Raw genomic sequence first — 57,671 nt, 5'->3', positions numbered from 1 at the left:
GGCAAAACAGCTCGTCGTGCTTACGGATTCGATGAGATTGCCCTCGTTCCGGGCGGTCGTACCCTAGACCCTGAACTGGCAGATACCAGTCTCGAAATTGGTGGAATTAAGCTAAATATCCCAATTTTAGCCAGTGCAATGGATGGCGTTGTCGATGTAAAAATGGCAGCGCTGCTTTCTGATTTGGGTGCAATGGGCGTATTGAACCTTGAGGGACTCCAAACCCGTTATGAAGACCCCAACCCAGTCCTTGATCGGATCGCCGCAGTTGATAAAACCGAGTTTGTCGGCTTAATGCAAGAGCTCTATTCCAAGCCGATCCAACCGGAGCTAATCCAGAAACGTATCCAAGAAATCAAGGCTCAAAACGGCCTCGCTGCAGTGAGTCTTACCCCTGTCGGTGCCACCAAATATGGCAAAATTGTCGCTGATGCTGGGGCCGATATTCTCTTTATCCAAGCAACGGTAGTTTCTACTTCTCACCTATCTCCTGAAGGGATTGTCCCCCTAAACTTGCACAAACTTTGTTCTGAACTGCCCATTCCAGTTGTCCTGGGGAACTGCGTTACCTATGATGCGGCGTTGGAACTGATGCGTGCAGGGGCAGCGGCCGTGCTCGTGGGGATTGGCCCCGGAGCGGCTTGTACCTCCCGTGGTGTGCTTGGAGTTGGTGTCCCCCAGGCAACCGCAGTTGCTGATTGTTCTGCGGCCCGCGATGATTATGAGAAAGAATCTGGCCGCTATGTGCCGATCATTGCTGATGGTGGAATTGTTACTGGTGGCGACATTTGTAAATGTATTGCTTCTGGGGCAGATGCAGTAATGATTGGGTCTCCCATTGCCCGTGCGGCGGAAGCACCGGGTCGCGGTTTCCACTGGGGGATGGCGACACCTAGCCCTGTACTACCCCGGGGAACTCGGATTAATGTGGGGACAACTGGCACGATTACCCAGATTATGACGGGGCCAGCGAAACTTGATGATGGAACCCACAATCTCTTGGGCGCTCTCAAAACAAGTATGGGAACCCTCGGCGCCAAAAATATCAAGGAAATGCAACAGGTAGAAGTAGTAATTGCTCCTTCGCTGTTGACAGAAGGGAAGGTTTACCAAAAAGCCCAAAAGCTAGGCATGGGTAAATAGGCTCGGCAACGATTGCTGATTTTCGGACTGGAGGTTTAGCTTTTTGAAAAGTGAGCCTTCATTTTAAGCAAATCCATCAAATTAACCGAAAGAAAAGGGAATGTTTTTCAACACTCCCTTTTTTTGTTTTGGTAAAAAATTATTCGGCTGAGATGAATATTGTTTAACCGATCCCAAGGTACTGGGCCTCCGCTTCTAACTGCTGCACGAGGTGGTCATTGCCGGAATTCCGGGCGGCTTCGAGGCGATGCTGCAAATTTTTCTTGAGGTTTTCGCGGTGGGTGCGTTTAATTTGTTTGACGATTTGCTGTTGAACGTTTCTAAACATGATCTTCTCGCTGGGGATAATTGGCTATTTTTAGAGTAACAGGCTTCAGATTAAACTGTATCAAATACTACAAAATACTTAAAACATGATGGCGATCGCCTTAGTGACAGATTTCGGTTTACAGGACGGTTATGTGGGGACAATGAAGGGAGTCATGGCGGCGATCGCCCCCCAAGCCCTAGTGATTGATCTCAGCCACAATATTCCGCCCCAGGATTTGTGGGCTGGTCGCTTTTGTCTGTTGAGTGCAGCGCCTTATTTCCCGCCGGAAACAATCTTTGTGGGCGTTGTGGATCCGGGGGTCGGCACTAACCGCCAGGCGATCGCCGTGGAATTGAACCAAGGTTATTTTGTGGGGCCGAATAACGGTCTAGGGAGCGGTTTGTTTGCAGAGGATGCCATTGTTGCGGCGATAGAACTGGATAATCCCCAGTATTGGCGATCGCCCCTAAGGGAAAACCTGAGTCACACTTTCCATGGCCGGGACATTTTCGCGCCAGTGGCAGCCCATCTTTCCCTGGGCGTTCCTTTATCCAAGCTGGGTCGTCCCCTTAAATCAGCAGAAATCATGCGTTTAGATGTTCCCCCCTATCAGAGCAATGGTAAGTCCTACACCGGGATAATCCAGCACATCGACCACTTTGGGAACTTGATTACCACCATTCCCAATACTGTATGTGCAAATAATCAGGGCCAAGCAACGTTAGCGGGTCAACAAATTCCCCTGGTTTGTACCTATGGAGATGTGCCGAAAAATCATCCCTGTGCCTTGGTAGGAAGCCATGGTTGGTTAGAAATCAGTGTAAATCAAGGTAATGCCCAACACTTTTTTCAGGTGCAACGGGGCGCAATGGTTCAATACCAAATTTGCTAAATATTTAAGTTAATTAGTCTCTGATAACCCACAAAAAAGAAGCAATAAAAAAGGAAAGCTTTATGTTAGAAGACTTTCCTTTAAATCAGGGATTAGATTTGCCGATGATCCAAATAATAACTATTGTCTAAAAGTCATTAAATGAACCTGGAAAAAATCAACTATTCTTTGCCCAAGCGTGGTTGGATTACACCATAACCACCGTGGTTGCGGATATAGATCACATTGATGGCATTTGTGTCTTTGTTCAAGAACATATAGAAGTCGTGGTCTACCAACTGCAACTGCTCTAAAGCCTCATCAATGGTCATGGGGGGCATCGCAAAATACTTCATCCGTACCACTTCAGAGGGAAGCTCTGGGGCGCGATCGCCAATGAGATTATCTGGCACCGGATCCTCAGGTAACACTTCACTGGTTTTTTCCTGAACGTGGGTTTTCTTGCCGAAATTTTTCTCTTTATATTTGCGGAGTTGGCGGGCGATTTTATCAGAAACAAGGTCAATGCTGGCGTAGAGATTTTCACTGCCTTCCTGGGCGCGAATCACTGTACCATTGGCGTAAACAGTAACTTCAGCTTTATGCTTGTCGGTAATGCGAGCATTGTTAGCAACAGACAAGTGCACATCTACTTTTGTGGCGAAGGTTTGAAAGTGCTTGGTTGCTTTTTCAAGCTTGCTTTCAACATAGTCATGGATCGATTCAGTTACTGCAATGTTGTTGCCTTGGATCAATAGCTTCATAGTCTCTGGTTACTCCATCTGAATGGATAAAACAAGTTTACTTTGTACACAATTTACGAATGAAATCTGGATTTAAAGCCTAAAAAAATTCGCAATGAAATGACTGGTGTAAACAAGAACTTGTTGGTGAAGTGTTTCGTTATTCTAGCAAGGTTTCTTCAAGGCGAAAAACTATTGTGGTGGCGTCATATATAGATCCGTCCGTTTAATATTACGCAACACTTCTACAAGTATTAGCGTAGGTTTGAATACTAGAGAAAGTTTTTTTGATGAGATAAACAAACTGAGAATTAAGCGGTTTTTAGTTCTTTTGGAGGAAATTAGTTGCTGACAACTTATTGACTGGGAATTTTTAGGATTTATCTCTTTCTCTCTATAGTTTTAATTGTAGGTTTTGCCTTTGGGCCTTGTCAATTTATCTTTTTTGAAACATTAAGAAAGCCAGGAAGCTTTTACAGTTCTTAACTCTTTGCTATGGTGAGGACAATATCTAACATTGTTTTGCCAAAAGGCGATCGCCCCTTGATGACTTTTAATGTTTTGTCGGATCCCTTGACATTGCGTCATATCAATTCACACCCTTTCCCCCTTTGTCTATTTTATCAAGGGGGAATTTGGCCTTACACCGAAGCTTGGGCACAGCAACAACAACTGGTGGAAGCACGCCTACGGGATGGGCAGTTGAGTGATGTTTTACTGCTGCTGGAACACTTTCCGGTCTACACCCTAGGGACAGGTTCAAAGCTGGATTTTGTGAAATTTTCCCCGGAAACCGCAGGCGTAGAATTGCATCGGACAGAGCGGGGCGGCGAAGTGACGTACCATTGTCCGGGACAATTGATCGGTTATCCGATTTTGAATTTGCGTCGCCACCAACAAGATCTGCACTGGTATCTGCGGCAATTGGAAGAAGTCTTAATTCGGCTTTTGGCGCGCTATGGCTTGGTGGGAGAACGAATTCCTGGACTAACTGGGGTGTGGGTCGAGGGTCATAAGGTGGCAGCCATTGGCATCAAGGTGAAGCGCTGGATTACGATGCATGGGTTTGCCCTGAATGTTTGCCCGGATTTGGCGGGATTTAAACGGATTGTTCCCTGCGGCATTGGCGATCGCCCCGTGGGGAGTTTGCAGCAGTTTTTACCGGAGATTACCTTGGCCCAAGTGCGCGAAGATTTACCGAAGATTTTTGGCGAAGTTTTTCAGTTGGAGATGATCAAGCAACAGGATCTCCTAGGCGAAGCAAGCCGCAATCCAAAACAGACCATCGACGAGGAGAGTACTGACCACAGCCCCGGCGAAACTCCAATAGGGGATTTGGGGTTGACGGAAAGCCCACCAACTAATGCCAATCAATAAATTCACCAGAACAACTGCCCAACTAATGCCCCAGAGGGTCTGCATCTGGGCCAAGGCCGCTTGAAAAATGGGCATCACAAAATCCGGTTCGGCATACATGAGCTTGCGCCAGTAGGGGATCAAATCCGTGAGGTAAAAGTAAATGTCGGTGATCGCCGTACCAAGAAGGGAACCTAGGTAAAACAAATGTCCCACCAAGCCCCGCTTTTGCCACAGACCCCAGAGAGCAAAGGGTAGGCCAATCGCCTCCACCGGAAGATGTAAGAAGGGTTCGTAGCGCAACCAGCCCCAATAGATGGCTCCGGCTAACCAACTCCAGCTAAACCCCCAGAGTAGATCACCCCAAATTTCGGTATTTTCTCGCTGCCGGAGGCCACAGGCGATCGCCACCCAGAGGAGAGTCAAGGCCAAACTCAGCCAGGGAGCCGTCCTGACCAGGGGCGCTTGGAAAAAAACAGGCACAGAAACCAAGAAGCCCGACGCGAGGCAAATTAGCAGGGGAATATTGCGGCGGAGATCCTGTTGTCGCTTGAGAACATACACTGCACCGACAGAGAAAAGAGGATGGTTCAGCAAAACAAAGTGGTTTGTAACAATAACTTGTAAATATTTATTAATGAATTTTAACTTATGACTCCCGATTTTCTCATAAAGAGGACGGGAAATTTGCCTGATTTTGCCATTTCTGAGGGGCGATCGCCGAGGATTTAACCTCCGAGTGGGGAATCCCCAGGCCGGATTTTTCTAAAAGCTAGTCAAGGTCAACCAGATTGACTAGAGTAGTTGAGGCAGATTTACCCGACGCCCAAGGGAAGCGACATCAATGCTCAAAAAAAAGCAACAACGGCACTGGTTTGAGTTCAGCAGTATGGTGGCCCTCGGCTTGGTTCTATTTCTGTTGATTAGCTTTTGGCATCTGCGCATCAATGCGGCAACGCCCGAAAATACGTTGGCGATCGCCCCGATACAGTTCAATTGGTTCCAAGGGATTATTTTAGGATTGGTGCAAGGCTTAACCGAATTCATCCCCATCAGTAGCACTGCTCACCTCAAGGTGATCCCCGTGGCCCTCGGTTGGCCCGATCCAGGGGTGGCTCTCACCGCCGTGATTCAACTGGGGAGCATCGTCGCTGTGCTGGGTTATTTCTGGCAAGATTTACGGCAGGTCATTGGTGGGGCCTGGCAAGCTTGGCAACAAAAAGATTGGCAAAAACAAGAGTGGCGCATGTTTTGGGGCATTGTGTGGGGCACTTTCCCGATCCTCGGTGTGGGTTTGCTGCTCAAAATTTTTGTGCCTAATTATGACGCTTCACCGTTACGCAGCTTAACCGCCATTGCGATCGCCTCCATTGTGATGGCGATTTTGTTAGCCCTTGCCGAACGTTATCCCCGGCACCAACGCGCCTTTGACCAGCTCAGCCTCAAGGATGGCCTTCTCATGGGCTGCGCCCAAGCTCTCGCTGTCATCCCCGGAGTGTCGCGGTCTGGTTCGACGATTACAGCGGGTTTGTTTATGAATCTAGACCGGGCTACGGCAGCACGTTTTTCGTTTCTACTAGGGATTCCGGCTATTACCATCGCTGGCCTTGTGGAATTTCAAGGGTTAGTGAGTGGGGGCTTAACAACAGTGCCGCCCCTCACCCTAATTGTCAGTCTTCTTTCTTCAGCGGTGTTTTCCTACTTGGCGATCGCCTGGCTGATCCAATTTCTCCAAAAACACCAAACCTGGGTTTTCGTCTGGTATCGATTAGGCTTTGGTATGATCATCTTGGCATTAACCCTGCTGCGTTAACCCATGAGCGTCTCCACCATCAAGCCCGCCCAAATTTGCCACGTTGTCCCCGATTCCATTGCCGCTGAAATTGGCTTTGAGGCTGGTGATGCCATAGTGTCCATTAATGGGATGAAGCCGAGAGACCTCATCGATTATCAGTTTCTCTGCGCCGACGAATACCTCGAATTAGAAGTTCTCGATGCCAAAGGGAAATCTCATCACCTCGAAATCGAAAAAGACTACGACGAAGACCTGGGTTTAGAGTTTGAAAATGCTCTCTTTGACGGTTTGATTCAGTGCAATAATCGCTGTCCCTTTTGCTTTATCGACCAGCAGCCCCCCGGCAAGCGCCAAAGCCTCTACTTAAAAGATGATGACTATCGCCTCAGCTTTCTCTATGGCAGTTATCTCACCCTGACCAACCTGACCGAGCGGGAATGGCAACGCATTAACCAAATGCGCCTCTCGCCCCTGTTTGTGTCCGTCCATGCCACTGAGCCGGAGATTCGTCGGCAACTCCTCAAAAATGACCGCGCCGGGGAAATCCTCACGCAACTCCAATGGTTTGCGGATCATCGCTTACAAATCCATGCCCAGGTCGTCGTTTGTCCTGGGATCAACGATGGGCCTCATTTAGAAAGAACATTGCGGGATTTGGCTGAATTTCACAGGGGAGATTTACCCGCTGTGATTTCGGCAGCGGTGGTGCCGGTCGGTTTAACTCGTTTTCGCCCTAATTTGACGGAACTGAGCCCCGTTGATCAGGCCAAAGCCCAGGAAGTGATCGCCCAGGTGACAGCGCTCCAGGCAGAGTTCCGGGAACGGTTTCAAACGAATTTTGCTTGGCTAGCCGATGAATGGTTTCTCATTGCACGGGCAGAACTGCCGCCGGAGTCCCATTACGAAGACTATCCTCAACTGGGGAATGGGGTGGGTTCGATTCGCCAGTTCATCCGGGATTTTCTCAACACCGCCGATGAGACTTTACCGTCGGCGATCGCCAAACCCAAGCACTTCACTTGGGTCGTAGGGAATGCCGTAGAACAAGCCTTTGAACCCCTTGTCGCGCGTCTAAACCAAGTGGAAAATTTAACGATTACCCTAGCAGCCTTAAATAGTGACTACTGGGGCCAAGCCATCACCGTTACCGGACTGCTTACGGGAGAAGACTTGATCAAAAAACTGGTTGGTCGAAATTTTGGCGATGGCATTTTGCTCCCGACGGTGATGCTTAAGCACGATGAAGCCAAATTCCTCGATGATAAAACGGTGGCAGAAGTGGCGATCGCCTTAGAGACCCCCATCTATGCTGTAGAAAATGTCTTAGATTTGATGAACCGCTGTTGTCAAGATTAACAGTTCACAAAGAAGATTATCGAAACATTAAGAATTAAATGCTTCTTCAGTAAATAGAGTATGTTTGCTTTTCTAATAAAAGAGGAGGCCGATGCCGGCAGGTAGCATTTACGAATGGTGCTGCTCGTTTTTGGTGCTCGGTTGCATAAAGCTGGCCCTATGAATATTGAAGCGCTTCTCAATGACTATGCCTTGGGACAGAGGTTATTTCCCAGGGAACGGTTTACTGCCGCAAACTTGACTGGGTTAGACTTAGCCCATACCAACTTTACCGGAGGAAATTTTGTTTCTGCCTCCCTCGCAAGGACGAATTTGCACCATTGCCATCTACGTCAGGCCAACCTCAAGCGAGCTTTTTTATACGGCGCGAACCTTAGCTATGCCAAATTAGACCAAGCCGATTTGACCGGCGCGGATCTCACGAAAGTTAATCTCCAGGGGGCGACCTTAACCCAAGCAACCCTAAATCACGCCCAGCTCAGTGGGGCCATTATGCGTTGGGTCACTTTTTTCATGGCGGATCTCCAAAATGTGAATCTCTGTGGCGCCAATTTAACGGGGGTCAATTTTCGCGGGGCCAATTTAACAGGAGCGGATCTCAGTTGGAGTAATTTGAGTGAGGCGAAGCTCAGTGGTGCGATTTTGCAGGAAACAAATTTACAAGGCATACAGTTACAGGCCGCCTATCTCAATGGTGTTGATTTTCGGCGGCAGGATTTTAGCGGTCTCAATTGTGCTGGAATTCTTTTTTGTGGTGGAAAAGGCCACGATATGAATTTGGTGGGAACCAATTTAACTGGAGCCAAACTGCGTTTTACGAGTTTTGTCCGGGCCAATTTCTCACGGGCATCTCTGCACCAAGCTGATTTCCAACACGGAAATTTAACCGCCGCTAACTGTCAATATGTAGAGGCGATCGCCAGCAATTTTCAGCAAGCAGAATTAGTTTCGACGGATTTTCGGCATGCTCAACTCCAAAGGGCCGATTTTCGGGGCGCAAATCTCTGGGGAGCCAATTTCGCCCGTGCTGACCTCCGGGGAGCCAAGTTTCAGGGCGCTAAACTAAATCAGACAAATTTCCAAGGGGCTGTTTTTGAATTCGATCCCCGCACACAGACTCTCCTTGCTTCGTAAGGGAAAGTACAAGATCAAAATTATCCCAAAGCGGACTATAATCCTGGGGAACTTGTTACGTTACAAAAGTTAATGGACGCCCAAACGATTGTATTTTGCGACTTTGACGGCACAATCACGACCGTCGATACCTTCGGCGATGCCCTCGGTAAATATGCGCCGGAGGTTGCCGCCGACATTCTTCCGGGCTTGTATAACCGCAAGATTACGCTCCGGGAAGGGGTACGCAAAATCCTCGAAGCGATTCCCTCGGAGCAATTTGCTGCTTTGGTCAGCGAGGTGGACGATAAACCTGTACGTCAGGGCTTCAGTGATTTTCTCCAGTTTTTAGGCGATCGCCAAGTGCCGATTGTCGTGGTCTCCGGTGGCCTCGTGCCAATGGTAGAGCGGGTTTTAGCGCGCCCCGGTACCGATGGCACACCCCTGCGCGATCACATTGAAACGGTGGCCGCGATGAATATTGATACCCTCGATCCCTATTTCAAAATTATTGCGCCCTTTGAAGGGGGGACAGAAATGGTGGAAAAAGTTCAGGTGATGGGAAAGTATAAATACCAAAAAGCGATCGCCATCGGGGATTCCCTGACGGATATCAATATGGCCCTCAAAGCAGATTTGGTTTTTGCCCGCGATCGCCTCCAGCAATATCTGGACGAAGAAGGCAAAGCTTACGTGCCTTGGGAAACCTTTGATGATATCTGCCATTACCTCGAAACCAACGGTTTTCCGGCCTAATAAGCGCCTTTGCCAAAAAAGACGATTCGCACCGTTTCTAGCAGAATATCGAGATCGAGGTTCAAAGACCAGTTGTCGATGTAATACAAATCTAGCCGTGCCGCATCATTAAAATCCTCTAGATCTGAGCGGCCCGAAATTTGCCAAAGTCCTGTAATCCCCGGTAATACCTGATGGCGGATATGGTGCCATTCGTCAAACCGTTCCACATCCCGCAATGGTAAGGGGCGCGGCCCCACCAAACTCATCTGACCCAGTACCACATTAATTAATTGGGGCAACTCATCAATACTGGTGCGGCGGAGAAATTTACCCAGCTTGGTAATGCGGGGATCGTCTTTAATCTTGAACAATACCCCATCTTTCATTTGATTTTGCGCTTCTAGTTGGGCCTGCAACTGGGGCGCATCGACGACCATTGTCCGAAATTTCCACATCTTGAAGGGTTTGCCATTGAGACCCGCCCTCGGTTGCCGAAAGAAAATTGGCCCTGGTGAATCGAGACGTATGGCGATCGCCACGCCGACCAACAGCGGTGAAATTAGCAGTAGACCCAACCCTGCGCCTAGGAAATCAAACCAGCGTTTCAGGCGATAATCCCAACACAATAACAAGGGCGTTTCAATGCGGAGGGTGGGAATTCCCGCGAACATTTCCGGTAAACCTCGCCGATAAAGCATTTCCCGACTGGATGGCATCAAACGAATCGCAATCCCCGCACTGCGCAAATGCCAAAACAAATGGGAAGCTAATTCCGTTTCCGGCAAGTCTTTGACTAAAACCTCCTGGGCGCCTGACTGACGAATTTGGGCAATGGTGGCCTGGGTGCCGGCCATGGAAGCGAGGGCAGCACCAACAATTTTGTAATGGGGACGTTTTTTGATCACCCGCTTGAGGCAGTCCAACTGTTTTGCCGGTGCTACCAAAAAGACATTTACCGGCGGTGCTTGGCGATCAAACTGCCGTAGGATGAGGGTCAGAATAAAGCGAAAACCTACGACAAAGGCAATGCTGAGAAACCACGCCGTAATAAAAAGTGAACGGGGCGGATCCAACATTGGATTGTGAAAATAACTGCCGACCAAGAATAAACCATAGACCAAGGTGATGATCCAGGCGGCGCGGGTGTAGTTCTGGGGAGCCGGAGGCAGGCGATAGAGATGATTTCCAAAGAAAAAACAGAGGGTGACAACGGCAAAAATCCAGAACAGACTGGGAATATCGAGCCACACCCACCAGACCAGATCCGCCGGAATCGGTGAATAAAAATTATTAATGTAGTCCGCGAGTTGCCAGGCGATCGCCAACCCCAACAGATCACTACCCACCAGCAATAAACCCCTTTTCCAGCGGCCTTGGGCAGTTTTTAACCAGTGGAGCGGATGAATCGCGCGGATATCCTGGGTGGGAAGGGGAAACGGAGACTTGGGCATGGATCGAGGCCATCAACTGGCAATACAAAGAAAAATACTTAAAATCCCTCAGGGGTGGGCAGAATTTGAAAAGAATTAGGGCGATCGCCGCCGGAGCAGTTGCCAACCAAACAGCAAAATAAACGCCCCATTGTGGATGAGATAACGTTTCCAGAGGCGACGGGGTTCTTGGATCAGTCGATAAAGCCACTCCAAACCCAGGGGCCTCAACCAGTGGGGGGCCTGGGAAACCGTACCCGCATGGAAATCAAAGGCAGCCCCCACCCCCAACAAAACGGCATTAAGGTGAGGGCTATTTTCAGCCATCCATTTTTCTTGCTTCGGGCAACCCAAACCGACGAAAACCAGCTTCGCGCCAGATTGTTCGATGCGCTGTCTTGTGGCGATCGCCTCGGCGGAGGTTGGTGGCCGAAAAGGGGGTGCTTCTACTCCGGCAATTTGCAAATCAGGAAATTTTTCTAAAAGATGATGCTGCAATTTTTCGAGGGTTTCTGGGCGACTGCCGTAGAGATACACCGGAAGTTTCTCCTGGGCGGCCATGGCGCAACAATGGAGCATCAAATCCGGCCCATAAACCCGGGTCGCCTGGGGATAACCCAACCATCGCAATCCCCAAACTAAGGGCATACCGTCCGGTGTCGTCACCAGGGCTTGGTTGATGATTTTTTGAAACCCTCGATCCCAGTAACCCGTCATCACCATGTGTACATTGGCGATCGCCCCATAACCAAATGTCCCATCGCGGATCGCCGCCGCAATTTCGGCCCAGGCCCGTTGATAATCTAGGCAATGCACCCTTGTTTTTAGAATGTGTCGCTGGGGAATATCCGTCATCAAAGCCATGGCGATCGCCCGCAAATATCAACGCTTATTCTAAGATGAGGATTACCAGGCAAAAACCTGACCCTTGGTCAAAAAACGTAAACTTTCACCCTCCCATCGTCCCGTTATGACCCTGCTCAAAGCCGTTTTATTTGAAATCAACGGAGTCTTTCTGAACGATACGGCCCTCCAATTTGAGCTGATCGATGACATTTTGCTGGCCGAAAATCTTCGACCCACCGACCGCCTCTATCGCGACAGCAGCCTGGGCAAAAGCGATCGCCGCTGCCTCAAGGAAAATCTTGCACTCCGGGGGCGGGTATTCTCCGAGGCGCAACTGGATAGTCTCATTCAACAAAAATCTGCACTTTACCAAAGCAAATTACGGGAAATAAAGCCGTTCCCCCTCTATGAAGACGTTGTTCCCCTAATTTCGGCGATTAAACTCAAAAATATTCCCGTGGGGATTGTAACGGGCTATTGTCGTGCCGATGCCGAATTTATTCTCCAGCAAGCGCAACTTGACCAAGCTTTTGATGTGATTGTCACCGCCGATGAAGTGAAAACGTTTAAACCGAACGGAGATGGTTATCGCCAGGCGATCGCCCAACTGAACCAGAAATTTCCTGACCAAAATATCCAGCCTGAAAATTGTCTCGCCGTTGAAGATAATTTCCATGGTATCCAAGCCGCTAAATCCGTCGGTATTCCCGTGGTTGGCGTCGCCCATACCTATCCATTTCATATGTTGCAGCGTTGCAGTAACTGGTGTGTGGACTACCTCAGCGATCTAGAACTCGAACGCATCGATCCCAGCCTTGCGCCCCCCGCAGAGGTGCTAAAATAATTTTTCGTTCTGGGGAATTAGCTCAGTTGGTAGAGTGCTGCGATCGCACCGCAGAGGTCAGGGGTTCGAATCCCCTATTCTCCATCCCCCAAAAAACTTGCCTACAATGGGAGCATTCCGCCGCGAGAGGTCGTGACAATGGCTACCGTAACCCTTGATCTCCAGCCCGTTTTGACCCTGACCCAAGGCCAATTTGCCCAGCTCTGTCAGGCGAATCCTGATGCCAAATTAGAACGCACAGCCCAAGGAGAACTTGTGATCATGGCCCCTACTGGTGGTGAAACTGGCCGACTCAACTTCAAGTTAAATGTCCAGCTTGGGATTTGGAATAATCATTATCGCCTAGGGGAATGCTTCGATTCCTCGACGGGCTTTGTTTTGCCCAATGGTGCGACGCGATCGCCGGATATGTGTTGGGTCGAAAAGTCCCGCTGGGATAGCCTTACCCCAGAACAACAGCAAAAATTTGTTCCCCTCTGCCCTGATTTTGTCGCCGAACTGCTCTCGCCCAGTGATTTGATACAACAGACTCGTCAAAAGATGCAGGAATATTTAGCCAATGGTTGTCGGTTAGGCTGGCTCATTAACCAAGGCGATCGCCAAGTGGAAATTTATCGTCCTGGTCGAACCGTGGAAATTTTAATGACCCCCAAACAGCTTACCGGAGAGGATATTTTACAGAATTTTGTTTTAGATCTCAGTGATTTATGGTGATAGCTTCCCCACAAAAAATTGGTTTTGCAGCATCTTTAACCGACCCTTTTTAGAAAGTATGGCACCATAGAAGCAATCATCATTGAGATAATGAGAGAAAACACCAACCATGCCGACTATCACCTTCGGAAATCAAACCATTACCTGCAATCAAGGCGATAATTTACGTAAAGTTCTGCTAGCCAACAAAATTAGTCTTTACAATGGCAATGCAAAAACTATCAATTGCCACGGCCTTGGTACCTGCGGCACCTGTGCCGTCGAAATTACTGGCCCTGTTTCAGCCCAGAGCTGGAAAGAAAAAACACGCCTCTCTCTCCCGCCCCATAACCCAGACAAAGAACGGCGTCTAGCCTGCCAAGTTAGCGTAGAAGGGGATATTACTGTCAAAAAATATGATGGCTTCTGGGGCCAGGGGGATACTGTGGTCAGTGACTGATTGCAACCTTGATTAATATTGATAAAAACCAATCAACTTGGGCGGCGAGACTGGGAAAAACCTAGTCTTTTTCTTTTTTAAAGCGCCTTGACTTATCTTGAAAAGGTTAAAAATATCTTAAATAAAGATAAGAAAAAAATATTGTCTTTTTAGGCAACATCAAGCTTGTTTTTCTTGATGTTTTTTCATTAAACAGAAGTGAAAGGTAAGGATATATTTCATTTCTGTAAAGGGCTCATTTTAAGTCTTTTAGGATCGAGGTGTACGGAGAGGGATGATTAAGGAGTTTTTATCGTTATGGTTAGCACTCTTAACACAGCTACGGCTTCTGATGCGAGAACCGAAGCGCTCGTTTTGTGGTTTGAGGAGGTTGGTTCCCTGGATGTGGGTTTGGTTGGCGGCAAAAATTCTTCCCTTGGGGAAATGATTCAGCAGTTACAGCCCCAGGGGGTCAACGTTCCAGGCGGATTTGCGACGACGGCCCATGCCTATCGGCATTTTGTTAAATCTGCGGGCTTAGAGGAAAAGTTGCGGACATTGTTTGCAGATTTAGATACGGATGATGTGGCCAATCTCCAAGCACGGGGGCGGCAGGCACGGGCTTTGATTTTAAATACGCCGTTCCCCCAGGATCTCCAGGTGGCGATCGCCTCTGCTTACAAAAAAATGTGCGAACGCTATGGGGCTAAATCTGATGTGTGCGATCGCTTTGAGGGGGCAGACAAACAAGCCTGCGAAGACAGTGCCCACAACGTCGATGTGGCGGTACGTTCCAGTGCCACGGCAGAGGATTTGCCGGAAGCCAGTTTTGCGGGACAGCAGGAAACTTATCTGAATGTCCACGGTGTCAAGGGCGTTCTCGAAGCCTGCCATAAATGTTTTGCGTCGCTGTTTACGGATCGGGCGATCGCCTACCGCCAGCACAACGGCTTCGATCATTTTGAAGTGGCCCTGTCCGTCGGTGTACAAAAGATGGTACGTTCCGATCTCGCCACCTCCGGCGTAATGTTCTCCATCGATACCGAAAGCGGTTTTAAAGATGCCGCGTTTATTACCGGAGCCTATGGCTTAGGGGAAAACGTTGTCCAAGGCGCAGTGAACCCCGATGAATTTGTGGTCTTTAAACCGACCCTCAAGGATGGCTACAAACCGATTCTCGAACGGCGACTCGGCAGCAAAAAGATCAAAATGGTCTATGCCGGCGGCGCAAAACTCACCGAAAACGTTGCCGTTCCCGAAGAGTTGCAAAACAAATTCTGTGTCAGCGACGAAGATGTTTTAACCCTCGCCCGTTGGGCAACCACCATCGAAGAACACTATTCCGGCGTTCGTGGGCAATACACCCCGATGGATATTGAATGGGCAAAAGATGGTCTCACGGGTGAACTCTTTATCGTCCAAGCCCGTCCGGAAACGGTGCAATCCCAGAAAGCTGCCAACGTGATCCGCACCTACAAGCTCCAAGAAACTGGTAGCGTCATTGCCCACGGTCGCAGTGTCGGGGAAATGGTCGGTCAGGGGGAAGCCAACGTAATCCTCGATGTGGATCAAATTAAACTCTTCAAACCCGGTCAAGTGCTGGTCACCCGCCGCACTGATCCCGATTGGGAACCGATCATGAAAAAAGCGTCGGCGATCGTCACTGACCAAGGCGGAAGAACCTGTCACGCGGCGATTATTGCCAGAGAAATGGGGATCCCTGCTGTGGTGGGTTGCGGTGATGCCACGACCTTGGTGAAGTCTGGTCAAGACGTAACCGTCTCCTGTTGCGAAGGGGAAGACGGCAAGATCTACGAAGGGCTGTTGAAGTTTGAAGTGGAAGAAACATCCCTTGAAAATCTGCCCACCACCAAGACCAAAATTTTGATGAACGTGGGCAACCCCGAACAGGCTTTTTCGCTGTCGCCTTTACCTGCCGATGGTGTTGGTTTAGCTCGCCTTGAATTCATCATTGCCAACCACATTAAAGCCCACCCGAAAGCCCTGATTCACTTTGATGAATTGGAAGATTTGATGGTGAAAAAAGAGATCGCGGAACTCACCCATCTCTATGAAAATAAAGCCGATTTCTTCGTGGATAAACTCGCCAGTGGCATTGCAATGATTGCCGCCGCATTCTATCCGAATCCGGTTGTGGTCAGAATGTCTGACTTCAAATCCAATGAGTATGCAAACCTGCTCGGTGGTCGTCAATTTGAACCGACGGAAGAAAACCCGATGATTGGCTGGCGTGGGGCATCCCGCTACTACGATCCGAACTATTCTGATGCCTTTGGTTTGGAATGTGAAGCCTTCAAGATTGCCCGCAATGAGATGGGCTTGACGAATATTATTCCGATGGTTCCATTCTGCCGTACTCCGGAAGAAGGTCGTCGCGTCCTCGCTGAACTGGCAAAACATGATCTCCGCCGTGGGGAAAATGGGCTGCAAGTTTACGTGATGTGCGAATTGCCTTCTAACGTGATTCTGGTGGATGAGTACAGCGAAGTCTTTGACGGTTTCTCGATTGGCTCCAACGATTTAACCCAATTAACGTTAGGTTTGGATCGCGATTCTGCCCTCGTTGCCCACATTTTCGATGAACGGAATGAAGGAGTAAAACGCATGGTTCGCATGGCGATCGAAGGGGCGAAGAAATATCAACGCAAGATTGGTATCTGTGGTCAGGCTCCCTCTGATTACCCTGAATTTGCTGAATTCCTCGTTGAATTGGGCATTGATTCTATCAGTTTGAACCCTGATTCTTTACTCAAAACTAAATTGGCGATCGCCGCTTTAGAACAAAAACTTGGCCGCTAGATTCCTAGATTAAATCCCTTGTCTTTCCCTTCTCCAATCACTAAATTGGGGAGGGGATTTTCCTATGGCCCAATGCTGTGGCCTAATCTGCGTTACCCGTCGTGTCGGTCGTTATCATTGGAATTGTCTACCCTTGCAACGAGGATTTTTTGAACCCCTAATGACAGACGCAAAAAACGTTTTAGGAACTGCCCTCCAGCCTTGCAGTACCGACCCCTTGACTGGATTTTATCGAGATGGCTGCTGCACCACCGGCGCGAACGATTTTGGCCGCCATGTGGTCTGTGCAAAAATGACGCCAGCTTTCTTGGAATTCACCAAAAACCAAGGCAACGACTTGAGTTCCCCCGTGCCCCAATACCATTTCCCTGGCCTCAAACCTGGCGATCGCTGGTGTCTCTGCGCTGCCCGCTGGCAAGAAGCTTTTGAGGTTGGTGTTGCGCCCCCAGTTCACCTTGAAGCCACCCATGCCAAAGCCCTAGAAATTGTTCGCCTCGAAGATCTACAGCACCATGCCTTGGTTTCCTAACGGAGCTTGGATTACTGCCTCCAATTCAGGCCAGTCTTTGCCCCTAAACCAAGGGCCGATTACCCCAAATTTTCTCAAACAGTTGAAGGAACATCTTTTCAGGGGAGTCGGCATCTATAATGAACATCGGTTCGCCATTCTGTTTCACCCCTAGCGGCACAATCTCACCCACCATGAAAATTGCCAAGAACATTACCGAATTAGTAGGAAAAACGCCCCTTGTGCAGTTAAATCGTATTCCTGAGCAGGAAAATTGTGTTGCCCAGGTTGTGATCAAATTAGAAGGGATGAATCCAGCCGCCTCCGTTAAAGACCGCATTGGCGTCAACATGATCGAAGCTGCCGAAGCCGCTGGGGAAATTACCCCCGGTAAAACGATTTTGGTAGAACCGACTTCCGGGAATACAGGCATTGCCCTAGCGATGGCCGCCGCCGCCAAAGGCTATCAGTTAATTTTGACGATGCCAGAAACCATGAGTATGGAGCGACGGGCGATGCTCCTCGCCTATGGAGCACAACTCGAACTGACCTCTGGGGATGCGGGCATGAGTGCTTGTATCACCAAAGCCCAGGAAATCGTCGATACCCTGCCCAATGCCTATATGTTGCAGCAGTTTAATAATTTGGCGAACCCCGATGCCCACCGTAAAACTACAGCCCTCGAAATTTGGGAAGATACAGAGGGAAAAGTCGATATGATCATTGCTGGAGTCGGTACCGGTGGCACAATTACCGGAATCGCCGAGGTGCTAAAAAAATATAAGCCCGAATGCCAGGCGATCGCCGTTGAACCAGCCAATAGCCCCGTACTTTCTGGTGGCAAACCCGGCCCCCACAAAATCCAAGGCATCGGCGCGGGTTTCGTTCCCAGTGTGCTCAATCAAACCATCATTGATGAAGTGGTGACGGTAACCGACGAAGCCGCGATTAATTTTGGTCGTCGCTTAGCTAGGGAAGAAGGTATTTTATCGGGCATTTCAACGGGGGCCGCCCTCTGTGCTGCGATCAAGGTTGCCCAACGTCCAGAAAATAGTGGCAAACTCATTGTTGTGATCCAACCAAGCTACGGGGAACGGTACCTGAGTACTCCCCTTTATCAGGATCTCCCTGCCAACGTGATTCATTCGGTTTGAACTCGTTTTATCACACAATAAAAACCCCCTACATCGCCAGAGAACATAGGGGGCTTTTGGTTTTTATTGAATGATTGGCTGGCTCAATCGAGACGAATCATCTACTTAATAAACAGCATTTCCTGGTAGGTGGGCAGGGGCCAGAAGCTGTCTGGTAGTTCATTTTCCAACAGATCTGCGTAGCTACGAACCTCATCCATCAGAGGACGAATGGTGCTCGCGCAATAGTGCATATGCTCTTCTGTGGAAGCAAAATCTTCTTTTTCAAAGGCAGCACTGAGCTTTTCGGTGGCAGCCATCAGGTCATTGGTGAGACTAGAAACGGTTTCTGCACTTTTCTTCTCGAGGGAAATGCCGAGATTTACGAGGGCAGTGATGGTACCTGACAACTTAGACAGGTATTCTACAGCGGCAGGATAAACCATGGTTTTTGCCATGTTCATCACCAGCTTGGCTTCCACTTCGATGGATTTGATGTACTGCTCGGCGTACACTTCAAAGCGGCTTTCAAGCTCCACGGGGGTCAAGACTTTGAGTCGGTCAAACAACGCTCCAATTTCTGCTTCCTTGAGCACAGGTAGGGCATCCGCCGTCGTGGGGAGGTTACGTAAACCGCGCTCTTCAACGGCCATCCGGTGCCATTCTTCGGAGTAGCCATTGCCACCAAAGATCACAGAACCATGTTCGTTCATGATTTCCTTGAGAACTGTGAGGATGGCTTCGCTGATTTCTAATCCCTTTGCTAATTCACTCTCAAGGCGATCGCCAATCCACTCTAGGGAATCGGCCAAAATCGTATTGAGTGCCACCAAAGGCCCGGACACAGACTGGCTAGAACCCACAGCCCGGAATTCAAAGCGGTTCCCGGTAAAGGCAAAGGGAGAAGTCCGGTTGCGATCGCCCGCATCCTTAGTCAGTTCAGGCAGTACCGCCACACCGAGATCCATAACCCCTTTCTTCTTCGACTCAGAAACAGTGCCATTTTTGATTTGTTCAAAAACTTCCTCCAACTGAGAACCGAGGTACACAGACATAATGGCTGGGGGGGCTTCATTGGCACCAAGGCGGTGGTCGTTACTGGCATTAGCAATTACCGCCCGCATCAAAGGCCCAAACTTATGGACACCACGGATTACCGCCCCACAGAAGACGAGGAACTGAGCGTTGTCATGGGGAGAATCGCCCGGATCCAGCAGGTTACCCTGGGTTGCATTCCCCACAGACCAGTTCACGTGCTTACCAGAACCATTGATCCCGGCAAAGGGTTTCTCGTGGAGCAAGCACATAAAACCGTGCTTTTTCGCCGTGGTCTTGAGGGTGGTCATGATCAACTGTTGGTGATCACTGGCCACGTTTGCCGCTTCAAACACAGGCGCAATTTCAAATTGACCCGGTGCCACTTCATTGTGACGGGTTTTTGCGGGGATACCGAGCTTATACAGTTGCGCTTCCACATCCTGCATAAAGATTTGTACCCGCTCAGGGATGGCCCCAAAGTAATGATCATCAAATTCTTGGCCCTTAGCCGGAGACTTACCGAAAAGGGTACGACCAGCCAAGAGAAGATCCGGACGTTGGTGGGCGAAGTTAGAGTCAACGAGGAAATATTCCTGTTCTGCCCCACAACTGGAATTGACCCGGGCGATTTCGGTGTGACCCAACAGTTTTAAAACTTTCTGGGCTGCCTTATTCATGGCATCGATGGAGCGCAGTAAAGGCACTTTTTTATCGAGTGCTTCCCCGGTCCAGGAGACGAAAACGGTAGGAATACAAAGGGTCGAACCATTTTCGGTTTCCATGATGTAGGCCGGACTGGTCACGTCCCAAGCCGTATAACCCCGTGCTTCAAAGGTGTCACGGATCCCACCATTGGGGAAGGAAGAACCATCGGGCTCCCCTTGTACCAGTACCTTACCGGAAAATTCGGAGATGACTTTTCCATCGCTCTGGACAGAGACGAAACCATCGTGTTTCTCTGCGGTGAGGTTGGTCATCGGGTAGAAGACGTGGGCGTAGTAGAGAGCGCCCTTAGACATCGCCCAATCGCGCATCGCTGTGGCCACAGCATCGGCCACGGAAGGGTCTAGTTTTTCACCGGAAGTGATGGTGTTTTTGATAGATTTAAAAACGGCCTTTGGGAGACTGGCCTGCATCTTACTCAGATCAAAAACATTAGTAGCCCAAGCTTCTTCGAGCTTAATGGGCGGTTCACACTTGATGGGGGTACGATTGGTAATTTGCTGAATCGCTTGAACACGGGCGGCGTTTCCAGTCATAGGTTTTTCCGTAGATCTAACCGCACCATACTACCCAAGACTAATCCTAAAAACAGATAAGATCTATACAGAAATCGAATTCACTTTTGTTTTTTTCATCTGCTTTTTGGGGGATTTTTCCAAGCCCAATACCATTGGATCACAAGTTTTTCTAATTCTACCCAAACAAAGAGTAGGGTACTGACCCCCAAACAAATTAACAGTTGCTGGCCAGAGAGGCGTTGGGTGTCGAAAAATAGCCGTAGGGGTTCGACATAGATCAGCATGAGTTGGAGGATTGTTGTGGCGGCCACGGCAATGATTAGGTAGGGATTCCTTAGGGGATTACTGGTTAGGGTCAGTTGAGTACGCGAACGGACGGCGATCGCATGGCCCATTTGCGAAAGGCAGAGGGTCGTGAAGACCATGGTTTTCCAATTGTCGGGGTGGGCATTGTAGCTATAGGCCATGAGGGCAATGCTGATCACAGAGAAAATCAAGCCAATGCGCAGAATATAAGCGCCTAGCCCCCGCGCAAAAATACTTTCCTGGGGATTAAAGGGACGGCGTTGCATCACGTCGGGTTCAGCGGGTTCGATGGCGAGGGCCAGGGCGGGTAAACCATCGGTGACGAGGTTCATCCAGAGGATTTGCAGGGGAATGAGGGGCACTTCCGATAAACCGATCAAGGGAGCAGCGGCAATAGTAATTACTTCGCCAATGTTGCTACCGAGAATGTATTGGATAAAGTGACGAATATTCGTGTAAACGACCCGGCCTTCTTCGGTGGCGGCGACAATGGTGGCGAAATTATCATCAAGGAGCACCATGTCACTGGCTTCTTTACTGACATCGGTGCCCGTGATGCCCATGGCAATACCAATGTCAGCTTGTTTAAGGGCAGGGGCATCATTAACCCCATCTCCGGTCATGGCGACAAATTTACCGCGACTTTGGAGAGCCTGGACGATGCGCAGCTTATGTTCTGGGGCCACCCGTGCATAGATACTCACGGTTTCGACCATGGCTTCTAGATCGACCTGGGAAAGTTTACTAAGCTCTAACCCTGTGAGGGCCTTGGCGTCTGGGGTCGCAATGCCCAATTGTTGGGCGATCGCCTGAGCCGTAAGTTGGTGATCACCGGTGATCATCACGGGCCGAATCCCGGCGGCGCGACATTTCGCCACGGCCTCTTTGACTTCCGGACGGGGCGCGTCCATCATCCCCACTAGGCCCAGCCAAACCATTTCCTGTTCCGCATTTACCTCGGCTTGGGCTTCTGGTACATGGGTTAAACAACGTTGGGCAAAGCCCAAAACTCGCAAACCCGCCTGGGCCATTTCGTTGTTGCGCTGGAGAATCGCGGCCCGGTCTTCTGCTTGGAGGGGAAAAATACCTGTGGCAGTTTGGTAGGTTTGACAGCGCTCCAGCACCAACTCCGGCGAACCTTTGCAGCAGAGCAAATAAGCTACCGTTGATTCAGCTTGGTCAGGGTTTGGCGTGGCGCAAATAACGCTCATACGTTTGCGTTCCGAGGAAAAGGGAAATTCTCCCAAGCGGGGCCATTCTTTCTGGAGAGCTTCAGCAAATAGATCCCCTTTGCCAGCCAGACTCAGTAAAGCCCCTTCTGTGGGGTCGCCAATAATCAGCCAATCCTGGTCGTCTCGTTTTAAAACGGCATCATTGCAGAGGACACAAGCCCGTAATAATTGCTGCACTTCGGGATGTTGAGTTGGATTGAGGCTTTGATCCTGGGACAAAAATTCGCCAATGGGGGCGTACCCTTCCCCGGTAACCCGGAGGGACTGGTCTTGGGTTTCTAGGCGCTGTACCACCATTTTGTTCTGGGTGAGGGTACCCGTTTTATCGGAGCAAATGGTATCGACAGAACCAAGGGTCTCAACGGCAGGCAGTTTTCGGATCAGGGCCTGGCGTTTCACCATGCGCTGGGTGCCAATGGCAAGGGTAACGGTGATGACAGCGGGTAAGCCTTCTGGGACGACGGCCACGGCCATACTCAGGGAAACTTCGATTAATTCTTTGATGCGACTAAAATTACCCACCTGGAGGCTACCGAAAACCACCACCAAAATCACGAGGATAAGTGAGCCGGTGACTAGAATTTTGCCGAGGTGGGCCATCCGCTTTTGGAGAGGGGTTTGGCTAGCTTTGACGCTTTGGAGCATTTGGGCAATCTTGCCGAGCTCGGTGCTCATTCCAGTGGCAGTGACCAAGATCTTGCCCCGGCCTTGGAGGACTTCTGTGCCTGAAAAAACCATATTTTGGCGATCGCCTAGGGGCGTATCCGCCGCGAGCCCCACTGGACAAATCCTTTTGGTGACGGGGTTGGCTTCTCCGGTTAAGGCTGACTCGCGCACTTGGAGCTGGGCCGCTTCGAGGACGAGACCATCGGCACTGAGTTGGGAACCAGCTTCGATAAACATCAGATCCCCGGGCACCAACTGGGCCGCTTTGACTTCAGAAAATTGCCCCCCACGACACACCCGCACCTGGGGAGAAGACATTTTTTTGAGGGCGGCCAGGGCTTTTTCGGCGCGACTTTCCTGCATGAATCCCAACAGTCCATTGAGAACCACAATGGCCATAATGGCGATCGTATCCTTGAAGGGAACCGTTCCTTCCGGTAAGGCATTGGCACGGAGTTCTACAAAATCAATTACCCCAGAAATTAGGGCCACGACAATCAACATGATCAGCATCACATTTTTAAACTGATCGAGGAAAATTTCCCAAGTATTACGCCCCCGACCGACTTCGATTTCATTAGGGCCATAAAACTGTTGACGTCGTTCTACCTCTGGCCCTTCTAGGCCCTGTTGTTCATCCGTTTGAAATACTTGGAGGACATGGGCGATCGCCTGATGGTGCCAAGGGGCCGCTGGGTCTGGTAAAGAAGTCTTTTCGTGGAGATCACTCACAATCACAATCCAAAAAAAATATCGCTCAAATATTATCCGTAATCATAAAGGTTATCGCTCGAATATTGCTTTAAACTGGCAAAAATTATGAATTTTTGTTATACTATTAGTAACGGTCATTTTTCGACAGTAGCAAGACAAAATGTAACGGCTTTTGGCGAGAGTCAAGCAGGCAATAGAAGTTGTGAAATAATAAAAGTAAGGGACTTTGCACTCTGCATCAGAATTGATTTTTCGCTAAATTTTTTGGGGCAATAATCGACTGTGACGTCAGCTCCAATGATGTGAACAAGTACCCGCCGAAAGCCGATGACCTAGGCAACAAAAAGACCGTCGAAAAACTGGCTCGGTTTTGTGCAAAATTGGCAGGAGGAAATAAAATATGAAACGCCTATTATTAGCCCTCGCAACCCTCACAATACTCTTGGCGATCGCCAAGCCAGCTAGGGGCGAAAACCCAGACCACGTCAAACGTCTGCTGGAAACGGGTGCCTGCCAAGGCTGTAACCTCATTGGTGCGGATCTCAGGGAAGCGCACTTAATTGGGGCCGATCTGCGGGATGCGAACCTCAGTTATGCCAACCTCGAAGGGGCCAACCTCGAAGGAGCCGACTTAACGGGCGCGAACCTTTCTGGGGCCGACTTTACCGATGTTTTTCTGACTAACGCGGTCTTAAACTATGCGCGAATCAACCGGGTAAATTTCACCGCAGCACGGATGTATGACACCCATGTTTTTGGGGCTGTGATGGAAGATTTAACCTTAACCGATGCGGAATTGTTTAATACCGATATCAGCGTTGGTGGTAGCTACGAAGACTTTGAATTGCCCGAACAACAATAAAGAGTAATCTGCTATTGTCCTTTCAAGGCTGATCGGCGAAAGGCACCATGGCAAGCTCCCGAATATTTTCTCAGAAAGATTTTTATCTACTCGGCATTTGGGTGGGGTTAGGAACGTTATTGCGCTTCTGGAACCTCACCCTTAAGTCTGTGTGGGGAGATGAGTGGGCCACTTTAGTCTTTAGCTTGGGCCACGGTTTCCGGGAGATTCCCTTAGACCAGTTAATTTCTGCGGATCTTCTCCTGGCACCACTCCGCTATGAAACTGGTACGAATCTTGCGACAGTCAGCGAGATGCTCCTCAGTGAAAGTAACCATCCGCCTTTGTACTATTGGCTGACCCACCTCTGGCTCGATTTGTGGAGTACAGACGGGGAATTAATCAGTATTTTTGTGGGGCGATCGCCGGCTGCTTTTTTTGGGGTTTTACTCATTCTGGTGGTGTTCGGGGTGAGTGCTTGGGTTTTTAAAAATAAATGGGCGGCCCACGGTGGGGCGATCGCCATGGCCCTGTCCCCCTACGCCGTTTATCTTTCCCAAGAGGCCCGTCACTATACCCTGGCCATGATTTGGATGACCCTGTCCTATGGCTGTCTAGCGAAAATAATCCAGACCCAACAACGGTCGCACAAAATTCCGTTTCAAGTGTTATTAGGCTGGCTAATTGTAAATACTTTAGGGGTAGCCAGTCATTATTTCATGGTGCTATCGCTCTTTGCGGAAGGACTCGTTTTACTCTTTTGTTATGGTCAGGATTTAAGAAAAAATTGGCCCCAAAAATCTCCTGCAAAAATCTTTTTCCCAGGCTATTGGCAACGGATTTTTTGTGGGGCGATCGCCTCGGCAATTGTCGTTTTTCTGCTGCTCAACCACTGGCAGAGCCAAAATAATGACGAACTGACTTCCTGGCTCAATCAAGACTACGGTTGGGGGTTAGGAAATCTGCTGCCACCGCTCCGTTCCTTGGGGTGGGCCTTGGGAATGATTTTTATGCTACCCATCGAAGCAGATCAAACTTGGTTAGTGGTGGCCGCGGCGATCGCCCTTTTGCTGATTCTTTTGTGGTTTATTCCTAATCTGACGGCGGCATTTCAACAAAGCTGGGCACAATTAGAAGTCAAAATTTTTACAGGCATTATTCTTGCGAATCTGGTCACAATTCTTGGTATTACCCATGTGCTGAAATTGGATATTACCCTAGCTCCCCGCTATCATTTCATTTATTTCCCAGCGTTAACGATTTTATTGGGATTTTTCCTGGCGCAGATGGGGCAAAATATTGCCTGTTCTAAGTTATTCTGGCCCCAAAATTGTCGTCTCAGTGCCCTAATGATTGTGGGTTTAATGGGTTTAAGTAGTTTGTGTGTCAATGTCGATCTTGCTTACCGGAAACCCGAAAATAATCAGGCGATCGCCCAAATCCTCCAACAAAATTTAGACTGGAATGACCCTCAAATTTTTGCGACCCATTACTACGAAATTGCCGTAACTCGCACCCAGATGGGCCTTGCCTGGGCTTTGCATTACCTCGATCCCAGCCTGCAACCTCGGTTTTTAATTCTCGATAACTTTTTCAAACAGGATGCAGCCGCCAAAGTCCTTGCTGAAACTGCGACTCAGCTCACGACACCAACCCAGATCTTGATGTTTAATACCCATTTTGCGCCCCCAGAATCCATCTGTCCGTTGCAACCAGAAGCAGGGCAAAAAGTGACCGGATATCGCTATCGTTTGTATTTTTGCGATCCTTCTTTTAATTAATTTCCCCATCACCAAAAAAAGAGACCTACCCATGGTAAGTCCCTTGTCAGTTAAGTTAGATATTTTGAAAAACCAAATGAATCTTAGGATTCAAACAAGACGTTAGGCCGCTGCAAGGTTAGCCGCCACAAAGTCCCAGTTCACAAGACTGGTGAGGAAGGTGTTGATGTAGTCGGGGCGACGGTTTTGGTAGTCGAGGTAGTAGGCGTGTTCCCAAACGTCCATGGTGAGGAGGGGAGTTTGGCCTTCGGTCATGGGGTTGCCAGCATTGCCAGTTTTAGTGACTTTGAGGGTGCCATTGTCGAGGACGAGCCAAGCCCAACCACTACCAAACTGGGTGCCACCAGCGGTTTTGAAAGCCTCAACGAATTTATCGAAACTACCGAAGTCGGCGTTGATTTTGTCGGCGAGGGCACCAGTGGGTTGACCACCGCCACCGGGCTTCATGCAGTTCCAGTAGAAGCTGTGGTTCCACGCTTGGGCAGCGTTATTAAACAAACCTGCTTTGGCGGGATCTGCAGCTACGGCTTTGATTACGTCTTCGATACTTTTGCTATCCATGTCGGTGCCAGCTACGGCATCGTTGTACTTGGAGACATAGCTCGCATGGTGCTTATCGTGGTGAAATTCTAAGGTGCTCTTCGAGATGTGGGGTTCGAGGGCAGTGTAATCGTAGGGTAATGCAGGTAGTTCGTATCCCATGGTGGTGTTTTCCTCGTTGGAGTTTGCAGGATGCTTCAGAGATTTCCTATCTCAGGAAGATTCTGAAGTGAGAGTTGTTCGTAGAACGTACTGATTGAGATCTTAGCATGAACATTTACCGACCCTGGGTAGAGACATCCGCACCCTTATCCCTTGTGGGGCGATCGCCAAAACCTGATTTTTTACTGCGACAGTTGGGCACAATGCACCACGACAAAAGACCCCTGGGCGATTGGTCACCAGAGGTCTTGGATTTTCTGAAGATAGTTTTTTCGATGGAGATAACCGGACTCGAACCGGTGACTTCTTGCATGCCATGCAAGCGCTCTACCAACTGAGCTATACCCCCTTAGGCACGGATAATATATTGCCCTAACTATTTTAGGCTTGTCAAGCTTTGGGGGAAAAAGTTTTGGCTCGCCCTAGCTCATTTGGGCTTCGGGGACGGCTTGCTGGTGGTTTTGGGTGATTTCGACCTAAGTACAGGACAAAAATTGTATGGGGTGAAACCCTGACCCAAGTAGAGGTTGAGTAGAAACGGTAAAAAAGCGACGTAATAAGTCAAAACCATAGCGAAACAAACTCCGCGCTCGACGGCCATGGGCCTTGATGATGCGAATCGGCCTCTGACTATGTCGCCATAAACCCGCTTTCATCGCCCAGACAAACGCAATGGCCAACAGAGCCAGCAGCTTCGACAAACGTCTCTTATCGATAAAATGAGTCGATTCCAAGCAAAAGCCACGGGTTTTGAGGGCTCCAAACAGAGTCTCAATCCCCCAACGCCGACGGTAATCGGCCAAAGCATTTTGAGGCTCATGGGCCGTGATGATAATCAGAAAATCATCATCCGTTTGCTTCGATTTTTGTTTCGAGTCAAGACGAGTAGCGATGACATAGACCAGACGACCCCAGACCCACCGTTTTCCCGGCAGAATTCTTGTCTCACCCATGGCCAATGACCGAAATAAGTGAGTTCCCGCAATCGCTGGTTGTCCTTTACCTTTGCTAATCTTGTCGGTCTGACGGATGCGCAGACGAAAGGGAATGGGCTTATCCAGCATCAGGTATGACAGCCAGGGCTTACCAATAAACTCTCGGTCCCCTGTAAGATAGGCAATTTCCGCATCGGGGAATAAGATTTCAAAACGCTCGAACAAATCCATGCGCTCTGTACTGTTGCTGTTGCCCTTCTTCTTCTCCAGCATTGTCCACATCAGTGGATAACCGATGCCTTCATGGACAACACCCAGCATCAAGATATTGAAATCCGTTGTTCCGAATGACCAGTTGGTGCGGTCAATACTCAGGACCCAAGGTTGCGGGATAGCCGCGATATTCATCACCATCTGGGCGATTTTATCCAGGTTGACCTCAAAGGACTTGAAGAATCGCTGCATGCGCTTGTAATTGGACTCCTCAGTGGCGTCACCTCCCCAGACTGTGGCGAGTTCGGCGAGATTGACGGTTTTCGCCCGGAATAATGCTATCAGGAACATCGCAACGAAGGAGAGTCTGGCTCCATGCCATCCAATATGGGGTCGCAATTGGTCGCGAATTTCGCTAATCTGACTCATGAGGGTTTGCTTGGTTATCTTCTAATTCCTATCAAACCCTCTCCCTCTATCCTTTTCAAGTTTTTGTCCTGTACTGAGGATTTCGACATAAATATGTTCGAGCTGAATGCCTTGGCGGGCAATGGAATCGATGGGAATGCCCTGAAAAATATCGAGAATGTCTGAAAGTTCTAGGGCTTCTGGTAGCCAAAAGGCGAGATCGCCACCATAGTTGCGTTGGGTAAAGCCGGCGGCTGTCCCCTTGGCGATCGCCCCTTCTCTGTCCGTCGTTTGCAGCAGGACAACTTCCTTGGCGGGAATCCGTTGGCGTAGTTCCGGGAGCGTCCCCTCGGCGATAATTTGTCCCCCTTTCAGAATGCCAATGCGCTGGCAGAGTCGCTGGGCTTCGTCTAAAAGATGGGTTGTTAGCAAAATTGTCATGCCTTCATCCCGGAGCCGCTGGATTAGTTGCCAAATTTCATAGCGGGTTTCGATATCTAGGCCCGTGGTCGGCTCGTCTAAAATCAGCAATTGGGGTCGGTGCATCAAGGCAATGGCAATGTTCATCCGCCGTTGCATCCCGCCACTGAGGGTTTCGACAGGAGCACCGTGGCGATCGCCAAGTCCTACAGCCTCTAGACAAGCGCCGATCTGCGCCTGACAAGCCTGTTTCGACAGCCCATAGATGCGACCATAAAACCGGAGATTTTCCGCACAGGTCAGGGTTTTGTAGAGCAAATTTTCCTGGGGGGCGACACCGATGATCTTTTTCGTGGCTTCAGAAAGGGGAGAAGCGGCGATTTCAATGGCACCACCGTCGGCCTGGAGTAAATTACACAGGATATTGATGGTTGTGGTTTTTCCGGCTCCGTTCGGCCCCAGGAGACCATAAATTTCCCCGGTGTCGATCCACAAATCGAGGCCCTGAAGCACCGGGCGTTGGCCATAGGCTTTTGTGAGGTTGTTAATTTTCAACATAGGCGATCGCCTTTTTTCCCAATCTTAACCGTTGGGGAATTTGAGGGGCTATAAGTCCCGCGCTCTATCGCTTCGATGAGTGCCGGGATACTTCGGCAAGAGTTCGGCGAGGTTCACTCGAGCTGCTCAGTAACAACATGGACTCCTCAAGGTTGCTGAGTGGGGTTCGATGCCCTCGAAGCAGCCAGATTCGGTAGCCTTTTGATATGGTCTCGAATCAGTTCAGCGCTAGAACTCCCCCGTTCTTCTGGATTTCGCTCTAATTTGTCCAATTCTTGCTGAGTCAATCGAACTCGAAAAACTTTATTTCTTGCTATTGTTGCAGTATCCTTGTACTACAATGACTGTATCAGCTAACCACTGACTAGATTGACTCAAACGAACACGTCTTAGTAGCGTGGTGAACAGCGCAAACTCTAGGAACGGTATTGAACCTTGATAATTGGTAGGGCGTTGCATCAGGAAGAATGACAATACTGTCTGAAGCCACTGATGCGTAAAACCAATTTGGTTGCGTTGTACAGAACTTTGGTTCCTTGTACATAGTCTCCGTGGGGCATCAGGAGACTCTAAACTGCCTGTGGACGTATCCATAACGGGGAATGGCAACATTCTAGGGAGGACGGATGAAGCAGGAAATTGATCGAGAGCGATCTTGAGAAGCCCGCTCTGTATGCGGTAAGCATCAGAGTCGGGAGTATGTCACCCTTGCTCTGGTACACCGAGGGTCGTAACATAGAGCACCGCCTCATCATCGGGAATGCCGAGAACCTCATTGACTTGATCATCAAAAAAGCCTCCAATGCCACTGACCCCCAAGTCTAGCTGGATTGCGGCAAGGTTTAAGCGTTGTCCCAATTGGCCTGCATCCATGTGTAAGTATCGATAGGCGCGATCGCCATAACGGCTGACTGCTGCCCCTAGATCTGCCGTGTGAAAGACCAAGGCCGCCGCGTCTCGACCCAAATCTTGACCTAAACAAAGGTAATGTAACTCTTCGCGAAAATTTTTAAAGCGTATTTGCCGCAGTGCCTGGGCCTTAGGCGCATAGTAATAGCAACCCGCCTCTAAACCCTCTACCCCAGAAACCGCCACAAAGGTCTCGATCAAACTCAAGTCAAAATAGTCCGGATCGCCTAGTAGACCCTGTTCTCCATAGTCCTCAGGATGATAGGTAAAGTGGAGTATCAGTTGCAATTCTTCGAGGGTGAGGTCTTCCCCGGTGTAGGCCCGGGTCGATCGCCGTTTTAACAGGGTTTCTTCTAAATCTTCCTGGTCTTCGCCCCAGTCAATGCGCTGACGATAACGATTTTCGGCATCAGTATTTGCGAGGGAAACCTTTAAGCAAAATGGAAAATTATATTTATCTTCCAACAGATTCGGTTGGTGGGGGGGCACCGAAGACTTGGCCTGAATCATCGAAGCTTCATGGAGCGCTTTAAGTAGCTCGTCCTCTGCCAAATCAGGGTAATTGAAGGCCACCGGGGAGGGTAAGGCGGTTTTGCCGTGACTGGTTGCTTGGGGTTGTGGATTGAGGGCCATAATACTGGTCACAGCCTCTGTTTCACCATCAAGATAGAGGAGTTGATTCATCAGGCGATCGCTAAACCCACCGATGAGATGGGGGCGAAATCCATGGGCTGTGGCCGCCAGGTTCACATTGCCTAGCAAATGGCCCGTATCTAGAAAAATGCGACGGTAAGCCCGGGCTTCATAGCGCCAAGCCGAGCGATAAAAAATTGCTGTCGTTACTAGCGCAAGTTGGGTCTTTTCGAGGGCCGGATGGCGAAAGCAAGCTTCTTGGAGATCGACCCAACAGTGGTTATCCCAAAAGCGCAATAGGGTATGGGTTTGGGGCTGGTAGTGGTAAAGGCCCGCCGGGAGCAATTCAGTACCCCGGGAGATAAGATACAGTTCCGCCGGATACAGACCCCCCGCCGAAGGAGCGGTTCTGAGGTAAACAAAATCTCCCCCAAAAGTCGGAATTTTGGCGGTCAGCCCGTAGCTCAACAATAGTAGATAGGACAGGTTTTCCCATTGGGGCTCATTGCGGTCAAGTTCTAAATAGGGCTTGAGATCGTAACTGGTGCCAATTTTGTAGCCTTTGAAAGGACTCGGCTGCTGGGACCAATCTAGGGATTTGCCCCGCTTGGAAAGGGTTTGGGGATCGTATTTGGTGCGTTGGTGATAATGGGCTGAGAGGGGTAAAGATCGGCTCATTTTTTCCCGAAAGCAAGAAAACTCTTCCATTATCCCCCTTGCTTCCCCCTTGACGGAAACTTTTTTCCCGGCGATCGCTTCTTTAGGTAGCATGAAAGGCAAGGCGATCGCCCTTTGGAGTTTTCGGTTATTGACTATGAAAATCACTGCTTTACGATCGATGCTGCTACTTGGTTTGTTCAGTAGTGGTGGCATCCTGCTTGCTCCCTCCCCCAACCAAGCCCAGACCCTCCTGGCCCAAGGAAATCTTACCCTTGCCTTTGGCCTTAACCAAGCCAAAAATCTCGCCCGCCAAGCTGCAGAGGATGCCAATGGTGGCCTGAGTCAATATCGGGCCGAACCTTCCATGCATGGTGATCCCTTGGCGTCTCCCTATGTGGACAATGGCGATGGCAGCTATACCTTTACTTTCCGAGGACGGCAACCGGCATCCACGGATTATGTCTACGAAACCGTCGTAACTGTCACTGATGATGGCACCGCAACCATTGATTACAACGGGCCAATTCGCTCTGATAATTTCAACAGCACCAATATCGCTGCGGCGAGCCTCGACCTCAACCAGGCGAAGAACCTCGCCCGCCAAGCTGCAGAACGGGAGAATGGTGGTTTGAGTCAATATCGCGCTGAACCCTCCATGCATGGTCTAGCAGAGCAATCTCCCTACGTTAGCAACGGTGACGGCAGCTATACCTTTACCTTCCAAGGCCGCCGTCCCGAATCCCTTGATTACACCTACGAAACAGAGGTCAAGGTGCTGACGGATGGGAGTACCCAGATTCTTTACAATGGCGACGTGCGTACCAGTGACAGTAGCGTAGATTCCGGCGCGACTATTGTTGATCTCAATCAGGCGAAAAACCTCGCCCGCCAAGCTGCTGAACAAGAAAATGGCGGTTTGAATAACTACCGGGCTGAACCGGCAATGCACGGCAATCCCAATGAGTCTCCCTATGTACTAAATGCCGATGGGAGCTACACGTTCACCTTCGAGGGGCGTAGACCCGGCTCCGTTGACTACACCATTGAAAGCGTTGTGACTGTTACCCCCGATGGCACCGTAACCATCAACTCCAACACAAGTTTGTAAACGGCCCATTTCACTGGGAAACAATTAACGGCGAGACCTTCCCAGGGAGGCCTCGTTTTTTGTGTCGGGGCTGTCTTGATGGAAAATTGCTTACAATTTCTAAACTCCCTTCAACAATGTCTTGTCTTGGCCATGGCTACCTTGAATTCAGTGCCTTTATTGCAAGATCCTGAGCGATTGCAACAACGTCTCCGGGAAATTCCAACGGAGCCTGGGGTTTATTTTATGCACAGTCGCCAGGGAGATATTCTCTACATTGGCAAATCCAAAACCCTGCGGAATCGGGTGCGGTCTTATTTTCGTGATGCCCGTTTGCATTCGCCCCGCATTGAAATGATGGTGCAGCAGGTAGCGGGCATTGAATTCATTGTCACGGATACGGAAGCAGAAGCCCTCGCCCTCGAAGCAAACCTGATTAAGCAGCACCAGCCCTATTACAATGTGCTGCTCAAGGATGACAAGAAATATCCCTATGTGTGCATCACCTGGTCGGAGGATTATCCGCGTTTTTTTATTACCCGCAAACGCCACATCGGCAGCAAAGGCGATCGCTACTATGGCCCCTATGTAGACACAAGGTTACTGCGGCATACTCTGGGCTTAATGAAACGGATTTTTCCGTTGCGGCAACGGCGACAACCGCTGTTTAAACATCGACCCTGTTTGAACTACGATATTGGTCGCTGTCCGGGGGTTTGTCAGCAGCTGGTTTCTCCCCAGGAATATCGGCAGACGGTGCAAAAGGTGGCGATGGTCTTCCAGGGGCGCAGTGGTGAACTAATTGAAACCTTAACGACCCAGATGGCCCAAGCCGCCGAAAATTTGCAGTTTGAGAAGGCGGCCCAAATCCGCGATCAAATCAAAGCAATTGGTGCGCTCAATGCCGATCAAAAGGTGAGCTTACCGGATGATCGGGTGTCCCGGGATGCGATCGCCTTGGCTGCCGATGAACGTCATTGTGCGATTCAACTTTTTCAAGTGCGGGCGGGACGACTGGTGGGAAGATTAGGCTTTTTTACGCCCCTGCCGGAGAATTTGGGGCCAGATTTGACGGTGGAATATGGCAAAATCCTCCAGCACGTTTTGGAAGCCCACTATGCCAATGTGGATGGGGTAGAAATTCCAGCGGAAATTTTGGTGCAATATCCCCTCCGGGATCAGGAATGGTTAGGGCAATTTTTAGGCGATCGCCGGGGCAGTAAAGTGCAAATTCTCCAACCCCAACGGCAACTGAAGGCGGATTTGATCGCGATGGTAGAACGCAACGCCCAATACGAACTAAGCCGCACCCAACGCACCGTCACCAAGAATTTAGCGGCTCTCGAAGATTTAGCGAGTCTCTTAGATTTACCAGAGCTGCCCAAACGCATCGAAGGCTATGACATTTCCCACATTCAGGGGTCGAATGCGGTGGCCTCCCAAGTGGTTTTTATCGACGGCATTCCTGCGAAACAGGACTATCGCCACTACAAAATTAAAAATCCTGAGATTCACATTGGCCGTTCCGATGACTTTGCCAGCATGGCGGAAATTATGCGGCGGCGCTTTAAAAAAGGCTTGGACAAAGACTGCCCCGATTTGATCATGATTGACGGCGGCAAAGGCCAATTATCCGCAGTCATGGGAGTTTTGGAGGAACTGAACCTCGCTGATAAATTAAACGTAATTAGCCTCGCCAAAAAACAAGAGCAGGTCTATCTGCCCTACGAATCCAATCCCCTTAAAAGTGAAAAGGAACAGCCTGGCATTCAACTTCTCCGCCGGGTGCGGGATGAAGCCCACCGTTTTGCTGTCAGTTTCCATCGCCAACAGCGTCTCAAATCCAGCAGGCGATCGCAATTGGATGACATCCCTGGTTTAGGCCACCACCGCAAAAAACAACTCCTGGCCCATTTCCACTCCCTCGACTATTTGCGAGAAGCCAAACCCGAACAAATCGCTGAGGTCAAAGGGATTGGGCCGCGTCTTGCTGAGGAAGTTTTCCGCTATTTTCACGCGAGTGATTAAAGGAATCACCAAGGACAAAAATTTCGAGATTTTTCCAGGAAGCTAACTGCTTAGGTTTCGTTGCCATAGGTCGCTAACCATTGATCTAAATCAGCACGGGACTGCATATCCAATAACGCTTCCCCCAGAGCCTCCAACTGCAACCGAGACAACTGACGCAGACGTTTGAGTACAGCAGCATCTAACAAACCAAGACGGCGGGATAAAAGTTTTGTCAGTAGTGTGAATTCTCCTTCTTCAATCCCCTGCTGTAATCCCTGTTGTAAACCTTGTTGAAGTCCCTGTTGTAAGCCTTGCTCTACCCCTTGGGCGATACCCCGATTGAAAATTTTTTGATAGATCACCGATTCCTGCATAAGTTCCTCCTGGAAAAATTGCTCGATCATCGCATCTGTAAACTTAATCCCAGCTAAAATTTGCGTTGCAGCCTTGAGATTTAATTGTTCTGTCCTGTCTTCAATCCTATCCAATTGCTGACTGACTTGCTGCAACAGTTGTTCGGGAGCCTGGGTTTTTGCAAGAACCGCCAAAGGCAACAAACTCGGCAACTCAAAAAAGAGCTGTGGTTCTAGCTCCCAGAGCCGAATCACCCGGTAGCGATGAGTGGTCTGTTGTTGTTGAAAATAATCCTGAAACACTTCGGGCATCGTAGTGGGCTTGAGAAAAATAACGATTTGCTCAATCTCAAGGCGATAACGCCGATAAAGCCTCACCCAATAGTCCAACATCCGCAGGGGCATTGGTGGGTTAGAAGTAGCCACCGTTTGAAATTCAAGATGGAGAATTTTGCCAGCAGTCTCCAAGAAAAACACCCCATCCGCCCGGATTGGTTCGAGGTTCAATTCTGTATTAAGAAAGCTCACACTCTCGAGGGCTGATTCCCCCAGAAGCCAATGGACAAAAGGATGGGGATCTGTTTCCAATAAAAACTTGAGAATGTTGTCGTAGCTCATTTCACCGAGGAACGATAGACGTTCTCTACCACATCACTGAGGCGAGCCATTGCGGTTTCAATTTCACTATCGGTAGCTGTCAAGCTAATGCGGAGACATTGCTGCTTGTGGGGCCAGTCTTCCCGGAGACCAGGGAAAAAGGGACTGCCGGGCACAGCAATCACGCCCACTGCTTTTAGTTCTTGGTACAGTTCCCAGTCGGTTATCGGCAACTCATCAAACCACAACCAAGCAAAAATCGCCCCTTCCCCTCGGTGGAGATACCAGGGCACATCTTTGGGCATCGCCCGATCTAAGGCAGCTTCGAGGATTTGGATTTTATTTTGGTAGTAGGGCCGGATCACCGTTTCCGCAATATGAGCCAAGGCTCCCGATTGGATCGCCCGGGCGGCGATCGCCTGACCATAGCGCGACGAATGAATGCAAGCATTGGTTAAAAAGGCCTGTAAAACTCCGATAAAACGCGGTTCCCCAATGGCAATCCCTACCCGTTCTCCCGGCAAGCCCGCTTTAGAGAGGCTCAGGCAGTGGATCACGTTACCGCCAAAGAGGGGTTTCATCTCCGTGAAATTCAGGGCCGGAAAGGGCGGAGCATAGGCCGAATCAATAAATACTGGCACATCATGGACGGCAGCCAGATCAGCAATCTTTTCGGCTTCTTCGTCGCTGAGGACATTTCCCGTGGGATTACAGGGACGCGAGAAAATTACACAGCCCGTATTTTCGTCGATATTAAGCTGACTAAAATCGGGGCGATATTTAAAACGGTGGTTCGCCTGATCAATGTCGAGACTCGGTTTAAAGGCGCGGATGGCCTCTGGGTATAAACTGACGCCCCCATACCCGGTGTAGTCGGGGCTGAGGGGAAGAATGATCGATTTCAGTTGGCCGACATTATCATATCCACCAAAGGCATTGGCCGCGAGGAAATAGAGGGACTGGGAGCCGGGGGTGATGAGAATATTTTCGCCCGTTAAGTTCAGGCCATAGCGTTGGTTAAAATCGGTGGCGATCGCCTCAATCAGGGGTTCATAACCCTGGGACGATCCATAGCGACAAACCACTTCCCCATATTCCGGACTATTGAGGAGATCATTGGTGCAATCGCGCCAGAGCCGTTCCACTTCCGGGATAATCACCGGATTGCCCGCACTGAGGTTAATAAAATCTTGGCCTGCCCCTGCTTTTAGGGTATCGATGATGTCTTTCATGATCGCCCGCACGCCGGTTAAACGCGACATTTGCGTCCCAAATTTCGATAACAGAGGTGCCTGAGACATTGTTATTTAAGTGGCCTGAAAATTGAACTTTTTCATCTTACCGTTTCTCCGAAATTCTTCCGGGTTTTTGATACAAGACATCAAAATTGTCCGGTTTCATTGCGAGAAAGGTTTCGGCTTCCAAGTTCGTCATTAATGGCTTGAGACTTTCCGTGAGAACGCCTTGGGGATAGGTGCGGTTTGGGCTTGGGTTTGGCGATCGCCCCATGTTCAAAAAAGCAGCTTGTTGGGTCGGGGCCGTTGCTGCGGTAGAACTGGGTGCCTGGGGTAAGCGACTGAGAAATCGTTCTAATTCTGGAGAAATCGTTTCCGTGAGGCGCAGCTTGATCGCCCCCTGGGACAAGGATTGCACGTAGGCTCCCGTGAGAAACTGTTGGTAATTTTGCCCCCTAGTTTGGTGGCGCGCCAAAAAGCTCAAGCTTACCCCCCGCACCATTTGTCGGACTGGTTCCGCTGCGTTGCCCATTACCTCTGGCACCAGGGTACTTTGGGCTAAGGCACTGTCGCGATTGCTGACATCGGTGACGCTCATGTGGGTTGCGCCGTCGGCGACGACGAGATATTTTTCACCGCCCAACTGTTGAAAAGGCTTTAACTGGTGGGCCAAGCTTGGGGTTACAGTGTCTTTTGTGCTGGCAACGATCAAGGTCGGAATTTTAATTTTTTCTAAACCCTGCTCCCCAAAGATTTGATCGCTGAGGGGATTAAGGGCGATCGCCTGTTTGACCCGCTCATCCCGCAAATTCAACTGGTCATAGGGCAGTTTTGCCGCCGCACATTGGAGCCAGTCCCCCGGTGCTCTGGTTAAGGGGGTTGCCCGCTGGCAGTGGGCGCGGATAGCAATGGGATCGACAATTCCGCCGGCGATCGCCAAGGCTGTATAACCCCCGAAAGAATGACCAATTACCGTCACATTGTCCGTCGCAAAGCGGGTCGTGAGGGTTTGATCCTGGTTGAGGCGCTCCAGTTGATCCAGCACAAACTGAATATCCTTGGGTCGATCAACAAATTCCGTCGCCGGGAGCAAAGTATCGAGATTTAAGCCCGGATTGAACAGTGACTGAATATTACTGCCCGGATGATCGAGGGTGACGACGGTATAACCATGGGAGGCCAGATGCACCGCCAGATAATCGAGAAAATGACGATTTGCCGCAAATCCATGGGACAAAACCACCAACTGAGACTGGGATTGGGGGCTATCAAAAATATCAATGGGAATCGTGCGATCGCGCCTTGTGTCTTGCAGAATTAAGCTTTGACGCCGCACCGTTTGGGAGCCGGGGGCTGTGGGGTTCAGGTTTGCACGTTGGAAAATCTGCGGTTCCGTACTTTCGAGGGCGTCAGTTACCCTGGGGGCAAGCAATTGATTCTGAATATTCGGTAAATTGAGTTGCAACAAAAGGCTGGTCACCGCCGTGAGATCAATGGTCAGTTCCTGCTTGGGGTAAGCCTGCAACAAATTCAGAGCACTAATTTCGACCCCCTGACCCAACACCAGATTCACCGTTGCCTGGAGATCCTGGACAGAAGTCCCCGGTAGAGCCGTTTGAATTTGCGCCAGGATTTGTTTTCCGGTGGGCGATCGCCACAACTGATCAAAAAACTGATCCGCCATCTCTGGTTCAATTTCTAAGCGTCGCTGGAGAAATTTCTGCAAATTACCATCCAAAAACACCCCATAGGGTCGGAGGCTTTGGGGAACCTGACCCGTTTCGGCAAAGGTTTCTAAATCCCGCAATTGTAAAGTTTGTTGAAGTGGCCCTAATTTTAACCGGAGAGTTTCAGCGGCGATCGCCTTTTCACTGGTTCCCCAGCCCAAACACAGGAGACCAACAATGCCCCATACTTTCAGATTTCGCAACTGCTTTTGCATATCTATCCAAATTTTCTAATGACTATCCCCAGCCTTGCCCAGACCTGCCTTCATCTGAGAAGTTCCCAAAACAAAACCACCCCTCGATTAGAGTAGGTGGTGTCTCAACAATTAATTAGAGCAAATGGTGCATCTAAACCGCAGAGCCTACCCCTGCATATGCACCGTAGAAAAAGATACCGACAACCGCAATGACGCCCATACCAGCGACAACTGCAACGATCCAAAGTGGGATTTTTCCGCCTTCAGACATGAGAACAACCTCCGAAAAAAATAAATTAAAGGGCTGAAATTAAAGGGCTGCCAGCTTAGTTAAAGAAGTAGCTGGAAAATAGAATACCGAGCACAGCAATCAGGAGTAAACCCAGGTACAAAGAAGTCCGGTTTAGTTCCACAGGCTGTCTGTTGGGATTTTGATTTCTTTCCATCGGAAGCTCCTAACGTTGAATAAACTGCATAGCGGCGATCGCCCCTAGGAAGAAAACCGAGGGTACAGCCAGGGTGTGCACCGCCAACCAACGGACGGTAAAAATCGGATAAGAAACAGGTTGGTTAGGACCGCTTGTCATAATACAAAACCTTTTAGTGAATACAGCAAAGAAAAACGCGCGTTACTTAATTGTTAAACTCATTGATCTGATCAATCGCTTTGTAACGATCAGTCACAATGGGAATCTCTTGACGAGTTTCAGTAAAGTATTGGTCAGGACGGGGTGTCCCGAAAGTATCGTAAGCCAAGCCAGTGCTCACAAAGAGCCAGCCAGCAATAAATAACATCGGAATGGTGATGCTGTGAATAACCCAGTAGCGAATACTGGTCACAATGTCAGAAAACGGGCGTTCTCCGGTAGAACCTGCCATGCGACTATTCTCCTCTCAATTGTTAATGAAAAAAAACTTATTAAACAAATTAGCCTATATCATACGGAATTAACAGACACTCCCACAATAGAATGGGTTGCCCTTAGGCCGCTTCCGTGGATGTATCGTACCGTAAAATCACCCCCTGTTGCCCAAGGATGAAGCCTTTATTCTCATTTAAGAAAACGACCCGGTAAAAGTTTGTCGGGATCTCTTCTAGGGCAGCGTCCCGGAACCAAGTGTCGCCACCATCTTTACTCACAACAACACTGCCACTACCACCGACGGCCCATAGTTCTGCGGGGGTACGATAGCCAATGTGCAACAAACCAACACTGTTGCGGTACTGCGGTGTCACCGGTTCGCTCCAGGCTTCTGCATTGTCTGGATTTGTATCGTCGCTAAATTGCACAACTCCCCCACGGGCTAACAACCAGAGCTTATCTTCGCCATTAAAGCCCATGCTCTGGAGGCGACGGGAAGAATTCCGGTTATGGGGCGTCCATTCTGTGTCCCCAGGCGACCAAGTGGAATAAAAATTACCCCGGGCAGAAACGGCCACATATTTACCATCGGCAGAACGTTCAATGGTACGGGCAACGCCAACGGCACCTTCGACAAGGGCTTTCCAGTTTTTGCCGCCGTCGGTGGTTTTGTAAATGGCCCCAAGGTCGGTGACCATTTCGGCGGTGTTTGGCCCTAGGGCAGTGATGTTGTAGGGGGCACCGGGCAATTGACTGCTGAGGGCGATGCGACTCCAGTGCTCACCACCATCGTCGGTATGGAGCAGGATCGAAGGCCGTCCAGTAATCCAGCCTTCTTGGCCAGAGAAGCTAACACCGGTAAAACTTTCTTTTTCGTCACCGAGATCGATAACTCGCTCGGCCCAGGTTTTGCCGCCATCGGTAGTTTCAAAGAGGGTTTCTTTGGTACCGACAAGCCAGCCATGTTGGAGGTCGTCGGTAAAAGCAATGTTGGCAAAGGTCGAATCGGTATTTAAGTCGATTTCTTGCCAGGGATTTTCGCTAATGGTTGGTGCTTGGACACAGCCGATGCACAATACCAAAACGGCGATCGCCGCAATGGCTTTTTTTAAGGGTTTTAATAGACCTAAAACTGAAGTCATAGCGCAATATAAAAGCAATAAAAGTAAAAATTTGGAATTAAGACAAGGCTTTGCTATGGGGGTCTTTAGTCCAGACCATAAAGGCTCAGGAAGAAAAGGATTGCCAAGCCCATGGCCCCAAAAATGAGTAGGTTTTTTTGGTTGGAGCTGAGATTATTCACGCCAAAACCATATTTCAGATTTTCTTCAAAACCTGAGGGGGCATCCGCTGCACCAATATTGCGAAATTGGGCGCGATCAACGCTGCAAACAGGACAGTTCCAAATGAGGGGCAGATCTTCAAAGGCGGTGCCCGGTGGTGTGTTGGTACGGCTTTCTCCCTTTGCAGGGGTGTAAATGTAACCGCAGCTGGGGCATTCGTAACTGGCGGGAGCCTTTTCGGCGAGGGTTTTTTCTATGGGGCGATCGCTCATCGTTCAGAGGGTATTTGACTAGCAAACCAAGGAAGTAATTATGAAAAATTATGACATAATCCGTAAACTTTCTTTAATTTATGAATCTGGCCAGCGGTATAAAGTGCAAAGTCAGCTTTTTCGTTTGCGGCGATAAATCCGGAGCAGTCACCACGGGGAAAGGCGATCGCCCTAGGGACAAATTAGGGGAGAAGCTATACTTTGATTAATTTTATGGCATTGCTGCAGATCCCTCCGGGGCAAGCTAGAACGTCCGCATGACAGATTCTTTTGATCTTACGTTGCAAATTATCATCACCGTCTTTGCGGGCATCAGCGCCCAGGTGTGTGGTGAGTTTTTAAAGATTCCGAGCATTGTGCTCCTCCTGATTTTTGGCATTGCCCTGGGGGGAGATGGCTTTGGGATCTTGCATCCGAGTGAATTTGGCGTCGGCCTGGAGGTCTTGGTCGCCCTAGCGGTGGCCGTCATCCTGTTTGAGGGAGGGTTAAATCTCAAACTGAAGGAATTAAATGAAGTTTCCGGGAGCCTCCGTAACCTCGTCACCATCGGTACTTTAATCACTTTGGTGGGAGGAGGTCTTGCGGCCCATTACCTCGCCGAGTTTCCCTGGGCGATCGCCTTTTTGTATGCCTCTTTGGTGGTGGTGACGGGGCCGACGGTGGTGGGGCCGCTCCTGAAACAAGTGGCCGTTGACCGTAAGGTGGCAACCCTCCTGGAGGGAGAAGGCGTACTGATCGACCCAGTGGGGGCTATCCTGGCGGTGGTGGTACTCGATACGATTTTGAACGTTGATGCGGGCCTGGGAGAAGTGGCCAGTGGATTGGCCCTCCGTTTGGGGATCGGGGCCGTTATTGGGGCCGCTGGTGGCTGGCTCATGGGTCAATTTTTGCGCCTGGCGAACTTCCTGTCTGAAGATTTAAAAAATTTGTTGGTGCTGGCGGGAATCTGGGGCCTATTTGGTTTTGCCCAGTCGGTGCGAGGAGAATCGGGCTTAATGACAGCGGTGGTGGCGGGGATTGTTCTCCGGGCCTTTTCCATCCCAGAAGAGCGATTACTACGGCGGTTTAAGAGTCAGCTCACGGTTCTTTGTGTGTCCGTTTTGTTTATTTTGTTGGCGGCGGATTTGTCCATTGCCAGTATTTTTGCTTTGGGTTGGGGCAGTTTCTTTACGGTGGCGGTGCTGATGTTTGTGGTACGCCCCATTAGCGTTGCCCTTTGTACGGCCAATAGCGATCTAGATTGGAAGCAGAAATTTTTTGTTGCTTGGGTTGCGCCACGGGGCATCGTCTCAGCCTCGGTCGCCTCTCTATTTGCGATTATTTTGACGGAAAAAGGGTTTAACGGTGGTGCTTCTATCAAAGCTTTGGTTTTTTTGACAATTTTGATGACGGTATTTATCCAAGGCTTGTCGGCCAAATGGATCGCGCGGCAGTTAAAAATTACCTCCATTGAGGCGCGGGGAGCGGTGATCGTTGGTTCTAGTCCCCTCAGTCGCCTGTTGGCCCAACTGTTTCAACAGCAGGGGGAGTCGGTGGTGATCATCGATACAGACCCCAAAGCCTGTGAAGCGGCCCGCACAGAGCAGTTGGAAGTGTACCAAAGCAGCGCCCTAGATGGAGATGTGCTAGAGGAAATTGGCATTAGCTCCATGGGAGCCTTTGTCGCCCTCACCACCAACGGAGAGGTCAATTTAGTCTTGGCCCAGCGGATCATGGAAGAGTTTCATCCGCCGAGGGTAGCGGCGTTTTTTGAACAGGGGGATCCGGACAATGCGATCGCCAACAAGGGCAAAATCAGTCAGGTCTTTGGGGGCGGCTTTTCCGTCAAAGTTTGGAATCAATATATCCTCGATCAACAGGTCAAATTGGGAAAAACAACCATTGGCCCCAGGGATAAAAACCAGACTTTACCCTTCCAAACCCTCATTGATGCCGGTAAATTTTTGCCCCTGCTCATCCGCCGCCAAGCCAGCCTCATGATCGTGCGATCGCTAGAGGATCTCAAGGCCGAAGACGAACTTATTTACCTCCTCCATGACCCCCGGCCCCAGCTTCTAAAACGACTTTCGGGGGGAATGCAAGCGCCGCGCCTCCCCTTAGAAACATTACCGGAAGTGGAAAAATTACCCCGCTCTCCCCAGGCGATCGCCCCGGCTGTCCTGCCTGAGCTTCCAGAGAACAGTTAAAATAGGGTCATGTTCAGCCCATAGATTGTGTGGAAATCATCGAGCAGCCATGACACAAACAACTACTGCCCCCGGCATCCAACTCACTGAAACCGCCCTCAAGCACGTCCTGATGCTCCGCGAACAACAGGGCCAAGACCTCTGGTTGCGAGTGGGTGTGCGCCAGGGGGGATGTTCGGGAATGTCCTACATGATGGACTTTGATCGCCCCGACAATGTCAGCGAACATGATGAAGTATTTGACTACGAAGGCGGTTTTAAGATCATCTGCGATCGCAAAAGTATGCTTTATCTCTATGGCCTCGTCCTGGATTACAGCAATGCAATGATTGGCGGTGGGTTCCAGTTCACCAACCCCAATGCCAACCAAACCTGTGGTTGTGGGAAATCTTTTGGGGTTTAATAGAAAATCGCGTCTTTGCCCCTCATGCGGTCGGCAAGGTGCCTGTTTTTTATGAGCCTGAATGACAACTATGACCGAATTAACCATCGAACAACGGTTTGAAGCTGGTTTTAAGCGTTACGATGCCGGCGAGTCCCCGGATGCCCTGCTGCCAGAATTTATCGAAATCTGTCGGCTCGATCCGAAAAATGCCGCCGCCTGGAGCTGTGTGGCTTGGTTACATTTACTCCGGGGGAAAGCAGACCTCGCCCTCCCTGCCGCCCAACGCAGTGTCAAAATTGACCACCGCAATCCCCAAGCCCATGTAAATCTCGCCCTTGCGCTCCTTGGTACTGGGGGTAAAGGGGTACGCAAGCACATCGAACTGGTGCAAAAGGTGATGGATTTCAGTGAAGAGGTGCGCCAAGATATTTTTGAAAATATTGACGATGGCCTCAAGCGGAGACCGGATTGGAAAGAGTTGGCCAAGGTGAAGAACTGGCTGTCTGAGTAAACAACAGTAGAGGTGATTATTGGCGTGAAGCATTATTTTACCGGCCTAACCGCAGATCAGTTTCGCCATCCCCTAGATCAAGAAGCCACTGCCGCCCTCCGCCGCCTCCCTGGTTTGGATCTGTTGGTACGCTCTTTTTTGGGGTCAACGGCAGAGCAGGTTTTTCAGTTCAATAATCTCGCGTCGAGCATTTTGGTGGGTGATCGCCAACTGCCCCACCTCCATCACCTCCTCCAGGAAGCCGCCCAGGTACTGGATCTGACGCCGCCGGATCTCTACATCCAACAAAATCCTGTGCCCAATGCCTATACCTTTGCCATGCGGGGCCAAAAACCCTTTATGGTGATCCACACGGCCCTGGTCGAAATCCTCACAGAAGCAGAACTCCAGGCGGTTATGGCCCACGAACTGGGGCACCTCAAGTGCGAACATGGCGTCTATCTGACCCTGGCGAATCTGCTGATGCTGGCCACCAATGCCCTCCCGGTGTGGGGAAGCTTACTTTCCCAGTCTCTGCAAAATCAGATGTTGGCCTGGTTACGTTGTGCGGAACTGAGTTGCGATCGCGCCGCTTTTTTGGTGAGTCAGGATCCGAAAATTATGATGTCGGTGCTGATGAAATTAGCGGGAGGCTCGCCGAGTTTGGCCCCGTTGTTGAACCTGGATGCTTTCATGGAACAGGCCAAAACCTACGAACATTTGAGTCAAAATCGGTTGGGTCAACTGTTGCAGGAAACTCAAACCACCCAACTCACCCATCCCCTGCCGGTGGTGCGCGCCCAGGAAATCTGGCGGTGGGCGAGTTCCCAGGAATATTCCCTCTTGCTTCAAAACAGAGATTCAGTTTATAATCACGAAGGTTCATCCAAGGGCGGATGGCGAAATTGGTAGACGCACCACACTCAAAATGTGGCGACTTCGGTCATGGGGGTTCAAGTCCCCCTCTGCCCATCTAAAAATAGTTTTGAAGTATTTAATCTAAATACTGTCGGTAACGCTGCTGAAGTGAAAATTTTTCACCTTGAGGGCCGGAACCGCGGTGCTGCCGTGACGTTCTGGGGTGGCGATCGCCTCCACATCCCGGAGTAAATCAGGCAAAGATTGATTAAAACGTAGATTACAGATCGGGTAAGCAAGTTTCCCGTTTTCGATCCAAAAAGTACCGTCGCGGGTCATACCTGTAAATTCGAGGGTTTGGGGATTCACCGCCTGCACATACCAAGCACGATTGATAAAAATTCCCCGTTCTGTCTGGGCAATTAAATCAGCGACAGTCTGGTCACTGCCCGTCATCACCAGAGGGAAAAGGCTTCCTGTGGGTTTCTGGCCGGTTTGCTTCGCCCAGTAACGGTCATAGCTCAGGGTTCTCGGAATCCCTTCAGTGGCGATCGCCAATAGATTACAGGGCAAACCCTGACTATCAAAAGCTCCGGTTTGTAACAGGGGATGGGTCGGATCACGGTATAGATTCACCAATGGGCTAAAAAGTTGTTCACCGAGGGGATGTTTGGCAAAATAACTGCGTCCCTCGGCGGCAGCCCGTGCCGACATATACCAAACTAAACGGGGGATCAGATTAGCAACTGCTCCGGCTCCCAGAACCACTGGGTAAGTACCAGGTTCAACCCGACGGGGATTTTGTGATCGCTTTGCCCGCTCCATGGTCGTCAGTACCATTTGCTCGATAGGCAACTCATCAATCCCCCAGGCCGTGCGACTCTGCCAACTGGAGCCATTACCAATTTTGGCCGTGTAGCTAAATTCTGCCTGGGTTTGGCGATCGCCGGCCCGTAAGCCCACCGAATTCCCCAGGGCATACACCTTAGCACTGGTACTGAAAATTCCTGACCCGTTTACCCCGGCTGCCTCGCTCCACTGGCATACCTGCTGAATTAATTCCCCCCGCTGTAAAGGCGATCGCTGCAACGTTGCGGCATCAAATTTTGCTGTCCGCGCTTCATACACTTGTTTTGCTAAAAGCGGTACCCATTCAGGATCCTCTGGGGCAAGCCTCGCTAAATCTTCACTCCGCTGTAACGCCACCTGGATCTGCTCCCAGTCTTGTTCGACGGTGGTGACACTGGCACTACGGGAACCAAAGGAACTTGTAATCGTTATTTCAAACTGATTTTTCTGCAAATTTTGTCGAATTTGGTTCTCCCCAAATCGGCCTAGGGTAGATTCCCGTTCGGCGATCGCCACCATTACCCCGTCCGATTCCGCCGCCCGAATAATTTTTTCAATCCAGTCAAAGGCCTGAGCTTGGGAAATTAATTGCGATGCCGTCGCTACCATGTCGAGTGCTGTCCATTGAAACTTTTTCTATTAAAACAATAAAAACCCTTCCACCGCAGTCGATAGAAGGGAGAATGCTTGGCGGAAAATATTTAGGTCATCTAAATGAATAGCCGCTCATTGAATCTGTTGGCTCAATACAAGACTTACTCTGCCCAGGCCGTATGGAAAAACTCACCCCGGGATTTATCGGTTCGTTCGTAGGTGTGGGCCCCAAAGTAATCCCGCTGGGCTTGGGTCAGATTTTGGGGTAAACGCGCCCGACGATAGCTATCAAAATAATCTAACGAGGCGCTAAAAGCTGGTACTGCAATCCCCAATTCATTTGCCGCCAAAATAACTGTCCGCCACGCAGTTTGGCGATCGATAATTGACTGTTTAAATTCCGGCGCCAGTAACAAATTCGGCAGATTTGGATTTTCCACATAGGCCGCCTTAATCTTGTCGAGGAAGCCTGCCCGAATGATACAGCCCCCCTTCCAGATCCGCGCCGTTTCACCGAGGTCTAGGTTGTAGCCATACTCCGCCGAAGCTTTACCCAGCAGGGCCATTCCTTGGGCATAGGAACACATCTTCGAGCAATACAACGCATCCCGTACTTGGTTAATAAAGGTTTTAATATCACCCCGATAAACGCGCTCCGGAGACGGTAATTCCAAGGATGCGGCTTTCCGTTCATCTTTATAGGCTGACATCACGCGGGCATTCACGGCGGCATAGATCGTCGGAATTGGTACGCCCAACTCCAGGGAACTCACCACTGTCCAGCGTCCAGTGCCCTTTTGTCCTGCGCTGTCGAGGATTAGTTCTACCAGGGGTTGATTAGTTTCCGGATCAATTTTTTTGAAAATATCAGCGGTAATCTCAATTAAGAAAGAATTGAGCTCATCGGTTTGATTCCATTCCGTAAAGACCTCATGGAGTTCCGTATGGTTTAGCTTTGCGGCGTTTGCTAAGAGATCGTAGGCTTCGGCGATCAGCTGCATATCACCGTACTCAATGCCATTGTGCACCATTTTGACGTAGTGACCCGCACCACCTGGCCCAATAAAGGTAACGCAGGGGCCATCGTTTACCTGGGCGGCAACTTTTGTCAGGATCGGTTCGAGCTCCCTGTAAGCGGCTTCTGTCCCACCGGGCATCAGACTGGGGCCGTTGAGGGCACCTTCTTCGCCACCACTGACTCCCATACCAACGAAACCTAAACCTGTGGCTTCGAGATCCTTGGTGCGACGTTCAGTGTCTTCATAGAGGGAATTACCGCCATCAATGATCATGTCGCCTTCTTCTAGAAGCGGTTTGAGGTCATTGATTACATAGTCAACGGGAGCCCCGGCTTTAACCATCACCAAAATTTTGCGGGGACGTTCGAGGAGTTGGACAAATTCTTCGAGGCTATAGGCGGCTTTGATGTCCTTGCCGACGGCGCGGGTCGCCATAAATTCTTCTGTTTTGCTGGCGGTGCGGTTGTACACGGCAATCGGGAAGCCATTACGTTCAACGTTGAGGGCTAGGTTTTCGCCCATTACCGCGAGGCCGATGACGCCAAAGGTTCGTTTAGTCATATTGAGTGTTGAGTTGTTTTTCTAAGTGTGTGAGGTCTTCTTTTCTTTTACGTTAGCGTGTGGGTCTGATCTTGCTCAGAATTCGGTCATTATTTGTCGTGTTTCTTAAATATCGATCAAGGATCTGTGAAAAGTTCTTCAAATTATTGTGAGTTCGTGACGGTTTAAGGTTGATTTAAGACTTCACTATGGTGGCTTTGCCTTTTTTAAAACGGTGATTATCTCGGTTTATCAAGGCTTTAGGCCATATTTTTCTAATTTTTAGTTTATCGTTGCGACCAAGATCAATAGAAGAAAATACGGAAATAAATGTCACCAAAAGGCCTATAAAGTCGACAGATTCTATACATTATTGTTTTGAGTTGAAACAATTTTTATTGGAAAAGTTTATCGAAAAATATTTCTTATTCTGGTTGGGGGTAAGAGTCCCAGAGGGCTGTTTTTTGGCGTAGGCTGCCGAAGTTATCACGGCCAAGGATCAGGTGATCGAGGAGAGGAATGCCGAGAATTTGGGCGGATTGTAGTAAGCGTTCGGTGAGTTGTAAATCTTCGGGGCTGGGATCGACATTACCGGAAGGATGATTGTGGGCGATGATCAAACGAGTAGCTCCATGTTTGATGACTTCGCGGAAAATTTCCCTGGGGTGGGCTAGGGTTTCGGTGGCCAAACCAATGGTGACAACCCTCGTGGCGATCAGGGTATTTTTCACATCGAGGCAGAGGACGGCAAAGCGTTCTTGGTCTTGCCACATGAGATCGTTGCTGAGGGCGATCGCCGCTGCTTCGGGACTATCAACGATGATTTTTTCGCTGGGTTTCGCCTGGAAAATTCGTTTGCCGAGTTCGATCCCGGCGAGGATCTGGGCAGCTTTGGCAAGACCCACTCCGGGGATGCTGGTCAGTTCCTGGGGGGTCGTGTGGCGCAACACATCGAAAGGATCTCGCTTACCCTGGCTGCAGGTGTGTAAAATAAATTGGGCGAGGCCAACGGCAGAGAGGTTGCGGTGGCGATCGCCAGTGCTGATCAAGATGGCAATTAATTCGGCATTGGATAAATATTTGGCCCCCACTGCCACCAGGCGTTCGCGCGGTCGTTCGCTAGCGGGAATATCTTGGATCCGGGGGCTATAGTTCATCTAGTTCTTAACAGATCAATGCACACAACTTGACGATGGGGATTTCATTATTCGTTAGTCTTGGTGACCTCGATGCGATCGCCGGCTTGGAGGTTAATTTCCTTCGCCAAACCGCCCCGAATTTCAATCACTTGATCAACATTGACGGTCGTTGGCGGCCCATAGGTAGGACAAGGATCATTTTCACAAGGGGGGACATCATGGGCGATCGCCTGCACCACACCCTCCCGGAGAAAAATCATATCCAAATTGATCAAGCAATTTTTCATCCAAAAACTGACTGGGCGGGCGGGATTAAACTCAAATAACATCCCCCGATTATCCGGTAAAAATTCCCGATACATCAGTCCTAACCGCTGTTGTTCGGCGGTTTCTGCAACCTCTAACCCAAACCGTTGCTCCGATCCGACGATCTTGGCCGTTGCCGTAATCGGGAGCATTTGCCCCTGGGGTCTGGGGGCGGATTGGCTCACCGGGGTCTCACTGGGAGGCGTACTGAGGCCAGAATCATCAACCGGAAATGGGACACACCCAACCAAGACGGTGCCACAGAGAGCCAGACAAAGACGGGAAGTAAAAGACATGGTGCTTAGTTAAATGGTGGAGATCGAAGGGAGGCATTTGGAACGCATTTTAAAACCTAGGGATCTTTTTTGAGGACATAACCGACTCCCCGCACAGTTTGAATTAGGCGTTTCTGGCCTTTTGCTTCAATTTTAAGGCGTAAATAACGAATATAGACTTCAATCACGTTGGATTCCCCTTGAAATTCGTTGCCCCAGACATTTTCAAGGATTTGCTCCCGTGTTAAGACCTGTTGGGGATGGGACATCAAATATTTCAACAGTTCAAATTCTTTGACCGTTAGTTCAATGGGACGGGGCGAGTCGCTACTTTGGCCTGGCGATCGCCACACCTGGCGGGTATTGAGATCTAAGATTAAATCCCCAAAAAAAAGTTGCTCCCGTTGGCCTGTTTGAGGCTGGAGATAAATTTCGAGGAGTCGTAAAAAGCGTTCCTGTTGGTAGGGTTGCAGCACATAATCATCGGCACCCGCTTCCAGGCAGATCACCCGTTCCTCAACGCGATCCTGGGTCACCAGAAATAAAATGGGCCGCACAAATTGCGCTTTGCGGAGACTGCGACAAAAGTCGATCCCCCGTTGTCCCAGGAGGGGATAGTCCACAATTACCATGCCTGCTGGTAACTGTTGGAGGCGTTGTTGGGCTTGTTCTACCGTTTCAACGGTAATGGTTTGATAGCCGAGATCGGCAAGATCTAGGGTGGCCCGTTGTGTAAACTCTTGATCCGTCCCAACGAGGAGAACATAGGCTAAACCATCGGCGGCATATTGGCTTTGGGGCATATCAAGCTATCGAAATCTTCCGAACAAAGAAAAATAAATGTGGCTAAATAAAAAAGCTCAAGGGGTAATCTTTTTGATTCTAGAAAGGCTCAATTTGGGGAAGGACAAATTTTCATGAATCTTTGCTTCTGATGCCATTTCCCTAAAGAACTTTGCGGGATGTGGGTTTCGCCACATGGGGGAGTCCCCAGCCCAGCTTCTCCCGGAGGATTCGGAAAAATTCGGGTCGGTGGAGGCGCACAAAGCGGGCATTGTAAGGTGATCGCTCTAAATGGACTTGATCCTCCGGCAAGACATAGGCCCCACCGTTACCATCAACGACCATCACCAAGCGGTGGGACGTTGCCGGAAAAATATTCACCGGTTCTGTGTCCGAAAAGACGAGGGCCCGGGACGCGAGGGAATGGGGACAAATGGGGGCGAGCTGGAAAACGGGCACATCGGGGGTAACGACAGGGCCGCCCGCACTGAGGGAATAGGCCGTGGAGCCGGTGGGCGTCGAAATCATGATGCCATCGGCGGCAATATCAACGGGGGCATGGCGACCAATCTGAATTTCAAAGTGGCACATCCCGGCTAGGGGTTCCCGGTGGAGCACCATTTCATTGAGACTGAGGGCTTCCCAAAGGAGTTCCCCGTCGCGGAAAAGCTGCACGGTGATCATCGAACGGTCTTCAATTTCGTATTCTCCGGCTAAAAGCTGGGCGATCGCCTCATCGAGGTGCTGGAGATACATTTCCGTCAAAAATCCGAGGTGTCCTGTATTAACCGTTAGCAACGGGATTCCCTTTGGGGCAACCTGGCGTGCGGCTGACAAGACTGTGCCATCTCCCCCCAGAACCACGGCAAACTGCATATTTTCATCGAAGTTGGGGGGCACCAATTGCTCAATTTTGGTGTGACACACGGGCTGTTGGTGGCCTGTTTCCTGAGTTGGCGGACATTCTGCATAGCCAAGTAGACCGCCAAATCCAGTGGCCGTAAACACTTCCCACCCTTTATTCCTCAAGGTTTTGGCTAATTCCTGAGCGACTTGGCAGGCAATGGGTTTGATGTCGTTATAGATAATGCCGGCTTTGGGCACAAGTAGAAGTGTCCTACAAACTTAAGGATATAAACAATAGGGTATCACTCAAACCGTTTCCCTTAATACCTATACGGTTGGCGATCGCCACCAATGAAACGTCAAGTTTTTAATTCTTCAGCAGCATCCCCCCAGGCCTCACTCCAGGGGAACACAACTGTAGTAAAACGTCCCTAAAACGGTGTCCGAATATTCGGCTTTTTCTTCCCGTTTTTCTTTTTGCCCTTATTTTTCTCGTAGTCAATTTCCTTCAGCTTTTGCATAATGCGGCTGAAGTATTCCTGTAAATAACTTTCGAGGGTCGTTGTTTCGGCGGGATCAAGCCCAAAGGTTTTGTAAACATCTTCCATCGGCGCGTCCAAAGGCTTACCCGTGGCCATTACTTCTGCAAAAGCCAGGCGATCCGAAGCATTTTGCCCCCATTGGAAAAAGCGGCTGACCCGGCGCATTAACCGCAGAAAACCTAGAGATAGTCGGGCGATACTGGCAGTTTGGCCAGAATAACGCTCACAAATGGCGATAATTTCTTCCCCTTTCCAAGCCCGGGTGCCCACCACTGGAAATGTTTGTTTTTCCGTGGCCGGAATTTTCACCGCCTGCACCGCAAACTTCGCAATGTCCTGGGTATTCATGTAGGCGATCGGCGAACTCTCCCCAGTGATCCAAACCGCTTGATTTTCGAGAATGGGAATCGCATATTGGGCAATCAACCCCTGCATAAACCCACTCAAGCGCAGGATTGTATAATTCATGCCCGCTTCCTTGAGATATTCCTCGACGCAATATTTTGCATCCATCAAAGGCACATCACGGTGCTGCTCTGCATTAAGAATTGAAAAGAAAATAAATCGCTCGACCCCAGCTTCCTTGGCGGCTTGGATCAGGTTTACTTGTCCTTCCCAGTCAACTTCCTTAACACCAATAGAATCTGTTGCCCGGGCCGTGGCAGCATCAATGACAGCATCAACTCCTTCTAGGGCTGGGAGCAAAGACTCGGGCTGGCATAAATTTCCGCCGATTAATTCTGCGCCCCACTCCTTGAGAAAGGAAGCTTTACGGGGATTCCGGACGAGACAACGGACTTGATGTCCTTCATCCAATGCCCGTCGCGCGACTTGCCTGCCTAATGTGCCAGTAGCACCGACCACCAGTAAATTCATTTAAATTCCGGTTAAGTAACGTTTTTTTAAGATTCTATAGAATTTTATCAGAAAGCGATCGCCCCCTCCCCCCATGCAGAGAAAAAGGCCGCCCCATCCGCCAGATCTTTTTGTCTACAATCAAGGCAGTCACCATGGTTAAAAATTAAGTCCTATGTTTTTTGGTTTGCTCGGTAAAAAGACCCAGATGCCTACGCCCCAGGAGGCTTTACCCGGTCGTACCCAAACAATGCCTATCCCCGATCAGCATTTCGTCAATGGCAATCCCATTGCTCCCCCCTTCCCCGCAGAGATCGAACTTGCGATGTTTGGTCTGGGCTGTTTTTGGGGGGCAGAGCGCAAATTTTGGCAAACCCCCGGCGTTTTTAGTACAGCGGTGGGCTATGCGGCTGGCCACACCCCCAATCCGACCTATCAGGAAGTTTGCTCTGGGATGACGGGCCACAATGAAGTGGTTCTTGTTGCCTATGATCCTAAGCAAGTGTCCTACGAGACTCTCCTCAAAGTTTTTTGGGAAAGCCATAATCCCACCCAAGGCATGCGCCAAGGTAACGATGTGGGCACCCAGTACCGTTCTGGCATTTACACCTACTCCGAGGCTCAAAAACAATTGGCCCAGGCATCCCAAGAGGCCTACCAAGATGCTTTAAAGGCCAAGGGTTATGGCGCAATCACAACGGAAATTTTGGATGCACCGGAATTTTATTACGCGGAAGAATACCATCAGCAGTATCTCGCAAAAAATCCAGGGGGCTACTGTGGCCTCGGTGGTACAGGGGTCGGCTGTCCCGTGGGTCTTGAAGCTAAATCCTAGTGACCTTCGGATCGCATAATTTTTGGACATCAGGGGCTTGGGTAAAATAGCCCCTTTTTTTTATTTTTCACCGCAGATTAGGACGCCTCTGGGGTCGGTAACTCAAACGTCAGTTGGACATAGTTTGATTCCGTTTGGTGCCGGGTTTCCTGAAGCTTAGCCAGGTATTTTTGGCAGTCTTCTTGCCAGAAAGCGGAGGTGCCTGGGCAATTTTGGTCGGTTTGTAGCCAATGTTGGAAGACCGTTTGGCGTTGATCCTGGGGCTGACTGATTTGGTAAATACGGGTGCGTTTTTTCTGAATGGTGGTGATCTTGAGGTATTTCAGTTCGAGGCCGAGTAGTTCGAGGAAGCGACGCAGAATCATGATCGGGGTAGAATTTTTCGCGAGGCCAATGCCAACGGTGGTCTTGATGGCATCTCGATTTTCTAAGGCGATCGCCGCGAGTCGTTGCATCTCTGGATCGAGGTTATGGAGCGGTCGATTGGCCTGGGCGAGGAGGGTGGTGATCCCCAAAATTTCCATGGTGCCGATGATTGCCCCCATTTGGGAGTGATTAAAATCAGGCTGGAAAATTTGTCCGCCCCCCTGCTGCATCAGGTGAGTGGCGATGAGGGCATCTCGATCCGCCAGGTAAGGGCGACCCAGGGTCAGGAAATAGTGACGCCGCAGCTTTTGGTACCAGTGGTCGTCATCTTTAGCCACTAGGGAAGCGGTGACGGGGAGATTGTAGCGTTTCTGGAGTTCGTATTTGCGGAGCTGTTGTCGTTCAGAAGGGCTTTTCAGGAGTTTCTTTTTCAGGCGTTGGTAGTCTTTGGTACTCAAGGGGGTTGCCTGGGCGATCGCCAAACATTCTGCTTGGTAGTTGGTATCGCGAATGGAATTAATCGCCGTAGCCAATTGATTATCGGGTTGGCTTTGAGTCGCCGTCGTTTTGCGGTGTTTTGGCACTGCTGACAATTGATGTCCTTCCCGCTGAAGATGGGCGAGCACGGCCTCGCGGTAGTTCACCATGCCCGCATTAATCCGCACCGCAAATTTGGCCCAACACAGAAGGGATTCGGCCTGAAAAGCAGTGTCTAAATCATCAAGGGCGATAAAGTCAGACTGTTGCAGCAGACGGATATTCGTTTGGGTGAGCCTTTGACTGGAGGTGAGTAGTGCCGGAATGGAAGTGGCCCCATTGCCGACGGTGTTAAAGCCATATTTGGCTACCCAGAGATGACGCGGAATATTTTCACGGACTCGACTCAGGGCCTGGCAGATGGAATTGACCGTTTGTACCCCCTGGGCGATCGCCCACACCGAGGTGAAATGTCCCTGCAAATCGAGACTAATCCCTGTTTCCACGGCGGGACTCGCTAAAACCACATCATACTGAGCGAGGGTTTGGTTAATTTGGCCCATGGCACCGTAGGCAGGATGTTCAGGATCCGCCAGGGATTCTGCATCAAGGCGAAGAATTTTGCGGTCAGGAAACTGATTTTTGAGGTAAATTTCGAGGGTCGAAGTGCTCCATTGGCTCTTGAGTTTTTGGGCCGACAGACAGATAAAAGGCCGCCCGCCCCCTTGGATATGTTGCACCAAGTCCTTGACTAGCCGTTTTGGTGTGCCATCGGGATAGTGATTGAGGGTGTAGTGGGTGGTGGTATCCGCTTGCCAGGTATTTTCAATGAGATAGGGCTGGAGCTTCTGGCCTCCCAGGGTCAGGAGATAGTCAATGGAAACATCGCTCAAGTCGGCATCACTGATGTAAATTTGACCCTCGCCGACAAAGACATTTTGCAGCAGGTGCTTGAGGCTCTGGAGAATATTGACCCGGTTATCGCGACAGGTGCTGGAATTTAACCCGTGCCATAGCACTTGTTCTACTTCGTCAAAAATAATCAGGGCATCGCCCCAGTGATGGGGATTGAAACGGGCCTGGGATTTGCCATGCAGAGAATCAATGCAGAGGCCATAGCCATTAATTTTTAGGTTGGGTTCCTTGGATCGATCTTTGCCCCGGGGAAGATCACGGATGTAGTCGAGGCCAAACCGCTGACAGAGTTCTTCGACGAGACGAATGCGGTGCCCAATCACAAGGACGGGCTGTTGGCGGGCGATCGCCCCCGCAACAACTGATTCTAGCCAACGGGTTTTGCCCGTTCCTTTGGGAGACTTGAGCGCAATTAATTTGGCTGCCGGGGGAATTGTTAACTGCTCCGGGAGATACCGCTGGTGGAGGGTTTGGTGACGGGGATAGGTGAGTTGTTCAAGGTCTTGGGCTTTCCAGAGATCGAGGCTGGGGGCATTTTGAAAGGCAGCTTCAAAGGCGGCCTGGCCTTGGTTCGCAATGAGATCATCCACCCCTTTCCCGGCACGACGATCCCAGGTGATCACCTTGACGGGGCAACCGGCTTGTTTGAGTAGATAACCTGTTTTCCGGATGGCACTGCGCACGGCCCGGATGGTGGTGGGTTTTTCATCCTGGTCAAAGGCAATGTAAATGGTGCGCTGGCCGTGGATGAGTTTTTTTAGTTGGGGAATCAGTCGAGATTGGCCGATGCGGTGGCCAAATTCATCCTTGGGTGTCCGGATCGCGCCATAAATACCCGGTAAGGCGATCGCCCCGTAGCCGGCACTGAGGAGGGAGCCTGCTTTTTTCGCCCCTTCAGTAATAATCAAGGGAATTTGGGGATGTTCCTTGAGCCATTGCCAAAAGCCCCCATCGGGTTGGGTATCGTCCCAATCGTCTTGGCTAAATTCTAGTTGATGGCGGCGGGCCACCCGTTCCCACACATGGGGCGGCAGGCGTAACGCAAACAGGCCCGTACTCGTTTTCGGGGGGTGTTCGTACTTGATGGGTTTGCCTTTTTCTGGATTGACGCGGGGTTGTTCCGGTTTGAAACAGCCCCAAAGGTCAGCCTTTCCCGTCAAAATATCGACGCCAGAACACCACCAGCCCCCGGCCTCAGTGTGTTGATAGCGCTGGAGGTAACTGTCCCCCAAACGACCATCATTTCGTCGGGGCAACGCCTCTGAATAGAGCAAATAATCCAAAGGGCGATCGCCCTCTAGGGAAATAACATTCAGTTGGATGAGTTCAGGATCAACACAGCTTTGCTGCCATTCTTGAACATGATCCATGGGTTGCACCTCAGACGCTAGATGTAGGGTAACTAAGCATACTCCACTCCATATCTGGTGCGCAACTTTATTTTTAAAAAAATCTTAAGCAAATCTTAAGGCCGTAAATCCAGGGAAGTTGGGCCTGGGATCCGGGGGCGATCGCCACCGCAACAAGATTTGTAACGGCCTTTTAAAGGGCGATCGCTGACACCGAGGACTGGGGAGTTTAGCTATCCTGGGCGGGGCGGCTCGGTCGCTCAGTGCTGGCCTGTTTTTCGGGGATCACAATCGTCCCAGTACGGAGTTGTTCGTTGAGCAGTTGGATCGCTTTGGCATATTGCGGGTCAGCCATTGTACCAATTTTTGTGCGATCTTCTTGCAATGTTTCTTGGTCAGCTTCATCAAGTTCCACGATAAAGTCCGGCGCAATGCCTTCTTTATTGATATCCCGACCAGAGGGGGTCAAATATTTGGCGACCGTCACGGCAACCCCAGAATCATCCCCTAGGCGACGGACAGACTGGACTAGGCCCTTACCGAAGGTTTGCGTCCCTACAAGTACCGCCCGTTGATTGTCTTGGAGCGCTCCAGAAAGGATTTCGCTGGCACTGGCGGATCCCCCGTCCACTAAAACGATCAGAGGTTTATCTGTTAGGGCGCGGTTACCGGCTTCCTGGCGATCCACTTCCCCGACACGGTTTACCGTCGAAACAATCCCACCACCATCAAGCCACATTTGGGCGATGTCAATGCTGGCGTAGAGCAGTCCCCCAGGATTGGAACGCAGATCTAAAACATAGCCATCGACATTTTGGGATTCTAGATCGGCGATCGCCTCGCGCATCTCTGCCGTTGCCTGGGCGCTAAATTGGGTCAAGCGAATATAGCCCACATCCCCAATGGGACTCTCATTAATCCGTGCCTTTACCGGATGAATTTGAATCACTTCCCGGACAATGGGAAATTCTAATACCCGTTCACCTCGGCGAATGGTAAGGGTGACCTCCGTACCCCGTTGACCCCGGATCAAATTCACCACA

50 protein-coding genes, 3 tRNA genes and 1 pseudogene (2 of these 54 cut by a window edge) are annotated in these 57,671 nt (G+C 50.1%); 24 read left to right on the top strand and 30 right to left on the bottom strand.

The features are described from left to right. A protein-coding gene (locus FEK30_RS05390) for a GuaB3 family IMP dehydrogenase-related protein (RefSeq protein WP_012305900.1) crosses the window boundary here: on the top strand, nt 1-1,143 show its 3' portion. Its footprint begins 21 nt before the window's first position; only the last 1,143 of its 1,164 coding nucleotides appear in the window; its start codon lies off the left edge, out of view; it ends in the stop codon at nt 1,141-1,143. A 163-nt stretch (nt 1,144-1,306) separates the two neighbouring features. Here the strand turns inward: FEK30_RS05390 and pirA are convergent, their stop codons facing one another. After that, the gene (gene pirA / locus FEK30_RS16720) at nt 1,307-1,471 is read right to left on the bottom strand and encodes an arginine synthesis PII-interacting regulator PirA (protein ID WP_012305899.1); all 165 of its coding nucleotides are present in this window, start codon (nt 1,469-1,471) and stop codon (nt 1,307-1,309) included. 85 nt (nt 1,472-1,556) lie between these two features. Between pirA and FEK30_RS05385 the strand changes: the two genes are divergently transcribed. Further along, entirely contained in the window at nt 1,557-2,345 is a 789-nt protein-coding gene (locus tag FEK30_RS05385; protein ID WP_138072216.1) for an SAM hydrolase/SAM-dependent halogenase family protein, read from the top strand. Between the two features lie 161 nt (nt 2,346-2,506). Here the strand turns inward: FEK30_RS05385 and hpf are convergent, their stop codons facing one another. Then, nucleotides 2,507-3,088, bottom strand: coding sequence for a ribosome hibernation-promoting factor, HPF/YfiA family (gene hpf / locus FEK30_RS05380; RefSeq protein WP_012305897.1), 582 nt, complete (start codon nt 3,086-3,088; stop codon nt 2,507-2,509). Nucleotides 3,089-3,655: 567 nt separating this feature from the next. Here hpf and lipB point away from each other — a divergent pair. After that, nucleotides 3,656-4,300, top strand: a pseudogene (gene lipB / locus FEK30_RS05375) (lipoyl(octanoyl) transferase LipB); the annotation flags it as partial. A gap of 18 nt (nt 4,301-4,318) precedes the next feature. Here lipB and FEK30_RS17065 read toward each other — a convergent pair. Continuing rightward, complete coding sequence (locus FEK30_RS17065) at nt 4,319-4,948, bottom strand: DUF3120 domain-containing protein (RefSeq protein WP_315862007.1); 630 nt, start codon at nt 4,946-4,948, stop codon at nt 4,319-4,321. Between the two features lie 319 nt (nt 4,949-5,267). Here FEK30_RS17065 and FEK30_RS05365 point away from each other — a divergent pair, with 319 nt between their 5' ends. The 4 genes from FEK30_RS05365 to FEK30_RS05350 all read left to right on the top strand — a co-directional run bounded on the left by FEK30_RS05365 (nt 5,268) and on the right by FEK30_RS05350 (nt 9,443). Then, on the top strand, nt 5,268-6,236 hold the full coding sequence (locus tag FEK30_RS05365) for an undecaprenyl-diphosphate phosphatase (RefSeq protein ID WP_138072214.1): 969 nt from the start codon (nt 5,268-5,270) through the stop codon (nt 6,234-6,236). Between the two features lie 3 nt (nt 6,237-6,239). Beyond that, nucleotides 6,240-7,574, top strand: a complete 1,335-nt coding sequence (locus tag FEK30_RS05360; RefSeq protein ID WP_138072212.1) for a TIGR03279 family radical SAM protein — start codon at nt 6,240-6,242, stop codon at nt 7,572-7,574. 114 nt (nt 7,575-7,688) lie between these two features. Beyond that, a complete protein-coding gene (locus FEK30_RS05355) occupies nt 7,689-8,708 on the top strand; it encodes a pentapeptide repeat-containing protein (RefSeq protein WP_049761541.1) in 1,020 nt (339 codons plus the stop codon). Between the two features lie 72 nt (nt 8,709-8,780). Next, nucleotides 8,781-9,443, top strand: a complete 663-nt coding sequence (locus FEK30_RS05350; RefSeq protein ID WP_138072210.1) for an HAD-IB family phosphatase — start codon at nt 8,781-8,783, stop codon at nt 9,441-9,443. Here FEK30_RS05350 and FEK30_RS05345 read toward each other — a convergent pair. Then, the gene (locus FEK30_RS05345) at nt 9,440-10,876 is read right to left on the bottom strand and encodes a sugar transferase (RefSeq protein ID WP_138072208.1); all 1,437 of its coding nucleotides are present in this window, start codon (nt 10,874-10,876) and stop codon (nt 9,440-9,442) included. The two genes, FEK30_RS05350 and FEK30_RS05345, sit on opposite strands and share 4 nt — an antisense overlap. A gap of 75 nt (nt 10,877-10,951) precedes the next feature. Further along, complete coding sequence (locus FEK30_RS05340; protein WP_138072206.1) at nt 10,952-11,719, bottom strand: WecB/TagA/CpsF family glycosyltransferase; 768 nt, start codon at nt 11,717-11,719, stop codon at nt 10,952-10,954. A gap of 106 nt (nt 11,720-11,825) precedes the next feature. Between FEK30_RS05340 and FEK30_RS05335 the strand changes: the two genes are divergently transcribed. From FEK30_RS05335 to cysK, 7 genes are all read left to right on the top strand, one after another. Continuing rightward, a complete protein-coding gene (locus FEK30_RS05335; RefSeq protein WP_138072204.1) occupies nt 11,826-12,545 on the top strand; it encodes an HAD family hydrolase in 720 nt (239 codons plus the stop codon). Nucleotides 12,546-12,556: 11 nt separating this feature from the next. Beyond that, nucleotides 12,557-12,629 (top strand) — tRNA-Ala (locus FEK30_RS05330). Nucleotides 12,630-12,683: 54 nt separating this feature from the next. Beyond that, nucleotides 12,684-13,259: a Uma2 family endonuclease gene (locus FEK30_RS05325; protein ID WP_138072202.1), complete on the top strand. Its 576-nt coding sequence runs from the start codon at nt 12,684-12,686 to the stop codon at nt 13,257-13,259. A 109-nt stretch (nt 13,260-13,368) separates the two neighbouring features. Continuing rightward, the gene (locus tag FEK30_RS05320) at nt 13,369-13,698 is read left to right on the top strand and encodes a 2Fe-2S iron-sulfur cluster-binding protein (protein WP_012305886.1); all 330 of its coding nucleotides are present in this window, start codon (nt 13,369-13,371) and stop codon (nt 13,696-13,698) included. A gap of 297 nt (nt 13,699-13,995) precedes the next feature. Next, nucleotides 13,996-16,497 carry a phosphoenolpyruvate synthase gene (ppsA, locus tag FEK30_RS05315; RefSeq protein ID WP_138072200.1) on the top strand — a complete coding sequence of 834 codons (2,502 nt, stop codon included), beginning with the start codon at nt 13,996-13,998 and terminating at the stop codon, nt 16,495-16,497. A 160-nt stretch (nt 16,498-16,657) separates the two neighbouring features. Further along, nucleotides 16,658-17,026: a DUF2237 family protein gene (locus tag FEK30_RS05310; RefSeq protein ID WP_030006051.1), complete on the top strand. Its 369-nt coding sequence runs from the start codon at nt 16,658-16,660 to the stop codon at nt 17,024-17,026. A gap of 173 nt (nt 17,027-17,199) precedes the next feature. Further along, nucleotides 17,200-18,159 carry a cysteine synthase A gene (gene cysK / locus FEK30_RS05305; RefSeq protein WP_012305882.1) on the top strand — a complete coding sequence of 320 codons (960 nt, stop codon included), beginning with the start codon at nt 17,200-17,202 and terminating at the stop codon, nt 18,157-18,159. A 101-nt stretch (nt 18,160-18,260) separates the two neighbouring features. On the opposite strand, the gene FEK30_RS05300 is transcribed toward cysK, so the two are convergent. Beyond that, nucleotides 18,261-20,435: a glutamine synthetase III family protein gene (locus FEK30_RS05300; RefSeq protein ID WP_138072198.1), complete on the bottom strand. Its 2,175-nt coding sequence runs from the start codon at nt 20,433-20,435 to the stop codon at nt 18,261-18,263. Between the two features lie 95 nt (nt 20,436-20,530). Next, nucleotides 20,531-23,359 (bottom strand): cation-translocating P-type ATPase, encoded by a 2,829-nt coding sequence (locus tag FEK30_RS05295; protein WP_138072196.1) that lies wholly within the window; start codon nt 23,357-23,359, stop codon nt 20,531-20,533. A gap of 376 nt (nt 23,360-23,735) precedes the next feature. Between FEK30_RS05295 and FEK30_RS05290 the strand changes: the two genes are divergently transcribed. Together FEK30_RS05290 and FEK30_RS05285 are read left to right on the top strand one after the other, a co-directional pair. Then, entirely contained in the window at nt 23,736-24,197 is a 462-nt protein-coding gene (locus FEK30_RS05290; protein ID WP_138072194.1) for a pentapeptide repeat-containing protein, read from the top strand. Between the two features lie 47 nt (nt 24,198-24,244). Beyond that, nucleotides 24,245-25,957 carry a glycosyltransferase family 39 protein gene (locus FEK30_RS05285; protein WP_138072192.1) on the top strand — a complete coding sequence of 571 codons (1,713 nt, stop codon included), beginning with the start codon at nt 24,245-24,247 and terminating at the stop codon, nt 25,955-25,957. A gap of 102 nt (nt 25,958-26,059) precedes the next feature. On the opposite strand, the gene FEK30_RS05280 is transcribed toward FEK30_RS05285, so the two are convergent. The 5 genes from FEK30_RS05280 to FEK30_RS05260 form a co-directional block, all read right to left on the bottom strand. Further along, nucleotides 26,060-26,659, bottom strand: a complete 600-nt coding sequence (locus FEK30_RS05280; RefSeq protein ID WP_030006045.1) for a superoxide dismutase — start codon at nt 26,657-26,659, stop codon at nt 26,060-26,062. A 276-nt stretch (nt 26,660-26,935) separates the two neighbouring features. Further along, nucleotides 26,936-27,008, bottom strand: a tRNA-Ala gene (locus FEK30_RS05275). A 127-nt stretch (nt 27,009-27,135) separates the two neighbouring features. Beyond that, nucleotides 27,136-28,236: an IS4 family transposase gene (locus tag FEK30_RS05270; protein ID WP_138072190.1), complete on the bottom strand. Its 1,101-nt coding sequence runs from the start codon at nt 28,234-28,236 to the stop codon at nt 27,136-27,138. 21 nt (nt 28,237-28,257) lie between these two features. Next, nucleotides 28,258-29,193, bottom strand: a complete 936-nt coding sequence (locus FEK30_RS05265) for an ABC transporter ATP-binding protein (RefSeq protein ID WP_138072188.1) — start codon at nt 29,191-29,193, stop codon at nt 28,258-28,260. Nucleotides 29,194-29,895: 702 nt separating this feature from the next. After that, nucleotides 29,896-31,413: a SagB/ThcOx family dehydrogenase gene (locus FEK30_RS05260; RefSeq protein ID WP_138072186.1), complete on the bottom strand. Its 1,518-nt coding sequence runs from the start codon at nt 31,411-31,413 to the stop codon at nt 29,896-29,898. 49 nt (nt 31,414-31,462) lie between these two features. On the opposite strand from FEK30_RS05260, the gene FEK30_RS17060 reads away from it, so the two are divergent. After that, nucleotides 31,463-32,503: a hypothetical protein gene (locus tag FEK30_RS17060; RefSeq protein ID WP_181445699.1), complete on the top strand. Its 1,041-nt coding sequence runs from the start codon at nt 31,463-31,465 to the stop codon at nt 32,501-32,503. A gap of 132 nt (nt 32,504-32,635) precedes the next feature. Then, nucleotides 32,636-34,510 carry an excinuclease ABC subunit UvrC gene (gene uvrC / locus FEK30_RS05250; RefSeq protein WP_138072184.1) on the top strand — a complete coding sequence of 625 codons (1,875 nt, stop codon included), beginning with the start codon at nt 32,636-32,638 and terminating at the stop codon, nt 34,508-34,510. A 50-nt stretch (nt 34,511-34,560) separates the two neighbouring features. Here the strand turns inward: uvrC and FEK30_RS05245 are convergent, their stop codons facing one another. From FEK30_RS05245 to FEK30_RS05205, 9 genes are all read right to left on the bottom strand, one after another. After that, a complete protein-coding gene (locus FEK30_RS05245) occupies nt 34,561-35,463 on the bottom strand; it encodes an Rpn family recombination-promoting nuclease/putative transposase (protein WP_138072182.1) in 903 nt (300 codons plus the stop codon). Beyond that, nucleotides 35,460-36,743 carry a valine--pyruvate transaminase gene (locus FEK30_RS05240; protein ID WP_138072180.1) on the bottom strand — a complete coding sequence of 428 codons (1,284 nt, stop codon included), beginning with the start codon at nt 36,741-36,743 and terminating at the stop codon, nt 35,460-35,462. Before FEK30_RS05240 ends, FEK30_RS05245 begins: the two co-directional genes overlap by 4 nt. A 37-nt stretch (nt 36,744-36,780) precedes the next feature. Next, nucleotides 36,781-38,619 (bottom strand): alpha/beta hydrolase, encoded by a 1,839-nt coding sequence (locus tag FEK30_RS05235; protein ID WP_255447966.1) that lies wholly within the window; start codon nt 38,617-38,619, stop codon nt 36,781-36,783. Between the two features lie 133 nt (nt 38,620-38,752). After that, the gene (locus FEK30_RS05230) at nt 38,753-38,872 is read right to left on the bottom strand and encodes a photosystem II reaction center protein J (protein WP_012305869.1); all 120 of its coding nucleotides are present in this window, start codon (nt 38,870-38,872) and stop codon (nt 38,753-38,755) included. 55 nt (nt 38,873-38,927) lie between these two features. Continuing rightward, on the bottom strand, nt 38,928-39,047 hold the full coding sequence (gene psbL / locus FEK30_RS05225) for a photosystem II reaction center protein PsbL (protein WP_012305868.1): 120 nt from the start codon (nt 39,045-39,047) through the stop codon (nt 38,928-38,930). A 9-nt stretch (nt 39,048-39,056) separates the two neighbouring features. Beyond that, nucleotides 39,057-39,188, bottom strand: a complete 132-nt coding sequence (gene psbF, locus FEK30_RS05220) for a cytochrome b559 subunit beta (RefSeq protein ID WP_012305867.1) — start codon at nt 39,186-39,188, stop codon at nt 39,057-39,059. Nucleotides 39,189-39,234: 46 nt separating this feature from the next. Next, the gene (psbE, locus tag FEK30_RS05215) at nt 39,235-39,480 is read right to left on the bottom strand and encodes a cytochrome b559 subunit alpha (RefSeq protein WP_012305866.1); all 246 of its coding nucleotides are present in this window, start codon (nt 39,478-39,480) and stop codon (nt 39,235-39,237) included. A 103-nt stretch (nt 39,481-39,583) separates the two neighbouring features. Further along, entirely contained in the window at nt 39,584-40,606 is a 1,023-nt protein-coding gene (locus FEK30_RS05210) for a photosynthesis system II assembly factor Ycf48 (protein ID WP_012305865.1), read from the bottom strand. 65 nt (nt 40,607-40,671) lie between these two features. Next, on the bottom strand, nt 40,672-41,019 hold the full coding sequence (locus FEK30_RS05205; protein WP_012305864.1) for a rubredoxin: 348 nt from the start codon (nt 41,017-41,019) through the stop codon (nt 40,672-40,674). 257 nt (nt 41,020-41,276) lie between these two features. Here FEK30_RS05205 and FEK30_RS05200 point away from each other — a divergent pair, with 257 nt between their 5' ends. The 5 genes from FEK30_RS05200 to FEK30_RS05180 all read left to right on the top strand — a co-directional run bounded on the left by FEK30_RS05200 (nt 41,277) and on the right by FEK30_RS05180 (nt 45,052). Further along, nucleotides 41,277-43,205: a cation:proton antiporter gene (locus FEK30_RS05200; RefSeq protein WP_138072176.1), complete on the top strand. Its 1,929-nt coding sequence runs from the start codon at nt 41,277-41,279 to the stop codon at nt 43,203-43,205. A 49-nt stretch (nt 43,206-43,254) separates the two neighbouring features. Next, nucleotides 43,255-43,608: a HesB/IscA family protein gene (locus tag FEK30_RS05195; RefSeq protein WP_030006037.1), complete on the top strand. Its 354-nt coding sequence runs from the start codon at nt 43,255-43,257 to the stop codon at nt 43,606-43,608. Between the two features lie 61 nt (nt 43,609-43,669). Further along, nucleotides 43,670-44,101, top strand: a complete 432-nt coding sequence (locus tag FEK30_RS05190) for a tetratricopeptide repeat protein (protein ID WP_232321429.1) — start codon at nt 43,670-43,672, stop codon at nt 44,099-44,101. A 15-nt stretch (nt 44,102-44,116) separates the two neighbouring features. Beyond that, nucleotides 44,117-44,992 carry a M48 family metallopeptidase gene (locus FEK30_RS05185; protein ID WP_138073750.1) on the top strand — a complete coding sequence of 292 codons (876 nt, stop codon included), beginning with the start codon at nt 44,117-44,119 and terminating at the stop codon, nt 44,990-44,992. After that, nucleotides 44,971-45,052: transfer RNA gene (locus FEK30_RS05180), tRNA-Leu, on the top strand. Before FEK30_RS05185 ends, FEK30_RS05180 begins: the two co-directional genes overlap by 22 nt. Before the next feature lie 27 nt (nt 45,053-45,079). Here the strand turns inward: FEK30_RS05180 and FEK30_RS05175 are convergent. The 7 genes from FEK30_RS05175 to FEK30_RS05145 all read right to left on the bottom strand — a co-directional run bounded on the left by FEK30_RS05175 (nt 45,080) and on the right by FEK30_RS05145 (nt 52,707). Continuing rightward, nucleotides 45,080-46,396 (bottom strand): TldD/PmbA family protein, encoded by a 1,317-nt coding sequence (locus FEK30_RS05175; protein ID WP_138072174.1) that lies wholly within the window; start codon nt 46,394-46,396, stop codon nt 45,080-45,082. A 146-nt stretch (nt 46,397-46,542) separates the two neighbouring features. After that, complete coding sequence (gnd, locus tag FEK30_RS05170; RefSeq protein ID WP_012305858.1) at nt 46,543-47,961, bottom strand: decarboxylating NADP(+)-dependent phosphogluconate dehydrogenase; 1,419 nt, start codon at nt 47,959-47,961, stop codon at nt 46,543-46,545. 404 nt (nt 47,962-48,365) lie between these two features. Beyond that, on the bottom strand, nt 48,366-49,097 hold the full coding sequence (gene radC / locus FEK30_RS05165) for a RadC family protein (RefSeq protein ID WP_065709928.1): 732 nt from the start codon (nt 49,095-49,097) through the stop codon (nt 48,366-48,368). A gap of 47 nt (nt 49,098-49,144) precedes the next feature. After that, nucleotides 49,145-49,681: a DUF192 domain-containing protein gene (locus FEK30_RS05160; protein WP_138072172.1), complete on the bottom strand. Its 537-nt coding sequence runs from the start codon at nt 49,679-49,681 to the stop codon at nt 49,145-49,147. A 56-nt stretch (nt 49,682-49,737) separates the two neighbouring features. After that, the gene (gene nblR / locus FEK30_RS05155) at nt 49,738-50,463 is read right to left on the bottom strand and encodes a response regulator transcription factor NblR (RefSeq protein WP_012305855.1); all 726 of its coding nucleotides are present in this window, start codon (nt 50,461-50,463) and stop codon (nt 49,738-49,740) included. Nucleotides 50,464-50,605: 142 nt separating this feature from the next. After that, complete coding sequence (locus FEK30_RS05150) at nt 50,606-51,547, bottom strand: NAD(+) kinase (RefSeq protein ID WP_012305854.1); 942 nt, start codon at nt 51,545-51,547, stop codon at nt 50,606-50,608. Between the two features lie 173 nt (nt 51,548-51,720). Continuing rightward, nucleotides 51,721-52,707, bottom strand: coding sequence for an SDR family oxidoreductase (locus FEK30_RS05145; protein WP_062431858.1), 987 nt, complete (start codon nt 52,705-52,707; stop codon nt 51,721-51,723). 154 nt (nt 52,708-52,861) lie between these two features. On the opposite strand from FEK30_RS05145, the gene msrA reads away from it, so the two are divergent. Continuing rightward, the gene (gene msrA, locus FEK30_RS05140) at nt 52,862-53,521 is read left to right on the top strand and encodes a peptide-methionine (S)-S-oxide reductase MsrA (protein ID WP_138072170.1); all 660 of its coding nucleotides are present in this window, start codon (nt 52,862-52,864) and stop codon (nt 53,519-53,521) included. Nucleotides 53,522-53,598: 77 nt separating this feature from the next. Here msrA and FEK30_RS05135 read toward each other — a convergent pair whose 3' ends face one another. Next, the gene (locus FEK30_RS05135) at nt 53,599-56,649 is read right to left on the bottom strand and encodes a plasmid replication protein, CyRepA1 family (protein ID WP_138072168.1); all 3,051 of its coding nucleotides are present in this window, start codon (nt 56,647-56,649) and stop codon (nt 53,599-53,601) included. 208 nt (nt 56,650-56,857) lie between these two features. Further along, nucleotides 56,858-57,671 carry the 3' portion of a carboxyl-terminal processing protease CtpC gene (gene ctpC / locus FEK30_RS05130; RefSeq protein ID WP_138072166.1) on the bottom strand. It continues 509 nt past the right edge of the window, so only the last 814 of its 1,323 coding nucleotides appear in the window; its start codon lies beyond the right edge, outside the window; its stop codon occupies nt 56,858-56,860.

This window comes from Picosynechococcus sp. PCC 11901, from assembly GCF_005577135.1.
Taxonomy (GTDB): domain Bacteria; phylum Cyanobacteriota; class Cyanobacteriia; order Cyanobacteriales; family MRBY01; genus MRBY01.
This window is presented reverse-complemented; position numbering and strand designations above follow the sequence as displayed.

Coding starts and splice junctions, on each gene's coding strand:
- psbF (WP_012305867.1), bottom strand. CDS start 39,188: ATGACAAGCGGTCCTAACCAACCTGTTTCTTATCCGATTTTTACCGTC.
- msrA (WP_138072170.1), top strand. CDS start 52,862: ATGTTTTTTGGTTTGCTCGGTAAAAAGACCCAGATGCCTACGCCCCAG.
- FEK30_RS05200 (WP_138072176.1), top strand. CDS start 41,277: ATGACAGATTCTTTTGATCTTACGTTGCAAATTATCATCACCGTCTTT.
- FEK30_RS05280 (WP_030006045.1), bottom strand. CDS start 26,659: ATGGGATACGAACTACCTGCATTACCCTACGATTACACTGCCCTCGAA.
- FEK30_RS05300 (WP_138072198.1), bottom strand. CDS start 20,435: ATGACTGGAAACGCCGCCCGTGTTCAAGCGATTCAGCAAATTACCAAT.
- FEK30_RS05285 (WP_138072192.1), top strand. CDS start 24,245: ATGGCAAGCTCCCGAATATTTTCTCAGAAAGATTTTTATCTACTCGGC.
- pirA (WP_012305899.1), bottom strand. CDS start 1,471: ATGTTTAGAAACGTTCAACAGCAAATCGTCAAACAAATTAAACGCACC.
- FEK30_RS05235 (WP_255447966.1), bottom strand. CDS start 38,619: ATGCAAAAGCAGTTGCGAAATCTGAAAGTATGGGGCATTGTTGGTCTC.
- FEK30_RS05145 (WP_062431858.1), bottom strand. CDS start 52,707: ATGAATTTACTGGTGGTCGGTGCTACTGGCACATTAGGCAGGCAAGTC.
- ppsA (WP_138072200.1), top strand. CDS start 13,996: ATGGTTAGCACTCTTAACACAGCTACGGCTTCTGATGCGAGAACCGAA.
- FEK30_RS05160 (WP_138072172.1), bottom strand. CDS start 49,681: ATGTCTTTTACTTCCCGTCTTTGTCTGGCTCTCTGTGGCACCGTCTTG.
- gnd (WP_012305858.1), bottom strand. CDS start 47,961: ATGACTAAACGAACCTTTGGCGTCATCGGCCTCGCGGTAATGGGCGAA.
- psbL (WP_012305868.1), bottom strand. CDS start 39,047: ATGGAAAGAAATCAAAATCCCAACAGACAGCCTGTGGAACTAAACCGG.
- FEK30_RS05190 (WP_232321429.1), top strand. CDS start 43,670: ATGACAACTATGACCGAATTAACCATCGAACAACGGTTTGAAGCTGGT.
- FEK30_RS05230 (WP_012305869.1), bottom strand. CDS start 38,872: ATGTCTGAAGGCGGAAAAATCCCACTTTGGATCGTTGCAGTTGTCGCT.
- FEK30_RS05345 (WP_138072208.1), bottom strand. CDS start 10,876: ATGCCCAAGTCTCCGTTTCCCCTTCCCACCCAGGATATCCGCGCGATT.
- FEK30_RS05310 (WP_030006051.1), top strand. CDS start 16,658: ATGACAGACGCAAAAAACGTTTTAGGAACTGCCCTCCAGCCTTGCAGT.
- FEK30_RS05320 (WP_012305886.1), top strand. CDS start 13,369: ATGCCGACTATCACCTTCGGAAATCAAACCATTACCTGCAATCAAGGC.
- FEK30_RS05340 (WP_138072206.1), bottom strand. CDS start 11,719: ATGGCTTTGATGACGGATATTCCCCAGCGACACATTCTAAAAACAAGG.
- FEK30_RS05290 (WP_138072194.1), top strand. CDS start 23,736: ATGAAACGCCTATTATTAGCCCTCGCAACCCTCACAATACTCTTGGCG.
- FEK30_RS05270 (WP_138072190.1), bottom strand. CDS start 28,236: ATGAGTCAGATTAGCGAAATTCGCGACCAATTGCGACCCCATATTGGA.
- psbE (WP_012305866.1), bottom strand. CDS start 39,480: ATGGCAGGTTCTACCGGAGAACGCCCGTTTTCTGACATTGTGACCAGT.
- radC (WP_065709928.1), bottom strand. CDS start 49,097: ATGAACTATAGCCCCCGGATCCAAGATATTCCCGCTAGCGAACGACCG.
- cysK (WP_012305882.1), top strand. CDS start 17,200: ATGAAAATTGCCAAGAACATTACCGAATTAGTAGGAAAAACGCCCCTT.
- FEK30_RS05360 (WP_138072212.1), top strand. CDS start 6,240: ATGAGCGTCTCCACCATCAAGCCCGCCCAAATTTGCCACGTTGTCCCC.
- FEK30_RS05385 (WP_138072216.1), top strand. CDS start 1,557: ATGATGGCGATCGCCTTAGTGACAGATTTCGGTTTACAGGACGGTTAT.
- FEK30_RS05355 (WP_049761541.1), top strand. CDS start 7,689: ATGGTGCTGCTCGTTTTTGGTGCTCGGTTGCATAAAGCTGGCCCTATG.
- FEK30_RS05350 (WP_138072210.1), top strand. CDS start 8,781: ATGGACGCCCAAACGATTGTATTTTGCGACTTTGACGGCACAATCACG.
- FEK30_RS05265 (WP_138072188.1), bottom strand. CDS start 29,193: ATGTTGAAAATTAACAACCTCACAAAAGCCTATGGCCAACGCCCGGTG.
- nblR (WP_012305855.1), bottom strand. CDS start 50,463: ATGCCCCAAAGCCAATATGCCGCCGATGGTTTAGCCTATGTTCTCCTC.
- FEK30_RS05135 (WP_138072168.1), bottom strand. CDS start 56,649: ATGGATCATGTTCAAGAATGGCAGCAAAGCTGTGTTGATCCTGAACTC.
- FEK30_RS05245 (WP_138072182.1), bottom strand. CDS start 35,463: ATGAGCTACGACAACATTCTCAAGTTTTTATTGGAAACAGATCCCCAT.
- FEK30_RS05175 (WP_138072174.1), bottom strand. CDS start 46,396: ATGGTAGCGACGGCATCGCAATTAATTTCCCAAGCTCAGGCCTTTGAC.
- FEK30_RS05260 (WP_138072186.1), bottom strand. CDS start 31,413: ATGAGCCGATCTTTACCCCTCTCAGCCCATTATCACCAACGCACCAAA.
- hpf (WP_012305897.1), bottom strand. CDS start 3,088: ATGAAGCTATTGATCCAAGGCAACAACATTGCAGTAACTGAATCGATC.
- FEK30_RS05335 (WP_138072204.1), top strand. CDS start 11,826: ATGACCCTGCTCAAAGCCGTTTTATTTGAAATCAACGGAGTCTTTCTG.
- FEK30_RS05205 (WP_012305864.1), bottom strand. CDS start 41,019: ATGAGCGATCGCCCCATAGAAAAAACCCTCGCCGAAAAGGCTCCCGCC.
- FEK30_RS05195 (WP_030006037.1), top strand. CDS start 43,255: ATGACACAAACAACTACTGCCCCCGGCATCCAACTCACTGAAACCGCC.
- FEK30_RS05210 (WP_012305865.1), bottom strand. CDS start 40,606: ATGACTTCAGTTTTAGGTCTATTAAAACCCTTAAAAAAAGCCATTGCG.
- uvrC (WP_138072184.1), top strand. CDS start 32,636: ATGGCTACCTTGAATTCAGTGCCTTTATTGCAAGATCCTGAGCGATTG.
- FEK30_RS05325 (WP_138072202.1), top strand. CDS start 12,684: ATGGCTACCGTAACCCTTGATCTCCAGCCCGTTTTGACCCTGACCCAA.
- FEK30_RS05365 (WP_138072214.1), top strand. CDS start 5,268: ATGCTCAAAAAAAAGCAACAACGGCACTGGTTTGAGTTCAGCAGTATG.
- FEK30_RS05240 (WP_138072180.1), bottom strand. CDS start 36,743: ATGTCTCAGGCACCTCTGTTATCGAAATTTGGGACGCAAATGTCGCGT.